This is a genomic window from Enterobacter sp. CPE_E863, from assembly GCF_046521465.1.
GTDB classification, from domain to species: domain Bacteria; phylum Pseudomonadota; class Gammaproteobacteria; order Enterobacterales; family Enterobacteriaceae; genus Enterobacter; species Enterobacter adelaidei.
This window is the reverse complement of sequence record NZ_JBKFZX010000001.1, coordinates 3332437-3388990: the sequence shown is the minus strand read 5'-3', so window position 1 is coordinate 3388990 and position 56554 is coordinate 3332437. Positions and strand designations below refer to the sequence as shown.

56 protein-coding genes (2 of these 56 running past the window's edge) are annotated in these 56554 nt (G+C 53.8%); 39 read left to right on the top strand and 17 right to left on the bottom strand.

Annotated elements, in window-relative coordinates:
• The 3 genes from ACLHV8_RS16680 to trxC all read right to left on the bottom strand — a co-directional run.
• Positions 1-615 carry the 5' portion of a bifunctional acetate--CoA ligase family protein/GNAT family N-acetyltransferase gene (locus ACLHV8_RS16680; RefSeq protein WP_208594768.1) on the bottom strand. Its footprint begins 2049 nt before the window's first position, so the window shows 615 of its 2664 coding nt (coding positions 1-615); its start codon is at positions 613-615; its stop codon lies off the left edge, out of view.
• A gap of 35 nt (positions 616-650) precedes the next feature.
• Complete coding sequence (gene tapT / locus ACLHV8_RS16675; RefSeq protein ID WP_028016049.1) at positions 651-1349, bottom strand: tRNA-uridine aminocarboxypropyltransferase; 699 nt, start codon at positions 1347-1349, stop codon at positions 651-653.
• A gap of 69 nt (positions 1350-1418) precedes the next feature.
• Complete coding sequence (trxC, locus tag ACLHV8_RS16670; RefSeq protein WP_028016050.1) at positions 1419-1838, bottom strand: thioredoxin TrxC; 420 nt, start codon at positions 1836-1838, stop codon at positions 1419-1421.
• A gap of 203 nt (positions 1839-2041) precedes the next feature.
• Here trxC and ACLHV8_RS16665 point away from each other — a divergent pair, with 203 nt between their 5' ends.
• Positions 2042-3157, top strand: a complete 1116-nt coding sequence (locus ACLHV8_RS16665) for a tRNA/rRNA methyltransferase (RefSeq protein WP_208594769.1) — start codon at positions 2042-2044, stop codon at positions 3155-3157.
• A gap of 39 nt (positions 3158-3196) precedes the next feature.
• Here ACLHV8_RS16665 and ung read toward each other — a convergent pair whose 3' ends face one another.
• Positions 3197-3886: a uracil-DNA glycosylase gene (gene ung, locus ACLHV8_RS16660; RefSeq protein ID WP_028016052.1), complete on the bottom strand. Its 690-nt coding sequence runs from the start codon at positions 3884-3886 to the stop codon at positions 3197-3199.
• Between the two features lie 314 nt (positions 3887-4200).
• On the opposite strand from ung, the gene grcA reads away from it, so the two are divergent.
• The gene (gene grcA, locus ACLHV8_RS16655; RefSeq protein ID WP_008502190.1) at positions 4201-4584 is read left to right on the top strand and encodes an autonomous glycyl radical cofactor GrcA; all 384 of its coding nucleotides are present in this window, start codon (positions 4201-4203) and stop codon (positions 4582-4584) included.
• A 56-nt stretch (positions 4585-4640) separates the two neighbouring features.
• On the opposite strand, the gene srmB is transcribed toward grcA, so the two are convergent.
• Positions 4641-5969 carry an ATP-dependent RNA helicase SrmB gene (gene srmB, locus ACLHV8_RS16650; protein WP_028016053.1) on the bottom strand — a complete coding sequence of 443 codons (1329 nt, stop codon included), beginning with the start codon at positions 5967-5969 and terminating at the stop codon, positions 4641-4643.
• Between the two features lie 132 nt (positions 5970-6101).
• Between srmB and trmN the strand changes: the two genes are divergently transcribed.
• A complete protein-coding gene (gene trmN, locus ACLHV8_RS16645; RefSeq protein WP_032666641.1) occupies positions 6102-6839 on the top strand; it encodes a tRNA(1)(Val) (adenine(37)-N(6))-methyltransferase TrmN in 738 nt (245 codons plus the stop codon).
• Here the strand turns inward: trmN and nadB are convergent.
• Positions 6824-8443 (bottom strand): L-aspartate oxidase, encoded by a 1620-nt coding sequence (gene nadB / locus ACLHV8_RS16640; RefSeq protein ID WP_049005949.1) that lies wholly within the window; start codon positions 8441-8443, stop codon positions 6824-6826. The two genes, trmN and nadB, sit on opposite strands and share 16 nt — an antisense overlap.
• Before the next feature lie 362 nt (positions 8444-8805).
• Between nadB and rseD the strand changes: the two genes are divergently transcribed.
• The 12 genes from rseD (at position 8806) to acpS (ending at position 18197) form a co-directional block, all read left to right on the top strand.
• A complete protein-coding gene (gene rseD, locus ACLHV8_RS16635; protein ID WP_229255512.1) occupies positions 8806-8868 on the top strand; it encodes a rpoE leader peptide RseD in 63 nt (20 codons plus the stop codon).
• Positions 8865-9440: an RNA polymerase sigma factor RpoE gene (rpoE, locus tag ACLHV8_RS16630; RefSeq protein ID WP_006176728.1), complete on the top strand. Its 576-nt coding sequence runs from the start codon at positions 8865-8867 to the stop codon at positions 9438-9440. Before rseD ends, rpoE begins: the two co-directional genes overlap by 4 nt.
• 31 nt (positions 9441-9471) lie before the next feature.
• Positions 9472-10122, top strand: a complete 651-nt coding sequence (gene rseA / locus ACLHV8_RS16625; protein WP_014832926.1) for an anti-sigma-E factor RseA — start codon at positions 9472-9474, stop codon at positions 10120-10122.
• Positions 10122-11075, top strand: coding sequence for a sigma-E factor regulatory protein RseB (gene rseB / locus ACLHV8_RS16620; RefSeq protein ID WP_049005955.1), 954 nt, complete (start codon positions 10122-10124; stop codon positions 11073-11075). The genes rseA and rseB overlap by 1 nt, the downstream gene beginning before the upstream one ends.
• The gene (gene rseC / locus ACLHV8_RS16615) at positions 11072-11548 is read left to right on the top strand and encodes a SoxR-reducing system protein RseC (protein ID WP_028016057.1); all 477 of its coding nucleotides are present in this window, start codon (positions 11072-11074) and stop codon (positions 11546-11548) included. The genes rseB and rseC overlap by 4 nt, the downstream gene beginning before the upstream one ends.
• A 185-nt stretch (positions 11549-11733) precedes the next feature.
• Positions 11734-13533, top strand: coding sequence for a translation elongation factor 4 (lepA, locus tag ACLHV8_RS16610; protein ID WP_410376990.1), 1800 nt, complete (start codon positions 11734-11736; stop codon positions 13531-13533).
• 15 nt (positions 13534-13548) lie between these two features.
• Positions 13549-14523 (top strand): signal peptidase I, encoded by a 975-nt coding sequence (gene lepB, locus ACLHV8_RS16605; protein ID WP_128348062.1) that lies wholly within the window; start codon positions 13549-13551, stop codon positions 14521-14523.
• Positions 14524-14745: 222 nt separating this feature from the next.
• The gene (gene rnc / locus ACLHV8_RS16600; protein WP_003860711.1) at positions 14746-15426 is read left to right on the top strand and encodes a ribonuclease III; all 681 of its coding nucleotides are present in this window, start codon (positions 14746-14748) and stop codon (positions 15424-15426) included.
• Positions 15423-16328 carry a GTPase Era gene (era, locus tag ACLHV8_RS16595; RefSeq protein WP_049005958.1) on the top strand — a complete coding sequence of 302 codons (906 nt, stop codon included), beginning with the start codon at positions 15423-15425 and terminating at the stop codon, positions 16326-16328. The genes rnc and era overlap by 4 nt, the downstream gene beginning before the upstream one ends.
• Before the next feature lie 18 nt (positions 16329-16346).
• On the top strand, positions 16347-17054 hold the full coding sequence (gene recO, locus ACLHV8_RS16590) for a DNA repair protein RecO (RefSeq protein ID WP_028016061.1): 708 nt from the start codon (positions 16347-16349) through the stop codon (positions 17052-17054).
• Positions 17055-17085: 31 nt separating this feature from the next.
• Positions 17086-17817, top strand: a complete 732-nt coding sequence (gene pdxJ / locus ACLHV8_RS16585) for a pyridoxine 5'-phosphate synthase (RefSeq protein WP_028016062.1) — start codon at positions 17086-17088, stop codon at positions 17815-17817.
• The gene (gene acpS, locus ACLHV8_RS16580; protein WP_028014094.1) at positions 17817-18197 is read left to right on the top strand and encodes a holo-ACP synthase; all 381 of its coding nucleotides are present in this window, start codon (positions 17817-17819) and stop codon (positions 18195-18197) included. Before pdxJ ends, acpS begins: the two co-directional genes overlap by 1 nt.
• On the opposite strand, the gene ACLHV8_RS16575 is transcribed toward acpS, so the two are convergent.
• Positions 18194-18454: a YfhL family 4Fe-4S dicluster ferredoxin gene (locus ACLHV8_RS16575; RefSeq protein WP_008502177.1), complete on the bottom strand. Its 261-nt coding sequence runs from the start codon at positions 18452-18454 to the stop codon at positions 18194-18196. The two genes, acpS and ACLHV8_RS16575, sit on opposite strands and share 4 nt — an antisense overlap.
• A 46-nt stretch (positions 18455-18500) precedes the next feature.
• Positions 18501-19349 (bottom strand): MurR/RpiR family transcriptional regulator, encoded by an 849-nt coding sequence (locus tag ACLHV8_RS16570; RefSeq protein ID WP_208594770.1) that lies wholly within the window; start codon positions 19347-19349, stop codon positions 18501-18503.
• Between the two features lie 118 nt (positions 19350-19467).
• Here ACLHV8_RS16570 and murQ point away from each other — a divergent pair, with 118 nt between their 5' ends.
• The 4 genes from murQ to tadA are packed head-to-tail and all read left to right on the top strand — an operon-like array spanning position 19468 to position 22937.
• A complete protein-coding gene (gene murQ / locus ACLHV8_RS16565; RefSeq protein ID WP_410376988.1) occupies positions 19468-20361 on the top strand; it encodes an N-acetylmuramic acid 6-phosphate etherase in 894 nt (297 codons plus the stop codon).
• 11 nt (positions 20362-20372) lie between these two features.
• Positions 20373-21734: a PTS transporter subunit EIIC gene (locus ACLHV8_RS16560; RefSeq protein ID WP_028016065.1), complete on the top strand. Its 1362-nt coding sequence runs from the start codon at positions 20373-20375 to the stop codon at positions 21732-21734.
• Between the two features lie 3 nt (positions 21735-21737).
• Positions 21738-22373 (top strand): phosphatidylglycerophosphatase C, encoded by a 636-nt coding sequence (gene yfhb / locus ACLHV8_RS16555; protein ID WP_208594771.1) that lies wholly within the window; start codon positions 21738-21740, stop codon positions 22371-22373.
• 24 nt (positions 22374-22397) lie between these two features.
• Positions 22398-22937 carry a tRNA adenosine(34) deaminase TadA gene (gene tadA, locus ACLHV8_RS16550; RefSeq protein WP_108090923.1) on the top strand — a complete coding sequence of 180 codons (540 nt, stop codon included), beginning with the start codon at positions 22398-22400 and terminating at the stop codon, positions 22935-22937.
• Here tadA and mltF read toward each other — a convergent pair.
• Entirely contained in the window at positions 22825-24375 is a 1551-nt protein-coding gene (gene mltF, locus ACLHV8_RS16545) for a membrane-bound lytic murein transglycosylase MltF (protein ID WP_208594772.1), read from the bottom strand. The genes tadA and mltF overlap by 113 nt on opposite strands.
• 267 nt (positions 24376-24642) lie before the next feature.
• On the opposite strand from mltF, the gene purL reads away from it, so the two are divergent.
• The 5 genes from purL (at position 24643) to glnB (ending at position 32970) form a co-directional block, all read left to right on the top strand.
• Positions 24643-28530 (top strand): phosphoribosylformylglycinamidine synthase, encoded by a 3888-nt coding sequence (purL, locus tag ACLHV8_RS16540; RefSeq protein ID WP_208594773.1) that lies wholly within the window; start codon positions 24643-24645, stop codon positions 28528-28530.
• A 529-nt stretch (positions 28531-29059) separates the two neighbouring features.
• Complete coding sequence (gene qseE, locus ACLHV8_RS16535) at positions 29060-30487, top strand: two component system sensor histidine kinase QseE/GlrK (protein WP_028016069.1); 1428 nt, start codon at positions 29060-29062, stop codon at positions 30485-30487.
• A 1-nt stretch (position 30488) separates the two neighbouring features.
• On the top strand, positions 30489-31217 hold the full coding sequence (gene qseG, locus ACLHV8_RS16530) for a two-component system QseEF-associated lipoprotein QseG (RefSeq protein WP_208594774.1): 729 nt from the start codon (positions 30489-30491) through the stop codon (positions 31215-31217).
• Positions 31214-32551 carry a two-component system response regulator GlrR gene (gene glrR, locus ACLHV8_RS16525; protein WP_028016071.1) on the top strand — a complete coding sequence of 446 codons (1338 nt, stop codon included), beginning with the start codon at positions 31214-31216 and terminating at the stop codon, positions 32549-32551. The genes qseG and glrR overlap by 4 nt, the downstream gene beginning before the upstream one ends.
• 80 nt (positions 32552-32631) lie before the next feature.
• Positions 32632-32970, top strand: coding sequence for a nitrogen regulatory protein P-II (gene glnB, locus ACLHV8_RS16520; RefSeq protein ID WP_003860685.1), 339 nt, complete (start codon positions 32632-32634; stop codon positions 32968-32970).
• A 41-nt stretch (positions 32971-33011) separates the two neighbouring features.
• Here the strand turns inward: glnB and ACLHV8_RS16515 are convergent, their stop codons facing one another.
• The 5 genes from ACLHV8_RS16515 to hmpA all read right to left on the bottom strand — a co-directional run bounded on the left by ACLHV8_RS16515 (position 33012) and on the right by hmpA (position 41305).
• Positions 33012-34478 carry an oligopeptide:H+ symporter gene (locus ACLHV8_RS16515; protein ID WP_208594775.1) on the bottom strand — a complete coding sequence of 489 codons (1467 nt, stop codon included), beginning with the start codon at positions 34476-34478 and terminating at the stop codon, positions 33012-33014.
• Between the two features lie 54 nt (positions 34479-34532).
• Positions 34533-36674: a lysine decarboxylase CadA gene (gene cadA, locus ACLHV8_RS16510; RefSeq protein ID WP_049005975.1), complete on the bottom strand. Its 2142-nt coding sequence runs from the start codon at positions 36672-36674 to the stop codon at positions 34533-34535.
• 76 nt (positions 36675-36750) lie between these two features.
• Complete coding sequence (cadB, locus tag ACLHV8_RS16505; protein ID WP_128348056.1) at positions 36751-38085, bottom strand: cadaverine/lysine antiporter; 1335 nt, start codon at positions 38083-38085, stop codon at positions 36751-36753.
• Between the two features lie 340 nt (positions 38086-38425).
• Positions 38426-39967, bottom strand: coding sequence for a lysine decarboxylation/transport transcriptional activator CadC (gene cadC, locus ACLHV8_RS16500; protein WP_208594776.1), 1542 nt, complete (start codon positions 39965-39967; stop codon positions 38426-38428).
• 147 nt (positions 39968-40114) lie between these two features.
• The gene (gene hmpA, locus ACLHV8_RS16495) at positions 40115-41305 is read right to left on the bottom strand and encodes an NO-inducible flavohemoprotein (protein WP_208594777.1); all 1191 of its coding nucleotides are present in this window, start codon (positions 41303-41305) and stop codon (positions 40115-40117) included.
• A gap of 304 nt (positions 41306-41609) precedes the next feature.
• Between hmpA and glyA the strand changes: the two genes are divergently transcribed.
• Positions 41610-42863 carry a serine hydroxymethyltransferase gene (gene glyA, locus ACLHV8_RS16490; RefSeq protein WP_028016077.1) on the top strand — a complete coding sequence of 418 codons (1254 nt, stop codon included), beginning with the start codon at positions 41610-41612 and terminating at the stop codon, positions 42861-42863.
• Positions 42864-42917: 54 nt separating this feature from the next.
• Here the strand turns inward: glyA and ACLHV8_RS16485 are convergent, their stop codons facing one another.
• Positions 42918-43340 (bottom strand): DoxX family protein, encoded by a 423-nt coding sequence (locus ACLHV8_RS16485; RefSeq protein ID WP_028016078.1) that lies wholly within the window; start codon positions 43338-43340, stop codon positions 42918-42920.
• Positions 43341-43512: 172 nt separating this feature from the next.
• Here ACLHV8_RS16485 and ACLHV8_RS16480 point away from each other — a divergent pair, with 172 nt between their 5' ends.
• On the top strand, positions 43513-44652 hold the full coding sequence (locus ACLHV8_RS16480) for a 3-phenylpropionate MFS transporter (RefSeq protein ID WP_208594778.1): 1140 nt from the start codon (positions 43513-43515) through the stop codon (positions 44650-44652).
• Here ACLHV8_RS16480 and csiE read toward each other — a convergent pair whose 3' ends face one another.
• Positions 44653-45930, bottom strand: coding sequence for a stationary phase inducible protein CsiE (gene csiE, locus ACLHV8_RS16475; RefSeq protein WP_049005526.1), 1278 nt, complete (start codon positions 45928-45930; stop codon positions 44653-44655).
• Between the two features lie 125 nt (positions 45931-46055).
• Here csiE and ACLHV8_RS16470 point away from each other — a divergent pair, with 125 nt between their 5' ends.
• A complete protein-coding gene (locus ACLHV8_RS16470) occupies positions 46056-46694 on the top strand; it encodes a DUF1007 family protein (RefSeq protein ID WP_108090914.1) in 639 nt (212 codons plus the stop codon).
• Positions 46685-47665, top strand: coding sequence for a nickel/cobalt transporter (locus ACLHV8_RS16465; protein ID WP_208594779.1), 981 nt, complete (start codon positions 46685-46687; stop codon positions 47663-47665). Before ACLHV8_RS16470 ends, ACLHV8_RS16465 begins: the two co-directional genes overlap by 10 nt.
• Positions 47666-47705: 40 nt before the next feature.
• Here ACLHV8_RS16465 and suhB read toward each other — a convergent pair whose 3' ends face one another.
• Positions 47706-48509, bottom strand: coding sequence for an inositol-1-monophosphatase (gene suhB, locus ACLHV8_RS16460; protein ID WP_013098296.1), 804 nt, complete (start codon positions 48507-48509; stop codon positions 47706-47708).
• A gap of 131 nt (positions 48510-48640) precedes the next feature.
• Between suhB and trmJ the strand changes: the two genes are divergently transcribed.
• From trmJ to sseB, 11 genes are all read left to right on the top strand, one after another.
• Positions 48641-49369, top strand: coding sequence for a tRNA (cytosine(32)/uridine(32)-2'-O)-methyltransferase TrmJ (gene trmJ / locus ACLHV8_RS16455; protein ID WP_108090912.1), 729 nt, complete (start codon positions 48641-48643; stop codon positions 49367-49369).
• Positions 49370-49584: 215 nt separating this feature from the next.
• A complete protein-coding gene (iscR, locus tag ACLHV8_RS16450; protein WP_008502158.1) occupies positions 49585-50076 on the top strand; it encodes a Fe-S cluster assembly transcriptional regulator IscR in 492 nt (163 codons plus the stop codon).
• Positions 50077-50195: 119 nt separating this feature from the next.
• Positions 50196-51410: a cysteine desulfurase gene (gene iscS, locus ACLHV8_RS16445; RefSeq protein ID WP_008502157.1), complete on the top strand. Its 1215-nt coding sequence runs from the start codon at positions 50196-50198 to the stop codon at positions 51408-51410.
• Between the two features lie 24 nt (positions 51411-51434).
• A complete protein-coding gene (gene iscU / locus ACLHV8_RS16440) occupies positions 51435-51821 on the top strand; it encodes a Fe-S cluster assembly scaffold IscU (RefSeq protein WP_003860661.1) in 387 nt (128 codons plus the stop codon).
• 13 nt (positions 51822-51834) lie between these two features.
• Complete coding sequence (gene iscA, locus ACLHV8_RS16435) at positions 51835-52158, top strand: iron-sulfur cluster assembly protein IscA (RefSeq protein ID WP_003860659.1); 324 nt, start codon at positions 51835-51837, stop codon at positions 52156-52158.
• Between the two features lie 80 nt (positions 52159-52238).
• Positions 52239-52754, top strand: coding sequence for a co-chaperone HscB (gene hscB, locus ACLHV8_RS16430; protein ID WP_028016084.1), 516 nt, complete (start codon positions 52239-52241; stop codon positions 52752-52754).
• A gap of 14 nt (positions 52755-52768) precedes the next feature.
• A complete protein-coding gene (gene hscA, locus ACLHV8_RS16425) occupies positions 52769-54619 on the top strand; it encodes a Fe-S protein assembly chaperone HscA (RefSeq protein ID WP_208594780.1) in 1851 nt (616 codons plus the stop codon).
• Between the two features lies 1 nt (position 54620).
• On the top strand, positions 54621-54956 hold the full coding sequence (gene fdx, locus ACLHV8_RS16420; RefSeq protein ID WP_014071345.1) for an ISC system 2Fe-2S type ferredoxin: 336 nt from the start codon (positions 54621-54623) through the stop codon (positions 54954-54956).
• A gap of 1 nt (position 54957) precedes the next feature.
• On the top strand, positions 54958-55158 hold the full coding sequence (gene iscX / locus ACLHV8_RS16415; RefSeq protein ID WP_003860650.1) for a Fe-S cluster assembly protein IscX: 201 nt from the start codon (positions 54958-54960) through the stop codon (positions 55156-55158).
• A 53-nt stretch (positions 55159-55211) separates the two neighbouring features.
• Complete coding sequence (gene pepB / locus ACLHV8_RS16410; RefSeq protein WP_028016086.1) at positions 55212-56498, top strand: aminopeptidase PepB; 1287 nt, start codon at positions 55212-55214, stop codon at positions 56496-56498.
• Between the two features lie 5 nt (positions 56499-56503).
• Positions 56504-56554, top strand: the start of a protein-coding gene (gene sseB, locus ACLHV8_RS16405; protein ID WP_028016087.1) for an enhanced serine sensitivity protein SseB. Its footprint extends 726 nt past the window's final position; the window shows 51 of its 777 coding nt (coding positions 1-51); it begins with the start codon at positions 56504-56506; its stop codon lies off the right edge, out of view.

Genomic DNA, 56554 nt, shown 5'->3' with positions numbered 1-56554 from the left:
CAGGATTGCGCTGGTTTTACTGTCGCGAGCCAGAAAATCAAGGAGCTCATCAACGTCAATATCCAGGCTGTCACCCAGGGCAATGAAGTAGGAGAATCCCATTTCACGCTGCTGAGCCCAGTCGAGGATGGTGTTCGATACCGCCGCCGATTGCGAAATAAACGCGAGTTTGCCTTTACGGATTGGTACAGGAGAGAAACTGGCATTCAGACCCTGCCAGGGGGCGAGCAGGCCAAGACTGTTCGGCCCAAGGATGCGCATTTGATAACGACTGGCGCATGCCAGCAGCTCGGGCTGTTGTTCCGGTGGAGACGAGAGAATAATGCAGGTTTTACACCCTTTTTTACCGAGTGATTCCAGCAGTTCCGGATTTCGTTTCGCATTGGTACACAGTACGGCAAGATCGGGTACGAAAGGCAGGCTCTGTACATCTGGCCAGGCAAGTACCCCCTGAACGGCCTTGTAGGCAGGCGTAACGGGCATAACAGGGCCATTAAACCCTCCGGCTAGCAGGTTGCGCATCATCAGATAGCCTGCACGATCCGGTTTCATTGAGGCGCCGATAACGGCAATGGATTTAGGACGTAATAGCGCTTCTAACCCTCTCTGGCTCATGCAGGCCTCCTGTGAATGCAAGCGACCTGAAGATTTTAAACGCTTTCTGGATCGAGTGCTGTGACACTGCCCTTATGAACGGTTTTTCCCGCCAGATAGCGCTCGCGAAAGCGGGAGAAATGGTTGCCCAGGGCGCCTGCCGCTACGGTATCGCCTGCTAAATCCAGAAGCGCAATGGCCACTTCGGCAGTGCAGTATTGCCCGTCGGCATGCGCTTCACGCAGGCGGTAGGCGGAGACCCGGGAAAGATCGACAGAAATCACCGGCAGTGCGTCAAGATAAGGACTTTTACGAAACATTTTTCGTGCTTCGGTCCAGGTGCCATCCAGCATAATAAACAGGGGCGGTTTACCGGATGGGGGAGCCGAAAGCACCTGACGATCGGCCCCTGCATAAGAGGCCGGGAAAACGACCATGGGCTGATAGTCCGGGTTTGTCACTGCGTCGAGCAGGGCCTGTGGTGGCTCCGTGCGCGACCACTGAAACGCAGTGGTATCAGGCAGAATGTCGGCAATCAGGCGACCCGTATTACTGGGTTTCATCGGCTCGGTATCGAACATCACCAGACAAAAACGACTCTCCGCTGTACTCGGGGCCAGCGTCTCGCACAGGCAAACCTTTAGTGGCAGCAGGCATCGCTGGCAACGACGGATTCGATTGCCACGGGCAAGAAAGGGACGCGTTGAGCGAGCAAGGCGTTCGGCACGTAATTGAAGGACAGCGTTATCAGTCATGGGCGAAATGCAGGAAAAACCCTATTTTCGCAGAGGCGGGAACGGGGCACAAGATGTGCCCCATGAATGTTACAGCGACTCGTTTAACCAGCTTTCAAAAGGTGCTTTTGGAACCGCACCGTTGAGCATATCGATCACTTCACCCTTTTTGAAAATCATAATGGTCGGGATGCTGCGAATACGAAAACGTGCGCTCAGTTCGGGTTCCGCTTCGGTATTGACCTTAACGAACCGCATTTTCCCGTTGCGCTCTTCTGCCACATCTTCGAAGATCGGCGCGAAGCTACGGCATGGGCCGCACCATGGCGCCCAGAAGTCGACCACTACGGGAAGATCATCCTTGAGGAGTTTGTCCAGCGTAGCACCCGTTGCGTTAATGACATCGCCATCAAACAATTCATGACCACAACGCCCGCATTTCGCACCATCTTCAATCCGATCGTCCGGAATGCGATTGAGAGCCTGACAGTTGGCACATACGGTATTCATAACTAACCTCTGATAGAGCCGTGGAACAGCGGCAAACGCCGATAATGTTTCTAATATGTTACATATTATCAATGAGCCTGTTTGAAACAACAATGCGTTTTATTCAATGAGAACAATAGTCACAGGCTTTTGTACGAAATTATGGCTATGCGCTGGCACATCGGGTAATCTGCGCGCTTCGCGCAGCGCTGGTGGAGAAAAGCATGAACGACGAAATGAAAAACAAAAGCGGCAAGGTCAAAGTGATGTATGTCCGCAGTGATGATGACTCTGATAAACGCACCCAAAATCCGCGTACCGGAAAAGGTGGCGGGCGTCCGGCGTCTTCTCGTGCAGACGGTGGCCGTCGCCCCGCCCGCGATGACAGAAATAACCGCGGTGATGACCGCAAACGTGATGACCGTAAGCGTGACGATCGCAAACGCGATGACCGCAAACGCGATGACCGTCCACGCGATGACTTCTCACGTGATAACGCCTCCCCATGGCGTACCGTTTCGCGCGCGCCTGGCGATGAGACGCCGGAAAAAGCCGATCACGGTGGTATCAGCGGTAAAAGCTTTATCGACCCGGAAGTGCTGCGCCGTCAGCGGGCTGAAGAGACTCGCGTGTATGGCGAGAACGCCTGCCAGGCGCTGTTCCAGAGCCGTCCTGAGTGCATCGTCCGCGCCTGGTTTATCCAGAGCGTGACTCCACGTTTTAAAGAAGCGCTGCGCTGGATGGCCGCGAACCGTAAAGCCTATCACGTGGTAGATGATGCCGAGCTGACCAAAGCGTCCGGTACCGAACACCACGGTGGTGTTTGCTTCCTGATCAAAAAACGTAATGGCACCACCGTTCAGCAATGGGTCAGCCAGGCAGAGGCCGATGACTGTGTTCTGGCGCTGGAAGATGTGGGCAACCCGCATAACCTGGGTGCGATGATGCGTAGCTGCGCGCACTTCGGCGTGAAAGGCGTGCTGTTGCAGGATGCTGCACTGCTGGAATCAGGTGCGGCGATCCGTACTGCAGAAGGTGGTGCTGAGCACGTTCAGCCGATCACCGGTGATAGCGTTCTGGATGCTATTGAGCAGTTCCGTAAAGCAGGCTATTCCATCGTGACGACTTCGAGCCATGCTGGTACGCCGCTGTTTAAAGCAACGCTGCCGCGTAAAATGGTGCTGGTGCTGGGTCAGGAGCGCGATGGTCTGTCTGACGCGGCGCTCTCCAGTGCAGATCTGAGCGTCTCTATCGACGGAACAGGTAATGTGGAAAGTCTGAACGTATCCGTTGCGACCGGCGTACTGCTGGCCGAGTGGTGGCGTCAGAATAAGGCATAAGCCTCTTAATGTGCCGGGTTAGACCCGGCACATTAAATACTACTCGCTTTCTGCCGGTAACACAGGCATCCAGTCAATTGGCGTTTCGCCACGTTTTTCCAGCCATTCGTTCGCCAGAACAAAATGATTACTGCCAAAGAAGCCGCGATGTGCAGACAGCGGTGACGGGTGCGGCGCTTTCAACACGTGATGACGCTGACGATCGATAATCGCCCCTTTCTTCTGCGCGTGAGAACCCCAGAGTAAAAATACCACGCCTTCACGATGCTCGTTGATCAGGCTGATGACTTTGTCAGTAAACGTTTCCCAGCCCAGACTTGCGTGTGAGTGCGCCTGACCCGCCCGTACGGTAAGCACCGTATTCAATAACAGCACGCCCTGGCGCGCCCAGCTTTCCAGGTAACCGTGAGTAGGGCGGGTAAACCCAGGCAGCGTTCCCTCAAGCTCTTTATACATGTTGAGCAGAGAAGGGGGGATAGCCACGCCCGGGCGTACAGAGAACGCCAGCCCGTGCGCCTGCCCTGGGCCATGGTAAGGATCCTGTCCGAGGATAACGACTTTGACATCGCTCAATTCGGTATAGCGAAAGGCGTTGAAAACATCTTTCTGTGGCGGATAAATCGTCTGGCCAGACTGCCGCTCCGTCGCGACGGTGCTGAGAGTATTAATAAAATAGGGCTGCTGTTTTTCTTCGGCCAGCACGTCGTGCCAGGTTAAAGGTGTCGTCATCTCGCTCTCCTGCGAATCTCAATCTGCGTCTAGCTTACCTGTTAAATACATGGGCGCAAAATCACAGGCAGAAATTGACCGTAAGTCCCTCAATTTATTTTGAAAGTATGCAGGCGAAATTGAATTGGTAAGGCGATAAAATTGATCTAAAACAATAAATTCAAACCACACTCTTTATATGGTTGGTGTTTTTGTTGATTTAAATCAATAAATCACCAGGGTGCGAATGATATATATACACACAAGAAACATTGGTTTTACCAATTGGCCTGAAGAGGCCGACATCAGTTAATGTAGCCTAAGGGAGGCAACACATGATTACAGGTATCCAGATTACTAAAGCTGCAAATGACGATCTGCTCAACTCTTTCTGGCTGCTGGACAGCGAGAAAAACGAAGCACGTTGTGTCGTCGCGAAAGCCGGTTTTGCTGAAGATGAAATTGTTCCAGTCAGCAAGCTGGGCGAAATTGAATACCGTGAAATCCCAATGGAAGTGAAACCGGAAGTACGTGTGGAAGGTGGTCAGCACCTGAACGTTAACGTGCTGCGTCGCGAAACGCTGATGGATGCGGTTGAGCACCCTGAAAAATACCCACAGCTGACCATTCGCGTGTCTGGCTATGCAGTACGCTTCAACTCTCTGACCCCAGAACAACAGCGCGACGTTATCGCTCGTACCTTTACTGAAAGCCTGTAATAGTTTCAGCCGTGGGGGCAGAATAAAAAAAGCCGGGGATTTTCCCCGGCTTTTTATTACTCTTCAGTCTTCGTTTCCTGCGCGGCAGCGCTTGGCTTACGGCGCTTACCAATGTTTTTGGTATCGCGGTGACGCTGCTTCACGCGTGGCTTCTCTTTTTCTTTCTCTTTTCTCTCAGCACGTTTCGCGAGCGCTTTCTTGGACGGTTTACCCGTCATTTTTTCACTCGGCGCACGTGTGGTCGGGCGCAGGCCATCAATAACGCGCGCTTTCAGCGGCTCGTCAACATAGCGGCCAATTTTCTGCAGCAGCAGGTAGTCATGAGCTTCGACCAGTGAGATAGCAATCCCTTTGCGGCCCGCGCGGCCGGTACGGCCAATACGGTGCAGATAGGTATCGCCGCTGCGTGGCATATCGAAGTTAATGACGTGGCTGACGTCAGGGATGTCGATCCCGCGAGCGGCAACGTCTGTGGCAACCAGCACGTTAACGCGGCCATCGGTCAGGCGCTTAATGCCTTCGGTACGTTTGATCTGTGCCATCTCGCCTTCAAGATAGCAGTTGTTGATCCCGGCGTTACGCAGCATTTCTGCCAGCTCGTGCACGCGCTCGCGCTTACGCACAAACACGATTGTGCGCAGCGCATCTTCCTGCTTCAGCAGGTGTTTGAGCAATTCGACCTTGTGCTCAAGGTTGTCCGCGCGGTAGTACCACTGGTGGATCTTCTTACGCTCACGGGTGGACGGCGTCGCTGACACTTCCACCGGATCTTCCAGCAGACGCTCTGCGAAGTCTTTAATCGCTTCCCCTTCGAGGGTGGCAGAGAACAGCATCGTCTGGTTACGCCAGCGCGTTTCACCCGCAATATGCTCAATATCCTGTGCGAAGCCCATGTCCAGCATACGGTCGGCTTCGTCGAGGATCAGCGTTTCAACCGCGCGGCAGTCGAAGTTCTCTTCTTTAATGTACTGCAGCAGGCGGCCCGTCGTCGCAACGACGATGTCCTGGTTTTCGCTGAACACTTCGGCGTGGTTCATATACGCAACGCCGCCGGTGATGGTGGCGATATCCAGATGAGTATTTGCCGCGAGTTCACGCGCGTGATCGGCCACCTGCATGGCCAGCTCGCGCGTAGGCGTCAGGATTAAAATACGCGGCGGGCCTGATTTTTTACGTGGAAAATCGAGCAGATGCTGCAACACAGGCAGCAAATAGGCTGCTGTCTTCCCCGTGCCGGTTGGCGCAGAACCGAGCACATCGCGGCCCTCAAGCGCAGGCGGAATGGCCGCTGCCTGAATGGCGGTCGGGCGTGTAAAGCCTTTGCTCTCAAGTGCATTGAGCAGGCTTTCATCGAGTTCAAGTTCGGAAAAAGTCGTTACAGTCATGTTCTACCTCTGTGTGGGGCGCTGATTATAGACGTTACGGCTGTAATCTTCATCTGTTTGTATGGATATCGCTTTTCGGTCACTTCGCTTTCCCCTATGCTACTCCAGTTTCACTTAGAAGGTTGCCCTGACATGTCTCAACTCAAAGCGCAGCTGCGCCGCGATGGTTTTACATTTAAACAATTTTTTGTTGCTCACGATCGCTGTGCTATGAAAGTCGGCACTGACGGTATTTTACTGGGAGCCTGGGCACCTGTCGCAGGTGTTAAGCGTATTCTTGATATCGGTACCGGCAGCGGGCTGGTGGCGTTGATGCTGGCGCAACGTACAGAAGAGCATGTCACGATTGATGCGGTTGAACTGGATGCGCAGGCCGCAGAGCAGGCGCGTGAAAATGCGGCCGAATCTCCCTGGGCAGAACGGATGAAAGTGGAATGCGCAGATGTGCTGGCTTGGGCGCCTGAACAAACCGCACGTTACGATCTCATCGTCAGTAACCCTCCCTACTATGAGCCCGGCGTTGAGTGCGGTTCACCGGAGCGCGAACAGGCGCGTTACACCGGCTCCCTCAACCATAAAGCGCTACTCACCAGTGCGGCAGAGCTCATCTCCGAAGAGGGTTTTTTCTGTGTCGTCCTACCTGAGAGTACGGGCAATACATTCATCGGCATCGCCCAGGAGATTGGCTGGACGCTACGTTTGCGTACCGATATTTCGGATACGGAAGGACGGCTGCCGCACCGCGTACTGCTGGCGCTATCACCAAAAGAAGGTGAATGCTTTAATGACAGAATGGTGATCCGTGGGCCAGACCAGCGTTATTCCGAAGATTACACCGCTCTGACCCAGGCATTTTATCTGTTTATGTGAACCTGCGGTGAGAGTATCGACGGGCCGGATTCAGCAAGCTGATCCGGGTAATCCAGGGTATAGTGCAGCCCGCGGCTCTCTTTACGCATCATCGCGCAGCGTACAATCAGTTCAGCGACCTGAACCAGATTGCGCAGCTCCAGCAAATTATTCGATACGCGGAAATTGGCATAATACTCATCAATTTCCTGTTGGAGCATGGTGATGCGGCGCAACGCGCGCTCAAGTCGTTTGGTCGTGCGTACAATCCCCACGTAGTCCCACATAAACAGTCGTAGCTCATGCCAGTTATGTTGGATCACCACCAACTCATCCGGGTTATCCACACGGCTTTCATCCCAGGCAGGCAGGTGCTCTGTCTCGCGGGCGTACGGCATGCGTTTCGTGATGTCTTCCGCTGCAGACCAGCCGTACACCAGGCATTCAAGCAGTGAGTTAGAGGCCATACGGTTCGCGCCGTGAAGTCCGGTATAGCTGACCTCTCCGATAGCATACAGGCCATCTACATCCGTACGTCCATGGTCGTCAACCATTACGCCACCACAGGTATAGTGGGCGGCAGGTACAATGGGCACCGGATCGCGGGTTAAATCAATGCCCAGATTCAGCAGCTTTTCGTAAATCATCGGGAAGTGCTGGCGAATGAACTCTGCGGGCTTATGGCTGATATCGAGATACATGCAGTCCACGCCAAGACGTTTCATTTCATGGTCGATGGCGCGGGCAACGATGTCACGTGGCGCGAGTTCACCTCTGGTATCAAAGTCCGGCATAAAGCGTGAGCCGTCAGGGCGTTTCAGGTAAGCACCTTCTCCGCGCAGCGCTTCCGTGAGCAGGAAGTTGCGTGCCTGAGGGTGGAACAATGCGGTCGGGTGAAACTGGTTAAATTCGAGGTTCGCCACGCGGCAACCGGCGCGCCAGGCCATGGCAATACCGTCTCCGGAGGCTATGTCCGGGTTGGTGGTGTACTGATATACCTTGGAGGCGCCGCCTGTAGCCAGTACGACAGCCTTCGCCTGACAAGTTTCAACCTTCTCTTTATTACGATTCCAGACCCAGGCACCCACGACGCGACGCGTGCCGGGCAGGCCAATTTTGTCGGAAATAATCAGGTCAACGGCATTACTCCGCTCAAGGACCCGAATATTAGGATGACTAAGAGCCTTACTGACCAGCGTAGTTTCAACTTCTTTACCCGTGGCATCCGCGGCGTGAAGGATGCGACGGTGACTATGACCGCCTTCACGAGTAAGGTGATAGCTCTCTTCGCCATTGGGCTGAACCTGGGTATCAAATAATACCCCCTGGTCGATGAGCCATTGAACGCAATGACGGGCATTACTGGCGACAAACTCTGCGGCGTGCGTATCCACGATCCCGGCACCGGCAATCAACGTATCTTCAACATGTGATGCAATGCTGTCTGTTTCGTCAAACACAGCGGCAATACCGCCCTGGGCATAAAATGTGGAACCTTCACTTATCGGCCCTTTACTCAGAACAATAACGTTCTGATGCTCGGCCAGACGCAGCGCCAGAGAGAGACCGGCAGCACCGCTGCCGATGATCAGTACATCACAATGAAGTTCAGGTGTTGTGTTCATGATTTTGTTTAATTTACTAAACAGTGTTTGGTCAGAATAGCACCTGAATGCGAGATATCGCACGTTTTTTTTAAAGTCTGTTGCAATGACTAAACTCGTAAGGTGGCGTAAACAGGAGGTAAATGAATGAAATTATTTTGCGAAGCAGATCGTTAGTGTCAGATTTTGTGGTGAAATAAAGCCAGGGTTGCGTTACTCTTCTGGCGGGAAAAAGATGTTTCTTGTCAGAAAGTGGTGCGTATCGTGAACAGACTTATAATGAGAGAAAATGAACAGTCTGCGGCGCGATGAACAAAAACAAAGGCGTTACGGAACTTATTGAAGATCAGACACTCTAATTCGGTGCTTGCTCAAAGTGCGGTATTTTAGAGTGGCGTTTCGATAACGCGTGGAATTTAGGTTTGGGGAGACATTACCTCGGATGAGCGAGCAGTTAACGGACCAGGTCCTGGTTGAACGGGTCCAGAAGGGAGATCAGAAAGCCTTTAACTTACTGGTGGTGCGCTACCAGCATAAAGTGGCGAGCCTGGTTTCCCGTTATGTACCGTCAGGTGATGTACCTGATGTGGTACAAGAGTCTTTTATCAAGGCCTATCGCGCGCTGGATTCTTTCCGGGGGGATAGTGCTTTTTATACCTGGCTGTACCGTATTGCGGTCAATACGGCAAAGAATTATCTGGTCGCTCAGGGACGTCGTCCACCTTCAAGTGATGTGGACGCAATCGACGCCGAAAACTTCGAAAGTGGCGGCGCATTGAAAGAAATTTCGAACCCTGAGAACTTAATGTTGTCAGAAGAACTGAGACAAATCGTTTTTCGCACGATCGAGTCGCTCCCGGAAGATTTACGCATGGCAATTACGTTACGGGAGCTGGATGGTCTGAGCTATGAAGAGATAGCCGCTATCATGGATTGTCCGGTCGGTACGGTACGTTCACGAATTTTCCGTGCGCGAGAAGCTATTGATAATAAAGTTCAACCGCTTATCAGGCGTTGACGATAGCGGGATACTGGAAAAGGTATTAGGCATGCAGAAAGAAAAACTTTCCGCTTTAATGGATGGTGAAACGCTGGATAGTGAGCTGCTCAACGAGCTGTCTCATTCTCCCGAAATGCAAGAGACCTGGGAGAGTTACCATCTCATCCGTGACACTCTTCGTGGTGACACCGGCGAGGTTCTCCATTTCGATATCTCAGCCCGCGTGATGGCGGCCATTGAGAATGAGCCTGTTCATCAGACCACTCCGCTGATTCCTGAAGCTCAACCAGCACCTCACCAGTGGCAGAAAATGCCGTTCTGGCAAAAGGTGCGTCCGTGGGCTAGCCAGCTCACCCAAATGGGGGTGGCTGCATGCGTATCGCTTGCAGTTATCGTTGGCGTCCAGCACTATAATACTCAGTCTGAAACTAATCAGCAGCCAGAAGCGCCAGTGTTTAACACACTGCCGATGATGGGCAAAGCCAGCCCGGTAAGTCTGGGTGTACCGGCTGATGCCTCCGCCAGCGGCGGTCAGCAACAGCAGGTTCAGGAGCAGCGCCGTCGCATTAATGCGATGTTGCAGGATTATGAGTTGCAGCGTCGTCTGCACTCTGAACAGCTTCAGTTTGAGCAGGCACAAACACAGCAAGCTGCTGTGCAGGTGCCCGGAAACCAAACTTTAGGAACGCAATCGCAGTAATGAAGCAACTTTGGTTCGCCATGTCTCTGATGGCGGGTAGCTTGTTCTTCTCTGCCAACGCCTCGGCTGATGTTTCATCCGGGGCGTTGTTGCAGCAAATGAATCAGGCTAGCCAGTCACTCAATTATGAGTTGGCATTTATCAGCATCAATAAGCAGGGTGTCGAGTCGTTACGCTATCGCCATGCCCGTCTTGATAACCAGCCGCTCGCCCAGCTTTTACAGATGGATGGCCCGCGTCGGGAAGTTGTTCAGCGTGGTAACGAAATCAGTTATTTCGAACCAGGTCTGGAGCCATTCACGCTGAATGGCGACTATATCGTTGATTCTCTGCCGTCACTTATTTACACCGACTTCAAGCGGCTCGCCCCTTACTACGATTTTATTTCGGTAGGGCGTACGCGCATTGCGGACAGGTTGTGTGAGGTGATCCGCGTTGTTGCCCGGGACGGAACACGCTACAGCTATATCGTCTGGATTGACGCAGAAACTAAACTTCCGATGCGTGTAGACCTGCTTGACCGTGACGGTGAAACGCTGGAACAGTTCCGCGTTATCTCCTTCAATGTGAACAATCAGGTTGGAAACAGCATGCAGAATCTGGCTAAAGCCAGTCTGCCGCCACTGCTTTCTGTTCCGGCGGGTGACTCTGTTAATTTCAACTGGGTGCCTTCCTGGATCCCACAAGGGTTTAGCGAAGTTTCAAGCAGCCGTCGTCAGTTGCCAACCATTGAGACTCCCGTTGAATCGCGTCTTTATTCCGATGGATTATTCAGCTTCTCGGTGAATATTAACCGCGCAACGGCAAACAGTTCTGAACAAATGCTTCGTACCGGACGTCGTACGGTCAGCACCACGGTACGCGATAACGCAGAGATCACGATTGTGGGTGAGTTACCTCCGCAGACGGCAAAACGCATTTCTGACAGCATAAAATTCAGGGCCGCACAATGATTAAAGAGTGGGCTACGGTTGTATCGTGGCAGAACGGCATTGCGCTGGTGAGCTGCGATGTCAAAGCATCATGTAATAGCTGCGCGTCCAGAGCCGGCTGCGGCAGTCGCGTGCTGAATAAGCTCGGGCCACAAACGTCGCACACGATTTCTGTGCCAAGCGAACAGCCGTTGATGGCGGGACAGAAGGTCGAGCTGGGTATTGCGGAAGGTAGCCTGCTCAGTTCGGCTATGCTGGTTTATCTCTCCCCGCTGGTAGGGTTGTTTGTGATGGGCGGCATATTCCAGATGCTGTTTGGCACCGATGCAGCCGCCATGTGCGGTGCCGCATTAGGTGGCGTGGGAGGATTCTGGTTGGCCAAAGGTTTCTCTCCGAAGCTCGCTGCCCGCGAAGAGTGGCAACCTGTCATTCTCAGCGTTGGGCTGGCGCCAGACCAGCTTCGTGTTGAAACGCTCTCTTCTGAGGCCCGGTGATCCATCGGGCTTTATCATTATTTACGTCCTAAAACAGAAAACGTCCTTTCTTCACGCTATACCTGTCTCTAAGTGCATTTCCAGGTAGCGAGGATGTAGTGTAGAATGCTGCGTTTTCGCACTGAAAAACGTCAGGCTAAGAACAGCGGCCTCCAGGAATTCGTAAGGCATAATTATTTAACTATATGAAGAACATACGTAACTTTTCGATCATTGCTCACATTGACCACGGTAAGTCGACGCTGTCTGACCGTATTATCCAGATTTGCGGTGGCCTGTCTGATCGTGAAATGGAAGCCCAGGTTCTGGACTCCATGGACCTGGAACGCGAACGCGGTATCACCATTAAAGCGCAGAGCGTCACGCTGGATTACAAAGCGGCTGATGGTGAAACCTATCAGTTAAACTTTATCGACACCCCAGGCCACGTTGACTTCTCCTATGAAGTATCACGCTCGCTGGCAGCCTGTGAAGGCGCGCTGCTGGTGGTGGATGCCGGGCAGGGCGTAGAAGCCCAGACCCTGGCAAACTGCTACACCGCGATGGAAATGGATCTCGAAGTTGTGCCGGTTCTGAATAAGATCGACCTGCCAGCCGCCGATCCTGAGCGCGTAGCGGAAGAGATTGAAGATATTGTCGGCATCGACGCGACCGATGCGGTACGCTGCTCCGCTAAAACGGGCGTGGGCGTGACCGATGTTCTGGAACGTCTGGTTCGTGATATTCCGGCTCCGGAAGGTGACCCGGATGGCCCGCTGCAGGCGCTGATCATCGACTCCTGGTTTGATAACTACCTTGGCGTTGTCTCCCTGGTGCGTATTAAAAACGGCACCATGCGTAAAGGCGACAAAATCAAGGTAATGAGTACCGGGCAAGTCTACAACGCCGATCGTCTGGGCATCTTCACGCCAAAACAGGTTGACCGTACCGAGCTGAAGTGCGGCGAGGTAGGTTGGTTGGTCTGCGCAATCAAAGACATCCTTGGCGCGCCAGTAGGCGATACCCTGACGGGGGCACGTAACCCGGCAGATAAAGCACTGCCAGGTTTTAAAAAGGTGAAACCGCAGGTTTACGCGGGTCTGTTCCCGGTTAGCTCTGACGACTACGAAAACTTCCGCGATGCACTCGGTAAGCTTAGCCTGAACGATGCCTCACTGTTCTACGAGCCAGAGAGCTCCACGGCGCTGGGCTTCGGCTTCCGCTGTGGCTTCCTCGGCCTGCTGCACATGGAGATCATTCAGGAGCGTCTGGAGCGTGAATACGATCTGGATCTGATCACCACTGCACCGACCGTAGTCTATGAAGTTGAAACCACCTCGAAAGAGGTTATCTACCTCGACAGCCCGTCCAAGCTTCCGCCGCTGAACAACATTCACGAGCTGCGCGAGCCAATCGCTGAGTGTCACATGCTGCTGCCGCAGGAGTTCCTGGGTAACGTCATTACGCTGTGTATCGAGAAGCGTGGTGTGCAGACCAACATGGTTTACCACGGTAACCAGGTGGCGCTGACCTATGAAATCCCAATGGCGGAAGTGGTACTCGACTTCTTCGACCGTCTGAAGTCAACCTCTCGTGGCTATGCGTCACTGGATTACAACTTCAAACGCTTCCAGGCCTCCAACATGGTCCGTGTGGACGTGCTGATCAACGGTGAGCGCGTGGACGCGCTGGCGCTGATCACCCACAACGACAACGCGCCATATCGTGGCCGTGAGCTGGTTGAGAAGATGAAAGACCTGATCCCGCGTCAGCAGTTTGATATCGCGATTCAGGCTGCCATCGGCAACCACATTATCGCGCGTTCCACCGTAAAACAGCTGCGTAAAAACGTTCTGGCTAAATGCTATGGCGGTGACGTCAGCCGTAAGAAAAAGCTGCTGCAGAAACAGAAAGAAGGTAAGAAGCGTATGAAGCAGGTCGGTAACGTCGAGCTGCCGCAGGAAGCATTCCTTGCCATCCTTCATGTTGGTAAAGACAGCAAATAACCCTAAGGAGTTGGCATGGCGAACATGTTTGCCCTGATCCTGGTCATTGCTACCCTGGTGACCGGTCTGTTGTGGTGTCTGGATAAGTTTATCTTCGCCCCAAAACGCCGTGAACGTCAGGCTGCCGCTCAGGCAGCCACAGGCGATCAGCTGGATGTGAAAACGCTGAAGAAAGTCGGCCCGAAACCGGGCTGGCTGGAAACAGGAGCCTCGGTATTCCCGGTGCTGGCGATTGTGCTGGTGGTACGTTCGTTTATTTACGAACCGTTCCAGATCCCGTCAGGTTCAATGATGCCAACGCTGCTGATTGGTGATTTTATTCTGGTAGAGAAGTTTGCCTACGGCATCAAAGATCCTATCTACCAGAAAACGCTGATCGAAACGGGTCATCCGAAACGTGGCGACATCGTGGTGTTCAAATATCCGGAAGATCCGCGCCTGGACTACATTAAGCGTGCGGTGGGTCTGCCGGGTGATAAGGTCACTTACGATCCGGTTGCGAAGGAAGTTACCGTTCAGCCGGGCTGCAGTTCCGGTACGGCGTGTGAGAACGCGCTGCCAATCACGTACTCAAACGTTGAGCCAAGTGATTTTGTCCAGACCTTTGCCCGTCGTAACGGCGGGGAGGCGACCAGCGGGTTCTTCCAGGTACCGAAAGGTGAAACCAAAGAGAACGGTATTCGTCTGGTTGAGCGTAAAGAGACGCTGGGTGATGTTACGCACCGTATCCTGACCGTGCCGATTGCGCAGGATCAGCTGGGTATGTATTACAAACAACCGGGTCAGCAGCTGGCAAGCTGGATTGTGCCTCCGGGACACTACTTCATGATGGGTGATAACCGCGATAATTCTGCGGACAGCCGTTACTGGGGCTTTGTACCTGAAGCGAATCTGGTGGGCAAAGCGACCGCAATCTGGATGAGTTTTGAGAAGCAGGAAGGTGAATGGCCGACCGGCGTACGCCTGAATCGTATTGGCGGAATCCATTAATTCTCATTAAATGAACGCGTAGCCGCTTTAATTAGCGGCTGCGTGAATTATTTCAGCGATAAATCTCTTCGAACTAACGACATCCCCTGTCGTTGTGTATAGAATATTCCCCCGAAGTTTAAGGTTGGCCCTGCAAGGGTGCCACGGCACACGAAACCGCGTTGGTTTTCTCAGGTCGGTTTCGTGTGCTGCATTTTTGTCGCATTCATTTATTGGTATCGCATGAACCCCATCGTAATTAATCGGCTTCAACGGAAGCTGGGCTACACTTTTCATCATCAGGAGTTGTTGCAACAGGCATTAACCCATCGCAGTGCCAGCAGCAAACATAATGAGCGCCTCGAATTTTTAGGCGACTCTATTTTAAGTTTCGTGATTGCGAATGCGCTTTATCATCGTTTCCCGCGTGTGGATGAAGGTGATATGAGCCGCATGCGTGCCACGCTGGTTCGGGGCAATACCCTTGCGGAAATCGCGCGCGAATTTGAACTGGGCGAATGTCTGCGTCTTGGGCCGGGTGAACTGAAAAGCGGCGGCTTCCGTCGTGAATCTATTCTTGCCGATACGGTCGAAGCATTAATCGGTGGCGTGTTCCTGGACAGCGATATCCAGACCGTAGAAAAACTGATCCTGAACTGGTATCAGACCCGTCTGGACGAAATCAGTCCGGGCGATAAACAAAAAGATCCGAAAACGCGTTTGCAGGAATATTTGCAGGGTCGTCATCTCCCGCTGCCATCCTATCTGGTGGTGCAGGTGCGTGGCGAAGCGCACGATCAGGAATTTACCATCCATTGCCAGGTCAGTGGCCTGAGTGAACCGGTGGTGGGCACAGGTTCTAGCCGTCGTAAGGCTGAACAGGCTGCCGCCGAACAGGCGTTGAAAATGCTGGAGCTGGAATGAGCGAAGAAAAAACCTATTGCGGATTTATTGCCATCGTCGGACGTCCGAACGTCGGCAAATCTACGCTGCTGAATAATCTGCTCGGGCAGAAGATTTCTATTACCTCACGTAAGGCGCAGACCACGCGTCATCGCATCGTGGGTATCCATACAGAAGGCGCGTATCAGGCGATTTATGTCGATACTCCGGGCCTGCACATGGAAGAGAAGCGCGCCATTAACCGCCTGATGAACAAGGCGGCGAGCAGCTCGATTGGCGACGTTGAGCTGGTCATTTTCGTTGTTGAAGGCACCCGCTGGACGCCGGACGACGAAATGGTGCTGAATAAACTGCGTGACGGTAAAACACCGGTCATCCTCGCGGTCAACAAAGTGGACAACGTACAAGAGAAGGCTGACCTGCTGCCGCATCTGCAGTGGCTCGGTAGTCAGATGAATTTCCTCGATATCGTACCGTTGTCTGCCGAGACCGGTCTGAATGTGGATACCATCGCGGGCATCGTGCGTAAGCATCTGCCGGAAGCGATCCATCACTTCCCGGAAGAGTACGTTACCGATCGCTCCCAGCGCTTTATGGCCTCTGAGATCATCCGTGAAAAGCTGATGCGCTTCCTCGGTGCTGAGCTGCCATACTCCGTGACGGTAGAAATCGAACGTTTCCAGAGCAACGAACGCGGCGGCTACGATATCAATGGCCTGATCCTCGTTGAGCGTGAAGGGCAGAAGAAGATGGTGATTGGCAACAAAGGTGCCAAGATCAAAACCATCGGCATTGAAGCCCGCAAAGACATGCAGGAGATGTTCGAAGCCCCGGTTCACCTGGAACTGTGGGTGAAAGTGAAATCTGGCTGGGCCGATGATGAGCGTGCTCTGCGCAGCCTCGGTTACGGCGAAGACCAATAACTCAAGACGACGAGTATGATGGATGGATGGCAGCGTGCCTTTGTCCTGCATAGTCGTCCCTGGAGCGAAACCAGCCTCATGCTGGACGTCTTCACGGAAGAGTCGGGCCGCGTGCGCCTTGTTGCGAAAGGCGCACGTTCCAAACGTTCTAACCTGAAAGGTGCCTTACAGCCTTTCACTCCCTTGCTGGTTCGTTTTGGTGGGCGAGGGGAGGTCAAAACCCTGCGCAGTGCCGAAGCCGTCTCTCTGGCACTTCCTCTTTCTGGTATCACGCTGTACAGCGGTTTGTATATCAACGAACTCATCTCGCGCGTTCTTGAACATGAGACTCGCTTCTCTGAACTTTTCTTCGATTATCTGCACTGTATTCAGGCGCTGGCGGGTACCACCGGTACCCCCGAACCTGCGCTGCGTCGTTTCGAACTGGCTCTGCTGGGACATCTGGGATATGGCGTCGATTTTCTGCATTGTGCGGGGAGCGGAGACGAGGTCGAGGACACGATGACCTATCGTTATCGGGAAGAAAAAGGTTTTATTGCCAGCGTCGTAATCGATAACAGCACATTTACCGGTCGTCATCTCCGGGCGCTGTATGAGCGCGAGTTTCCCGATCAGGACACACTGCGCGCCGCAAAACGCTTTACCCGCATTGCCCTCAAGCCGTATCTTGGCGGCAAGCCCTTAAAGAGCCGCGAATTATTCAGGCAGTTTATGCCGAAACGTTAGAGACAGAACCAAAAGAAAACCGAGGATTGTCATGGCTGAATTACTGTTAGGCGTCAACATTGATCATATCGCCACGCTGCGTAATGCGCGCGGCACGGCTTATCCTGACCCGGTTCAGGCGGCATTTATCGCCGAACAGGCTGGCGCCGACGGCATTACCGTTCATTTGCGTGAAGACCGTCGCCATATCACCGATCGCGACGTACGTATTCTGCGTCAGACGCTGGATACCCGTATGAATCTGGAGATGGCCGTCACGGAAGAGATGCTGGCGATTGCCTGCGAGACTAAACCCCATTTCTGCTGCCTGGTACCGGAAAAGCGTCAGGAAGTGACGACCGAAGGCGGTCTGGATGTTGCAGGGCAGCTCGACAAAATGCGCGATGCCTGCAAACGTCTGGCTGATGCCGGCATCCTGGTTTCTCTGTTTATCGACGCCGATTTCGCCCAGATCAAAGCGGCAGCCGATGCGGGCGCACCGTATATCGAAATTCATACCGGTTGTTATGCTGATGCTGAAAGCGATGCTGAGCAGGCCAAAGAGCTGGAGCGTATCGCTAAAGCAGCCACTTATGCCGCAAGCCTGGGCCTGAAGGTCAATGCTGGACATGGCCTCACCTACCACAACGTTAAGGCCATCGCCGCCCTGCCGGAAATGCATGAGCTGAATATCGGCCATGCGATTATTGGCCGTGCAGTGATGAGTGGCCTGAAAGAGGCGGTATCAGAGATGAAACGTCTGATGCTGGAAGCGCGCAAGTAATGGCCATTCTGGGCTTAGGCACGGATATCGTTGAAATAGCCCGCATTGAAGCGGTGATCGCCCGTAGCGGCGATCGCCTGGCAAGGCGTGTGCTAAGCGATAACGAATGGGCCATCTGGGAAGCGCATCAGCAGCCGGTGCGTTTTCTGGCCAAGCGTTTTGCTGTGAAAGAAGCGGCCGCCAAAGCCTTTGGTACGGGTATTCGAAATGGTCTGGCATTTAACCAGTTTGAAGTGTTTAACGATGAGCTGGGTAAGCCACGCCTGCGTTTATGGGGCGAGGCGCAAAAGCTGGCTGAGAAGCTGGGCGTGAACCACATGCACGTGACGATCGCGGATGAACGCCACTATGCAAGCGCAACGGTGATCATCGAAAGTTAAAGTTTGTCCGCATGATGCATCAGGACAAACTTATCCCATAGCTGCTCTTCGCTCTCGACGTGTGCCGGATCTTTCAGGATAGTATTGGGGATCGGGCACACTTTCTGACAGGTCGGCGTCTCATAGTGACCGATGCATTCGGTGCAGCGGTCGCTGTTAATTTCATAAATGCTGTCGCCCATCGAAATCGCCTGGTTCGGGCATTCGGGTTCGCACATATCGCAATTGATGCATTTTTTGGTAATTAACAGCGCCATCAGGAAATTCTCAGAAACAACACAAACTGGGCGGGCATTATACGCGTCAAACCAGTTTCTTTACCAGTTCTTCGCTGTGGCGAATGCGCTCGGGTGCGTGTTCCAGATCCTGCTGCACCAGCGCCATAAACAGCAGATCGGTCAGCATCATTTGCGCACTGGTGGACGAGATAGCCGCACTGCGCGTAGCCTGCTCTTCGGCAATGGTATATAAACAGCGCGTTGCCCGCTGTTGCAGGGCATTCGGAGTAAAGCCGGTGATTGCCAGAATTTTACCGCCGACACGCAGGGCTTCGTCGGTCGCCATGTTGATTTCACGACGCTCACCGGAATAGGAGATTGCCAGCAGCAGATCGTCAGGATCCATCGCCTGTACAGTCGCCAGCAGGGCGTGCATATCCTGCTCGACAATGGCGTTATAACCGATTTTGGTTAGCTTCCAGCCAAAATTACGTGCCACCAGGCCGGATGCGCCAATTCCGGTCAAAATGATACGCCGTGCTGCACGTAGCATCGCCACGCTCTCCAGCAGTTTCTCTTCCGTGTTCACATCGAGCGTCGCATGCATGGCCGCGACATTCTCTTTAATCAGCTTTTCCCCAACCAGACGCATCGGGTCATCACCACGGATCTGGTTATGTACGGGCATCGACTGCGGATTGGGGTTACTCACCAGCGCTTCGCTAATCGCCAGTTTGAGGGCGGGAAAGCCCTTAAAGCCAATCTTCTGGGCAAATTTCACCACGCTTGATTGACTCACGCCGGCTTCACTCGCCAGCTGCTGCGAGCTGAGATGGCGGGCGCGATCGGGCTGAGAAAGCAGAAAATCCGCCAGCTTTTTGTCGCTTTGAGCAAAGCCTGCATACCGCTGGCGAATACGAATTAAACAGTTCATAGGTTCTCCTGGCGAAAATGTGATTATCTGCGCAAATACGAATTTTGCTCGCCTGAATGAATTTTATATTCCATTATAGTGTGATTATTATGAATTAAAAATTCCTGAGGTACAAAACATGAATCTTGGCTCACTTGTTTCAGAAACGCGTAACCCGCAAACCATGGATCTGGATGCACTTTCCACCCTTGAGCTGGTTAACCGTTTTAATCAACAGGATACGCTGGTGGCGCAGGCAGTGAAAGAGACATTACCTGAGGTGGCGAAAGCTGTCGATGCCGCGGCGGAAGCACTGAAGGCGGGTGGTCGTATTATTTATATGGGGGCCGGAACCAGCGGGCGTCTTGGCGTACTGGATGCGTCCGAATGCCCACCGACGTTTGGTGTTCCACACGGTCTGGTGGTCGGGTTGATTGCCGGTGGTCCAGGTGCGCTGCTGAAAGCCGTTGAAGGGGCGGAAGATAACAAACAGCTGGGCGAGGATGACCTGAAGGCGCTGAATCTGACAGCGAAGGATCTGGTGGTCGGGCTGGCGGCATCCGGACGCACGCCGTACGTCATTGGCGGGCTGGAATACGCTAACCAGACCGGCTGCACGACGGTCGCCATCTCCTGTAACCCAGGCTCACTGATTGCACAGGTGGCCGCTATAGCTATCTCTCCGGTGGTCGGGCCGGAAGCGCTCACCGGCTCCACGCGCCTGAAATCCGGGACCGCGCAAAAGCTGGTGCTCAATATGATCTCCACCGGTGCAATGGTGAAGTTCGGCAAGGTTTACCAGAACCTGATGGTGGATATGCAGGCGACCAACGTCAAGCTGGTGGACAGAGCCTGCCGCATGGTGATGGAGGCGACGGGCGCAGGGCGTGAAGAGGCAGAAGCGGTGCTCAAACAGACCGATCACGATGTTAAACCGGCCATTCTGATGATCTTAAGCGGGCTGGATGCGGCGGCCGCGAGAGCCAAACTCGATGCGCATAACGGTTTCTTACGGGCGGCATTAGAAAACTAACAGAGGCGTGTATGGATAAAACAGCAGCGCTCGCCAGCAATATCCTGCAAGGAATTGGTGGGGAAGAGAATATTCAGCGTCTGGAAAACTGCATGACGCGCGTGCGGGTCGAAGTGCATAACGATGATCAGCTTGATGTGCCGCGTCTGAAGCAGCTTTCCGGCGTCAGCGGCTACGTGAAACAGGGGCAACAGCACCAGTTGATCGTCGGGCCGGGGAAAGCGGCACAGGTGGTCGACGCCATGCGCGCACTGATGGGCAGCGGAGCAAGCGTGTCGATTGACGATGCTGAACGCACCAAAGCGCAGGCAAAGGCCAAATACAAAGCCCCAATGAGCGATGCGCTGCGCCAACTGGCAAACGTCTTTATTCCGTTGATCCCAGCGTTCATTGCTTCTGGTTTGATCACCGGGATCATTAACATCCTCAAGCGCCCGGATATTGTTGGGGATTTTGCCACTCAGTATCCGAATCTGCTGGGTATTCTCGGGATTTTCGGCAGCGCAGTGTTTGCCATCATGAACATTCTGGTCGGGGTGAACACGGCTAAGGTGTTTGGTGGCTCGCTGGCCATGGGCGGGGTGATGGCAGGGATTTTATCCAGCCCACAACTGGCACAGATAACCCTGTTTGGCGAGGCGCTTCAGCCGGGACGCGGCGGGGTGATTGCTGTACTGCTGGTGGTGATCCTGATGTGCTGGATCGAGAAAAAATTGCGTGCTCTTTTGCCCGGATCAATTGAACTTATCCTCAATCCACTGCTGACGACTCTTATCACCGGCAGTGTGGCGATTGTTGCACTGCAACCCCTGGGCGGCTGGATCTCAGAAGCGATTGCCCATGGCGCGTCTTTGGCTATCGATCGCGGCGGCCTTTTGGTGGGGGCGGTGCTGTCTGGCACTTTCCTGCCATTAGTGCTGACCGGTCTGCATCAGGGTCTGGTACCGATCCATGTCGAGCTGGTGCAGACGCACGGTTACAACGCGCTTCTGCCTATCCTCTCTATGGCAGGCGTGGGACAGGTTGGTGCGGCCATCGCTGTGCTGATGAAAACCCGTAATATGCGCCTGAAAAAAGTGATTAAAGGCGCACTTCCTGTCGGTTTGCTTGGCATTGGTGAACCGCTGATTTTTGGCGTCACGCTGCCGCTGGGCAAACCGTTCCTCGCTGCCTGTCTGGGTGGTGCGGTAGGTGGAGCACTCATCAGCTACTGGAAAGTCGCCACTGTTATCACTTTTGGACTGTCCGGTTTACCGCTGGCGTTGACCATCGTGACCGGAAAAGTGATGCTCTATCTGTTAGGCTATTTAGTAGCGGTGATAGCCGGGTTCCTGTTTACCTGGCTGTTAGGATTCAACGATCCAGAGGAGTAAGGTTTGGCAAATTACGAGCGTCGCGTTGTCTTTTTCGACCTGGATGGAACGCTGCATCAGCAGGATATGTTTGGTACGTTTATGCGCTACCTGTTGCGGCGTCAGCCTCTGAATGCACTGCTCGTATTACCGCTCTTACCCGTGATTGGCATCGCGCTGCTGGTGAAAGGCCGGGCAGCGCGATGGCCGATGAGTCTGCTGCTGTGGGGATGCACGTTTGGCCACAGTGAATCGCGACTCAAACAGCTCGAACAGGATTTTGCACACTGGTTTCGCGGTCATGTCGCCGCGTTTCCTGTCGTTCAGGCGCGTCTCACCAGCTATCTCGATGCGAACGATGCCGATATCTGGCTGATTACCGGTTCACCGCAGACGCTGGTTGAGCAGGTCTATTTTGATACCCCATGGCTCCCCAGGGTGAATCTTATCGCCACACAGATTGCTCGCGGTTATGGCGGTTGGGTGCTCACCCTGCGTTGCCTGGGACATGAAAAAGTGGTGCAACTGGAGAAACGCATCGGTACACCACTGCGTCTTTACAGCGGCTACAGTGACAGTAAACAGGACAATCCGCTGCTCTATTTTTGTCAGCATCGCTGGCGCGTCACGCCGTCAGGGGAACTTCAGCAACTCGAATAGTCTTCTCTCTGGAGGGTGTGTATAATGCCGCCCGCTTTTAGACCGGAGTATCAACCCTTGTCCAATCCTGAACACAATCATGAATACTGGATGCGCCACGCGCTAACGCTGGCTCAACGTGCCTGGGAAGAGGGCGAGGTCCCCGTGGGTGCCGTGCTGGTTTACAACAACCAGGTGATTGGAGAAGGCTGGAATCGCCCGATTGGTCGTCACGATCCCACTGCTCACGCCGAAATCATGGCGCTTCGACAAGGTGGGCTGGTGTTGCAAAACTATCGCCTGCTCGACACCACGCTTTACGTGACGCTTGAACCCTGCGTGATGTGTTCTGGTGCGATGGTACACAGCCGTATTGGCACGCTTGTCTTCGGTGCGCGGGATGAAAAAACCGGCGCTGCCGGCTCACTGATGGATGTTCTGGGACACCCGGGGATGAACCATCAGGTTAAGACTATCGGCGGGGTGCTTGCACCAGAGTGTTCGGGGCTACTAAGTGATTTCTTTCGAATGCGCCGGCAGCAGAAAAAGCAACAAAAGGCAGAATTGAAGTTGTCGGACGATTAAGTTCATCCGGTGTCACAACCGGGTAACTTTGAGCCAGTTGTTTTGCCTCTGCCGCTTCTTTCTCTTTTTCCAGCAGGTATCCTACCAGGCTTATCTGATATTTACGGATATTTTCCACATAGGCGTAAGCCTCATGTCCGCGTGCGTAGCCATATGTCAGCTTGTTGTACCAGGGTTTCTGGCTCAGCAGGGGCAACCGCTGTTTAACGTCTGACCAGCTGTCCGGGTTACCTTTCGTTTTCGCCGTCAGCGCTCGCGCATCAAGCATATGCGCATAACCCATGTTGTAGGCGGCCAGCGCGAACCAGATCCGCTCTTCTTCCGGCACTGTTTCCGGTACCTTGGCCATCATATCCTGCAGGTAGCGTGCACCACCGCTGATGCTCTGTTCGGCATCGGTACGGTCATTCACACCCAGGCTCAGGGCGGTATTTTTGGTTAGCATCATTAAACCGCGTACGCCCGTGGGCGACGTGGCCTGGGTATCCCAGTGAGATTCCTGATAGGAGATAGCCGCCAGCAGTTTCCAGTCAATTTCCTGGGCGTATTTTTCAAACAACGGCTGCAGATCCGGCAAGACACCGTCTATCGCGCGCAGGAAGCTGCGGGTGTCGACATAGTCAAAGTCGTCACCGTGACCGAGATACTTCTCCTCCAGACGCGCCAGGGTACCGTCTTCATTGATGGTATTGAAGAAATCGAGCATCGCCGCAGAGACGGTCTGATCGTCGTCGAGCTGGGTAAACCAGGTAACGGGTTGTTCATCTGTCACGTCCAGCGCTACGGCGATCTCAGGGTGAACGCGCTGGAAAAGACTGATCGCAACCGAATCAGCGATGGTATAGGGCAGTTTCTGATTTTTAACCTGTTCCAGCAGTTCCGTAGTGCCGAGTTTGGGATCGACTGTCCAGCTCAGGTCCGGGTATTTCTTCTCCTTGAGCTCACGCAGATCGTCAATCACCACATGGCCGGGGGCAATCGTCAGTTGTTGATCGTTAATGGTAGCAAGCGTGCGCGGGCGAACGCTTCCGACACGGTAGACCAGTTGCTGCGAAACGGAGTAGTAGGTCGGGCCTGGCTGATAGTTCTTGCTGCGCTCGCTGTTATACACCAGCCCGGCCGCGAGCATATCGGCATCGTCGTTATCGAGGTCATCAAACAACTGGTTGATATTCTGGCGGACGGTAATTTTAAGCTTTACGCCAAGATAATCGGCGAACTGTTGGGCCAGTTCGTAATCCAGACCAATAACTTTGCCGTTGATGTCGCTGTAGATCAGCGGAGAGTTTAGGGTACTGACGCGCAATTCCCCCCGCTCCTTTATGGCGGCGATACGGTTTTCGGCTTTGCCGAACCAGGGGATAGAAGGCCAGAGGGCCACTGCCAGCAGCAACGTCACAATGCCGATGAGCAGATAATTAATCTTTAATTTTTTCAATTAGTTAATTCTCTGCGACGCCGGTTGCCTCAGTCTGCTGTAGCCATGTTAATAATAAGGTTTGCCATTGAATGAGCGGCATTTTGCGTAAACTTGCGCCACTTGGCAACCCATTAGAGAGACAGGTCACATCTATTGTTAAACATCTGCGTAGATTTTATTTCGACGCAAACGGTTTCGTCGGCGCTCAGGATTCTCTATAATGACGCCCGTTTTCCCCCCTTGCGCACACTGTAAGCGCCCCGGCGCTTCGAAGACGAGAGACTTATGATGGAAATTCTGCGTGGTTCGCCTGCACTGTCTGCCTTCCGTATTAACAAACTGCTGGCACGTTTTCAGGCGGCCGACCTTCCGGTAAGCAATATTTACGCTGAGTATGTCCATTTTGCTGACCTGAATGCCCCCCTGAATGCAGAGGAGCGCGTACAGCTGGAACGCCTGCTCAAGTATGGCCCAAGTCTGAGCAGCCATACGCCAACCGGCAAACTGATCCTTGCGACACCGCGTCCGGGCACCATCTCCCCCTGGTCTTCCAAAGCCACCGACATCGCCCACAACTGTGGCCTGAGCCAGATTAACCGTCTGGAACGCGGCGTGGCGTACTATGTGGAAGCTTCCACTCTGAGCGAAGAACAGTGGCAGGCGGTTGCAGCTGAGCTTCATGACCGCATGATGGAGAGTGTTTTTGCCTCTCTCGATGACGCGCAGAAGCTATTCTCCCACCATCAGCCTGCGCCGGTACAGAGCGTGGATTTGCTGGGGCAGGGGCGCCAGGCACTGATTGACGCGAACCTGCGTCTTGGCCTGGCACTGGCAGAAGACGAAATTGATTATCTGCAGGATGCGTTTGTTAAGTTGAACCGCAATCCGAATGACATCGAACTCTATATGTTCGCGCAGGCCAACTCTGAACACTGTCGTCACAAGATTTTCAACGCCGAATGGGTTATCGACGGCGAACAGCAGCCGAAGTCGCTGTTCAAAATGATTAAAAACACCATGGAAAAAACCCCTGACCACGTGCTGTCTGCCTACAAAGACAACGCTGCGGTAATGGAAGGTTCCGAGGTGGGCCGCTTCTTCGCCGATCGCGAAGCAGGGCGCTATGACTTCCATCAGGAGCCCGCGCATATCCTGATGAAGGTCGAAACCCATAACCACCCGACGGCGATCTCCCCGTGGCCGGGTGCGGCGACCGGTTCCGGCGGTGAAATCCGTGATGAAGGCGCAACGGGCCGCGGTGCAAAACCAAAAGCCGGTCTGGTCGGTTTCTCCGTTTCCAACCTGCGCATCCCGGGTTTTGAACAGCCGTGGGAAGAAGATTTCGGCAAGCCAGAGCGCATTGTAACTGCGCTGGATATCATGACTGAAGGCCCGCTGGGCGGCGCGGCGTTTAACAACGAATTTGGTCGTCCGGCGCTGAACGGTTACTTCCGTACCTATGAAGAGAAAGTGGACAGCCACAACGGCGAAGAGCTGCGCGGCTACCACAAACCGATCATGCTGGCGGGCGGGATCGGCAACATTCGCGCCGATCACGTGCAGAAAGGCGAGATCGTCGTGGGCGCGAAGCTGATCGTACTGGGCGGTCCGGCAATGAACATCGGCCTGGGCGGTGGGGCGGCTTCTTCTATGACCTCTGGTCAGTCTGATGCGGATCTCGACTTTGCTTCCGTGCAGCGCGACAACCCGGAAATGGAGCGTCGTTGCCAGGAAGTGATCGACCGCTGCTGGCAGCTGGGTGAAGCTAACCCAATTCTGTTTATTCACGATGTGGGCGCGGGCGGTTTGTCTAACGCCATGCCGGAGTTGGTGAGCGACGGCGGTCGCGGTGGTCGTTTCAACCTGCGCGACATCCTGAGCGATGAGCCGGGTATGAGCCCGCTGGAAATCTGGTGTAACGAATCTCAGGAACGTTATGTTCTGGCCGTTGCAGCGGATCAATTACCGCTGTTTGACGAGCTGTGCCGCCGCGAGCGTGCGCCGTATGCCGTTATTGGTGAAGCGACCGAAGAGAAGCATCTCTCCTTAAGCGACACCCACTTTGACAACCAGCCGATCGATCTACCGCTGGACGTTCTGCTCGGTAAAACGCCGAAGATGACCCGCGACGTTGAAACCCGCAAAGCGGCAGGAAAAGCGCTGGATCGTCAGGGCATTACCGTTGCGGAAGCGGTCAACCGCGTGCTGCACCTGCCGGCCGTGGCAGAGAAAACCTTCCTCGTGACCATCGGCGACCGTACCGTGACCGGTATGGTATCGCGCGATCAGATGGTCGGCCCGTGGCAGATCCCGGTCGCTAACTGCGCCGTGACCACCGCGAGCCTCGACAGCTACTACGGCGAAGCAATGGCGCTGGGTGAACGTACCCCGGTGGCGCTGCTGGACTTCGCGGCCTCTGCTCGTCTGGCCGTCGGTGAAGCGCTGACTAACATCGCTGCAACCCAGATTGGCGATATCAAACGTATCAAACTTTCTGCGAACTGGATGGCCGCTGCTGGTCACCCGGGTGAAGACGCAGGCTTGTATGAAGCGGTAAAAGCGGTGGGTGAAGAGCTGTGCCCTGCGCTGGGCCTGACCATTCCGGTAGGTAAAGACTCCATGTCGATGAAGACCCGCTGGCAGGAAGGCAACGAGCAGCGCGAGATCACCTCTCCGCTGTCGCTGATTATCTCCGCCTTTGCTCGCGTGGAAGACGTTCGTCATACCGTTACGCCGCAGCTCGTGACCGAAGACAACGCCCTGCTGCTGATTGACCTGGGTAAAGGCAACAACGCGCTGGGTGCGACCGCGCTGGCGCAGGTTTACCGTCAGCTGGGCGATAAGCCGGCAGACGTGCGCGATGTGGCGCAGTTAAAAGGCTTCTACGATGCCATCCAGGCGCTGGTTGCGCAGCGTAAGCTGCTGGCCTACCACGACCGTTCCGACGGCGGCCTGCTGGTGACGCTGGCAGAAATGGCTTTCACCGGCCACTGTGGCGTGGAAGCGAATATTGCCTCTCTGGGAGAAGACCGTCTGGCGGCGTTGTTTAACGAAGAGCTGGGCGCCGTGATTCAGGTTCGTGCGGCAGATCGCGACGCGGTTGAAGCGATTCTGGCGAAGCACGGTCTGGCAGATTGTGTGCACTATCTGGGTAAAGCCGTTCAGGGCGACCGATTCGTCATTGAAGCTGACGGTCATGCCGTGTTCAGCGAAAGCCGCTCCACGCTGCGTATGTGGTGGGCAGAAACCACCTGGCAGATGCAGCGTCTGCGCGACAACCCGGAATGTGCCGATCAGGAGCATAACGCGAAGGCAAATGACAACGATCCTGGCCTGAACGTGAAACTCTCCTTCGACATCAACGAAGATGTTGCTGCGCCGTACATTGCGACTGGCGCGCGTCCGAAAGTGGCCGTGCTGCGTGAGCAGGGCGTTAACTCCCACGTTGAGATGGCCGCAGCCTTCCACCGCGCGGGCTTTGATGCCATCGATGTTCACATGAGCGACCTGCTGGCAGGCCGCACCGGTCTGGAAGATTTCCAGGCGCTGGTGGCGTGCGGTGGCTTCTCCTACGGTGACGTGCTGGGCGCGGGTGAAGGTTGGGCGAAGTCCATTCTGTTCAACAATCGCGTGCGTGACGAGTTCGAAACCTTCTTCCACCGTCCGCAAACCCTGGCGCTGGGCGTGTGTAACGGCTGCCAGATGATGTCCAACCTGCGTGAGCTGATCCCGGGCAGTGAAGCCTGGCCGCGCTTTGTGCGCAACCAGTCTGACCGCTTCGAAGCGCGTTTTAGCCTGGTGGAAGTGACTCAGAGTCCTTCTCTGCTGCTGCAGGGCATGGTCGGTTCGCAGATGCCAATCGCGGTGTCTCACGGCGAAGGTCAGGTTGAAGTGCGTGACGCCGCGCATCTGGCTCAGCTGGAGAGCAAAGGCCTGGTGGCGCTGCGCTTTGTCGATAACTTCGGTAAGGTCACTCAAACCTACCCGGCCAACCCGAACGGTTCGGCAAACGGTATCACTGCTGTTACCAGCGAAAGCGGTCGCGCAACCATCATGATGCCGCACCCGGAGCGTGTATTCCGTACCGTGAGCAACTCCTGGCACCCGGAAAACTGGGGCGAGGACAGCCCGTGGATGCGTATCTTCCGCAACGCGCGTAAACAGTTGGGTTAAGCAATAAAATGAATGCAGGCCCGGTGAGCGGAAACGCCACCGGGCTTTTTTATATCTGTCGCAAAACCGCGACAACGCAGTAAAAGGTGTGTCTCCAAATGGAGACATTTAACTTATTGATTTGTATATGACACGACAGTTTCCCGTTAAGGTGTTGCTTAATAGCGACACTTAGCCTGGAAATCATTCAACCGATAATTAACAGGTTAAATGAATAAAAACTATATATATCAATGTGTTAATTTTTAGTTTTGCATTCTGGCACGGCTGTTGCATAATACTAACCAGTGGCTCATTCACCCTCTTATGTCAGCCCCTTCGGGACGTGCTACATAAACTTCGAATGACGCACAAAAAGGTGCCTGCCGTCCAACTACTGATCATAGCGATGCTTTATCAGGCCAGGGCGAAACGTCGAGTTAGGCACCGCCTCATTCCATAACAAAGCCGGGTTTTTACCCGGCTTTGTTGTATCTGAAGGGCAGACTCAGTTACGCTCTGCGTAAACCCCCACTAAGAGAGTAATGCGTTGAAACGCTGGCCCGTTTTTCCCCGCTCCCTGCGACAGCTTGTCATGATGGCCTTCCTGCTGATCCTGCTGCCATTACTGATCCTTGCCTGGCAGGCGTGGCAAAGTCTCAATGCCTTGAGTGCTCAGGCGGCGTTGACTAACCGCACGACGCTCATCGACGCCAGGCGCAGTGAAGCGATGACCAATGCTGCGCTGGAGATGGAGCGTAGCTATCGCCAGTACTGTGTGCTTGACGATCGCACGCTGGAAAAGGTGTATCAGAATCAGCGTAAACGCTATAGCGAGATGCTGGATGCCCACGCAGGGGTGTTGCCGGATGACAACCTGTATAAAGCGTTACGTCAGGATCTGAACGACCTTGCTCAGCTACAGTGTAAAAATAGCGGTCCGGATACGACTGCCGCCGCGCGCCTGGAGGCCTTTGCCAGCGCCAACACCGAGATGGTTCAGTCAACGCGTACCGTGATTTTCTCGCGCGGCCAGCAGCTTCAGCAGGAGATTGCCGAACGTGGACAGTTCTTCGGCTGGCAGGCGCTGGTGCTGTTCCTGGTGAGTCTCGGGCTGGTTCTGCTCTTTACCCGCATGATCATCGGCCCGGTGAAGGGCATTCAGCGTATGATTAACCGTCTGGGAGAGGGAAAATCGCTCGGTGATACGGTTGCCTTTAAAGGTCCGCGTGAGTTGCGGTCCGTTGGCCAGCGTATTATGTGGCTGTCTGAACGTCTGGCATGGCTCGAATCTCAGCGTCATCAGTTTCTGCGCCATATTTCCCATGAGCTTAAAACGCCGCTGGCCAGCATGCGTGAGGGCACGGAACTGCTGGCGGACGAAGTGGCTGGGCCGCTGACCACCGAACAGAAAGAGATTGTCGAGATCCTTGATGCCAGCAGCCGCAATCTGCAAAAGCTGATTGAGCAACTGCTGGATTACAACCGCAAGCTGGCTGATGGCGCGGTTGTACTGGAAAACGTCGAGATTGAGCCGCTGGTGGATATGGTGATCTCCGCTCATAGCTTGCCAGCAAGAGCTAAAATGATGCATACCGGTGTAGAACTGAATGCGCCAGCGTGCCTGGCTGAACCCATGCTGTTAATGAGCGTTCTGGATAATCTTTACTCCAATGCTGTGCACTATGGTACTGAATCCGGTAACATTTATATCCGAAGTTATACGAATGGTTCACGGGTGTTTATTGACGTCGCTAACACCGGCACCCCGATCCCCGATGACGAAAAAGCCATGATATTTGAGCCCTTTTTCCAGGGGAGTCATCAGCGTAAAGGTGCGGTTAAAGGAAGTGGTCTGGGCTTGAGCATCGCCCGAGACTGCATACGACGCATGCAGGGTGAGCTAAACATTGTCACGGACGAACGTTCGGATGTTTGCTTCCGTATCGAATTGCCCCTGAGCCGGAAAAATCAATAACATGAATCTATGTCTGGTGAGTATGTCACACGTCTTTTTCCGCGCCGTACGCGCGGTGTTTTCCCGCAACACGCTTCGCCTGAGCTTGCCTTGTTTATTTCTGGCAGGATGTGTTTCCCATGCGCCGCAAAGTGCAATTAGCGATAAACAAGAAGATAAATGGCCAGATAACCAACTGGCAGACTTTCTTTCAACCCGCTGTGAGGACATCTGGAACCTGTCAGGTCATGACGTTGAAAGCAACCCACTGTTCTGGCTACGCGGAATAGATTGCGCCCAGCGTCAGGCACCGGTAGACGCTCGTTCGAAAGCAGCGATGCTGGATGACGACACCTGGCAGGACGCTTTCAAGCGCGGGATTTTACTGGCAGATGCGAAAATCACACCCGTTGAACGCCGCGCCAACGTGACCCGGCTGGACATGTTTGTGGTCAACCTTCCGGTCCAGATTCGCCCGGTATATCAGCTCTGGCGTGATGGGCAGACATTACAACTTCAACTGTCTGAAGAGCGCTCCCGCTACAGCAAATTGCAGCAGTCCACCGACAGCGAACTTGATACGCTGCGTCAACAGCAGCAACATTTGCGTACGCAACTGGATACCACGACGCGTAAGCTGGAAAACCTGACCGATATCGAAAGACAGCTTTCGTCGCGTAAATATCAGCCGGGGAGTTCATCTGCTGCACCGGACAGCGATACGCCGAAACAAGAGGATGTGAAGCCATGACCAGCCGTAAGCCTGCCCATCTCTTACTGGTGGATGACGATCCCGGGCTGTTAAAGCTGCTGGGCATGCGTCTGGTGAGTGAAGGCTACAGCGTGGTAACCGCTGAGAGCGGGCAGGAGGGGCTGAGAATTCTCAGCCGCGAGAAGATTGATCTGGTGATAAGCGACCTGCGGATGGACGAAATGGACGGCCTGCAGCTGTTCGCGGAGATCCAGAAGCAGCAGCCGGGCATGCCTGTCATTATTCTCACGGCGCACGGGTCGATCCCGGATGCGGTTGCCGCGACACAGCAGGGGGTGTTCAGCTTCCTGACCAAGCCGGTGGACAAAGATGCGCTGTATAAGGCTATCGACAGCGCGCTGGAACATGCTGCCCCGTCGAATGATGAAGCGTGGCGGGAGTCTATCGTCACCCGCAGCCCCATTATGCTGCGTCTGCTCGAACAGGCCCGTATGGTGGCGCAATCTGACGTCAGCGTGCTCATTAACGGCCAGAGCGGTACCGGGAAAGAGATCCTAGCGCAGGCGATTCATAATGCCAGCCCGCGCAGCAAAAACGCTTTTATTGCGATTAACTGCGGCGCACTCCCGGAACAGCTGCTCGAATCTGAACTGTTTGGGCATGCCCGCGGCGCTTTCACTGGCGCGGTAAGCAGCCGGGAAGGGTTATTCCAGGCAGCGGAAGGCGGCACGCTTTTCCTGGATGAGATTGGCGACATGCCTGCGCCGCTGCAGGTTAAATTACTGCGTGTGTTGCAGGAACGAAAAGTTCGCCCGCTGGGCAGCAACCGCGATATTGATATTAATGTGCGTATTATTTCGGCGACACACCGCGATTTACCGAAGGTGATGGCCCGCAACGAGTTTCGCGAAGATCTATACTACCGTTTGAACGTGGTGAACCTGAAGATCCCAGCGCTGGCCGAACGTGCGGAAGACATTCCCCTGCTGGCGAACCATCTTTTACGCCAGGCGGCCGATCGCCATAAACCGTTCGTTCGTGCGTTTTCCACCGATGCGATGAAACGGTTGATGGCCGCAAGCTGGCCGGGCAACGTGCGTCAACTGGTGAACGTAATTGAGCAGTGCGTCGCGCTGACCTCATCACCGGTTATCAGCGACGCGCTGGTGGAGCAGGCACTGGAAGGGGAAAACACGGCATTGCCGACGTTTGCCGAAGCGCGGAATCAGTTCGAGCTGAACTATTTGCGTAAGCTGCTGCAAATTACCAAAGGCAACGTGACCCACGCGGCGCGAATGGCGGGGCGTAACCGCACCGAATTCTACAAGTTACTGTCTCGGCACGAGCTGGAAGCGAACGATTTTAAAGAGTAGTACCGCAAAATTCGCTTGAATATGATACTGTGAGAAACCGATTACGAAGCAGCTTACAGGCAAGAGTTTAAGGACCCACCATGAAAAAGATCGATGCGATTATTAAACCTTTCAAACTGGATGATGTACGTGAAGCGCTGGCGGAAGTTGGCATCACCGGGATGACCGTGACGGAAGTGAAAGGTTTTGGTCGTCAAAAGGGCCACACCGAGCTTTACCGTGGCGCAGAGTACATGGTGGACTTTCTGCCGAAAGTGAAAATTGAAATCGTGGTGAGCGACGACATCGTGGATACCTGTGTGGATACCATCATTCGCACGGCGCAGACGGGCAAAATCGGCGACGGCAAAATCTTCGTCTTTGACGTGGCGCGCGTGATCCGTATCCGTACCGGCGAAGAAGACGACGCGGCGATTTGATGGTATTCCTTCGCTGCCATTCCCTGGCGGCGAAGGGGCTTTTAATCGTGCTCTGTTTCCGGCAACGTGAGTGGAGAAGGGGTAAAACATCTTCTCAAACCAACGAATGTAACGATCAGCACCACGCAGCCTAGCGTCCACCCGCTCATCTGAGAGAAAAAGTGGGCATAGGCAGCAATCGCCGTATCGTTAATCTGTGGCTCTGTCGTTTGTTGCGCCACGCGTCCTGCCAGCCAGTTGGCGACTGCGCCTGTTGCCAGCATATAAATCCCCGTTAACAGACCTGTGATGCCCGGTAGATTCAGACGGGTGATTTGCGCCATCGCTACCGGGTCGATAAACAGTTCGGCGAAACCCATTAGCGCCAGACCGGCGATCATCATCCCCATTGAAACCTGTCCGTTTAACCCGCCATGACGTGCATTCAGCGCCAGTAACATAAAACCAACGCTCATTAACAACAGACCTAATGCGAACTTCAGCCATACGCGTAGCGCTGAGCGTATTTTCCCTTCCGGACGCGCTAGCCAGGAAAGGGCAATACCTGCTGCCATTACTGCAATGGCATTAACTGACTGAAACAGCGCCGTTGGTACCTCAATATTAAGCAGATGTCGGTTAACAAAGCGGTCGATAAACAGGCTTATAGTACTGCCACCCTGCTGTGCCAGCACCCAGAACAGCGTCCCTGTTATCATCAGTATCGCGATTTGCCAAAGTGCGCGGCGATGCTCAGGAAATCTCATCATAATGCGCGCCACCATTATCACAGCAAACGCGCACACGGCGACCAGTAGATAACCAGAGCCATTATTCTCCAGTAACAGGGTAAAAAAGAGGGGCGCGATGCACAGCATTATCAGCAGCCAGCCCCAGACCGGGAGGAGATACTTTTTGCTGCATAATGCCTGTTTATTAACACCGCGCGTATGGTGGAAGTGGTGATGCCCGCTGAGGAAAATCAGCAAACCTGCAAACATGCCGATCCCGGCCAGTGCAAAGCCAATATGCCAGCCGTACCATTGCGCCGCCAGTCCGCAGGCAATCGGCGCAGCAATGGAGCCAATGTTCCCTGCGGCATATAACAGCGAAAATCCGCCATCACGACGTGGATCGTCATGGGCATAAAGTTCTCCCAACAGACAACTGATATTGGATTTAAACAGACCGTAACCACATATGATGATCGCCAGTGCAGCGTACAGACTGCGGGTTGAGTCAGATTCGATACCTAACACCACATGGCCGAACGTCATCAGCAATGCACCGGTAATAATGGCCGTGCGGTTGCCAAGCAGGCGGTCAGCCAGCCAGCCGCCGAGAATAGGGGTGACGTAGACCAAAGATGCGTAAGCGCTAAAGAGTGTGATGGCGTGGCTATCGTCGAAACCAAGCTGATGGGTGAGGTAGAGGATAAGCAGAGCACGCATGCCGTAAAAGCTGAAATATTCCCAGATTTGAATCGCCACGATGTAATAAATCGCGCGCGGTTGTGAGGGTGTTTTCATGTTATCTCCTTGCGGCGTGAAAAAGGGAAGTGGCAAGCCACTTCCCTTTAGTCTTTATTTATCGTTTTTCAGTACCTTAACGGTATAACGACCATCCGCCTGGCGATATGCACCATGGATGTCGGTTTCAAAGCCTGGATAGTGAGCACCTATTTCGCACAGCATTTGCAGGAATTCCAGCACTGGACGGCTCTCTTCAGTGATCATCTCACCAGGCATAACCAGCGGTACTCCTGGAGGATATGGCAGGATCATATTGGCGTTGACGCGGCCCACCATCTCACTGAGATAGACCTCTTCCGTCTCACCATGCAGCTCTTTCTGGAACGCGGCATACGGTGTTATCACCATTTTTGGCAGCACTTCAAATGCACGGAACATCAGATCCGGCAGATTATGATGCTCAACGAGTTTATGAATGTTCTGTGCAAGCTCCTGAATGCGCATGCTTTCGTAGAACTCAGGATTCTCACGATAGAGCGATGGCAGCATGTTTTTCACGCGCAGATTGAGATCGAAAGCGCGTTTGAAATCGGTGAGTGCGCGGAGCAGACTCAGGGCTTTCGTTTTATCAATACCGATGCTGAACAGGAACAGCAGGTTATACGGACCCGTTTTCTCAACCACGATGCCTTGTTCATCAAGGTATTTCGCGATGATACTGGCAGGAATACCGAAGTCGTCCATGGTGCCATCTTTCTTCATCCCCGGTGTCAAAATGGTGACTTTAATCGGGTCGAGATACATATGCTCGTTATCAATGTTCTTGAAACCGTGCCATGCACTATCGGAACGCAGAGGCCAGCATTCAGGCTCATCAATGTGTTCCGGCTGCCACACATCGAAGAACCAGCCTTCAGATTCGCCTTTCAGGCGTTTAATCTCTTTGCGGAATTTCACTGCGCGCTGAATAGAACCGTCGATCAGACGCTTACCGGCATTACCTTTCATCATCGCCGCAGCGGTTTCAGTGGATGCCACAATCCCATAGTGCGGAGAGGTTGTCGTGTGCATCATGTAAGCTTCGTTGAAGGTCTCTTCGTTTACGTCGCCTTTTACATGAATCATCGAAGCCTGAGAAAACGCCGCCAGCAGTTTGTGCGTGGACTGAGTTTCATAAATCACTTTACCTTCCACACGACCGCCGCTCATCCCACTTTTACCCGCGTAAATAGGGGAGAAATTGGTATAAGGTACCCAGGCCGAGTCAAAGTGGATGGATTTTACATCCAGCGTTTTCTTGATGTAGTCAGTGTTGTAGAGCAGACCATCGTAGGTGGAATTGGTTATAACGGCGTGCACTGGCCAGGTCGCGTTTGGCGTCTCTTTTACGCGTTTGGCAATGGTTGCATGCTGAAGTTCGCTCTGCGGGATCCCGCCGAGAATACCGTATGCGTTACGGGTTGGTCGGAAATAGATCGGTGTAATATCGCTCATCATCATCAGATGCGTCAGCGATTTATGGCAGTTTCGATCGATCAGTACAGTGCTGCCTGCAGGTGCTGAGTACATGCCGACAATTTTGTTCGCTGTGGATGTACCGTTGGTCACCATGTAGCTGCGCTCAGCATTGAATACACGAGCGATATACTCTTCTGCCTCTTTGTGCGGGCCGCTATGGTCAAGCAGTGAACCGAGTTCGGATACGGAAATCGAGATGTCAGATTTCATGGTATTAGGGCCGAAGAAGTCGTAGAAAAGACTTCCTACCGGGCTTTTCTGGAAGGCGGTGCCGCCCATATGGCCAGGTGTACAGAACGTATATTTCCCTTCGCGAACATATTTGAACAGCGCTTTGGTCAGCGGCGGCAAAATCGTGTCGATATATTCATCTGTGTTCTGTTTGATTTTGGCGGCGATATCGTCAGCGGCACCGAGTGCATACTCAAAGAAACGTACTTTCATACGCAGATCGTTGAGGCTGACGTCGAGCGTGGAGTATGAATTAGCGAATGCATACAGCGGCATGTATTCGTTCATTTTGCTGATGTCTTCGCACAGCTCGAGATTGTATTTATCCCAGTCGAAAATAACGCCGCACAGACGCGCATTGTTCTCAATGAGTTTCAGTAAGTCTTCGCGGTCATTTGGGTAAACAATACGGAAATCCAGACGCTCAAGTGCGCGGTGGAGCTCACGGATAGGTTCTTCTTTAAAGTAAACGCCCATGTGATTCATGATAGCGATAACATTCATAGTCTTATCTCCAGGTGTAGAAAACCCCTCCCGTCACGGTGTGACAGGTGTCAGGAAGGGCTATAAGAAAGGGGGATTAAAGTGCGTCGGCAGTGGTGCTTTCGGCTTCGTTGTTATGTTGGCGCTGGTACATCTTGCGGCCATAGAACATCAGAATGACGAGGCTGACGATAAAGGTGCCAGACAGTTCGAAGGAGTTGGCCCCCATCAGTGCGATGAAGCAGAACGCGCAGCCAAGAATGGAGCAGACCAGGCTTGCCAGGTTGCGAACGTTAACGCCTTCGAAGCGAATCAGGTCAACGCAGGAGTAGAAATACGGCAGCATGGTCAGCAGTACTGCGATACCCGTCAGTTCGCCGAACAGGTCTGAGGCTTTACCGCCGCTTGAGTTCATCACGGTGATGAGAACCATCAGTACGGTCATTTTCAGCGCTGCCAGCAGCAGGCCTTTTTTCGGGATACCATTGCTATCAACTTCGCCGTAAATTTTCGGGAAGTTACCATCGTTAGCGGCGCGAACCCCGGCCTGGCCTACCAGCATCATCCAGGAGCCCAGTGAGGTCAGGCAGGCGAAGGCGGTGAAGGCAGATACTATCGGTGCAGCCCAGTTACCCATTATGGTTGAGGCACTGATAGCGAATGGTGCGCCAGAAGCGGCCATTTCAGAGGCCGGATACATACCAGAAATCACCTGTGTTGCCGCGATATAAACAATACCGGCCAGAGCGGTACCCAGCATGGTTGCCAGAGGCACTGTGCGTTTAGGGTTTTTCACCATCCCGGTGCTTACCGCAGCGGATTCAACCCCAACGAATGCCCACAGGCAGAGCAGGATACTTTTGATCACCGCATGAGGGTCGGTAGTGGTAGAGGTGTTCCAGTTTGCCTGATAGATGGCAGCATCAAACCAGTGCCATCCCGCAATCGCAGTCACTACGACCGGGATCAGCACCAGTACCAGACCGATAGTCGTCAGGCGGCTCACCCAGGTCCCGCCAAGCATATTCACAAAGGTAAACAGCCAGACAATTGCAATACAGGCAATACCTGCCGGAACAGGATTATTTAATGCCGGGAAGAAGGTGGAAAGATAAGAAACAGCGGTAATACCAATTGCCAGATTACCAATCCAGTTTGCGTGGTAATAAAGCACACCGGTCTGGAAACCGAAAGCGGGAGATAATTCCCCGGCATAAGCAATTGGGCCACCTTGTTGAGGGTTTTTGGTGGCCAGGCGGGCGTAGACATATGCCAGAGACATTGCCCCAATAATGGAAATGACCCATCCCCAAATTGCAATGCCTCCGATGCTGGCAAGGTTGGCGGGTAATAAAGCAATACCGCTTCCCATCATATTACCGGCGACGACACCGGTGCAGGCAAATAGGCCTATCTTTTTGGCTGAACTCATGTTCGTTTCTCCTGAATTTTATTTTGGAGGTGCGGACCGTTGTTTAAGGCTCAAAATGATCCGACCGACTGACCGCAAGGTTACGGATGCGAACAGGAGAAGTCCTAAAGATAAAGTGAAATAAAAGACAACTTCAAAAAAATGATACCCTGAGATTTTTTCGTTAACATATCAGGATAAAAATTTTATATCAGGAAAAGATAAGTAATGATATCTGACAGGGGGTTGATGATATTTTTATTACGGTGGGGATTGTTGCCTGGAGGTAACAATTAACACCTCCTGGCAACATTTTTACTACTTACTGAATAAATTCATTAACGCATTCAGAGGGCGCTTTCTACTCTTGTGCAAGAAAAGTTTTTAAATAAGGGGCTGCTTTTTTAATGGAAGTCTGGAAAACGCCATTCTCAATCCAGTAGAGAGTGTTTTCACCCGGCCTTAAGTTAAATGCTGTAATATAAGCATCAGCCGCCAGACGATTATCACCCTTCATCTCATAGATCTTTCCCAGTAAGACATAATTTAGCCAGGACATTTCGAGTTCAATGCTTTTGTTAATGTTCCTGTATGCATTGTCAATATCACCTTTACTTAATCCATTGATAGTCTGTATTTGATACCACGTTGCTGATTCCTCAATGCCGGGAAGTTGCGCGATTTTACTCAGCTCATTATTCAGCGCGGTAAGTTGAGGTTCATTGAACTGTTGCTGTGAATGTCGTAGTACATCCACCAGTACTTTTTCCAGCAGCGCATTTATAAAGTCAGGTGCGTCTTTTGCGACGACGTTGAGTAACTCGCTGGCTTTATTTAATGACACGACATCACCTTCCATAATCAACTGGTCAGCCTGGTAGTACTGCGCCAACGACAGGCTTTGCGAATTGCGGAACTGGGCAAGTTGTGCCTGCATACGAGGTGGCCAGGGCTGCGTCAACACGGCGGAGAGACTGTGGAGGAGATCTTCCTGTACCGATAACAGTGTGTTGTCGGTAATAAAGTAGCGCTTGTCCAGCATGACAGAGCTGTCTGCATTATCGACCAGCAATACAGACATAAAACATTGCTGTGCCCGGTAATGACGTTGATTAACGAATTTGATGGTGAGTGTTTTCCCGGAGCTACTGGGTTCTGTCACGTTGTAGTTGGTTTTGTCATGCACCATAAAGGTGGAATATGTGTTCAGGGACGAGGTAATCAGGTTTCCCAGGCCGATGGCGTAGGACTGTTGAGAAGACCACTTGTTGCAAGAGATACCGCGCTCAAAGCGTACATCTATATCGCGTGGATTGAGTAGCAGACGTGTTTTGGTCACCGGTGGGTGAGAATTGATAAGCGACATGATAACCAGCGCAATCAACGCACCAAGTGACAACAGAAACAGTAGCCAGGTCCAGAAGGAGGCGACACGATTTCGTCGATCGACTTTTTTTCGCGCCTGTCTGAATGAGGGAGCGGATGCTGTTTCCGGTTCAGGAAGCGTATTGACCTGTCCGGCAGGCGTCGTTTCTGGTGAGGCTATAAGCGTGGATGGCCCACTGTCGGCGCTTTCTTCAGTCATCCAGACCACCGGCGCGGTGAGCTTGTAGCCCCTCTTTGGCACAGTGGTGATGTATTCTGGACTCTGTTCATCACCGTCTTTCAGCCATTTACGGAGTTCTGAAATGCTCTGGGTAACCACATGACTGGTGACAATATTGCGCATCCAGATGTTATCAATGATCTCATCCCGGCTCAGGACTTCATCAGGATGACTGGCGAAATACACCAAAAGATCAATTAAGCGTGGTTCAAGCGTCAGTTGGCGACCTTGCCGACTAATTTGATTTATGGACGGCGTAACTCGCCACTCGCCAACGCGTACAACAGGTTGTTGCATAAAAAAGCGTCCCCAAGCGGAAAAGGGAAAAGAAAAATCATAACATGAATGACAAACTCATTATTGATAAGCCACAAGACTCAATGTTGAAGATGAAAGAATAAAAGGATGCCGCTAAATACAGCATCCTGAGAGGAATTGGTCGGTTTACAGCACTTTATGAGGCCCGAAACACTCGTAATGAATGTTTTCAGATTTGATCCCCAGCGTAACTAACTGTCTGGCGGCAAACTGCATAAATGCGACTGGGCCGCAGAGCCAGAATTGCATCTCTGGATTGCTGAACAGGCTCTCGTGTTTACTCAAATCCATCAAGCCCTCGCTGTCGAATCGTGCATTCTGGCGGTCATCTTCATTAGGCTGGCGATACCAGGTATGTGCGGTAAAGCGTGGCAGGATCGCCCCCAGCGTTTTTACTTCATCCGAAAAGGCATGCACATCTCCGTTCTCGGCGGCGTGGAACCAGTTTACCTGTGCGGTGTGGGTTGCTTTCGCCAGCGTATCGAGCATCGCCAGCATTGGCGTTTGGCCGACACCCGCAGAGATCAGCGTGACAGGGGTATGCGTTTCAACGGCCATAAAGAAATCACCAGCAGGTGCGGCCAGATGTACCACGTCGCCCACGCTGGCTTTGTTGTGCAACCAGTTTGAAACCTGACCTCCTTCTTCACGCTTCACTGCGATACGGTAACGTTTACCGTCATGTTTGCGGGTCAGGGAGTACTGGCGAATTTCCTGATGCGGGAAACCTTCAGGCTTCAGCCAGACGCCCAGATACTGTCCTGGCTGATAATCAGCTACCGGCTGACCGTCAACCGGTTCAAATTCAAAGCTGGTAATAAGCTGGCTGCGCGGCGTTTTCTCAACGATACGAAACGCACGCGTACCTTCCCAGCCACCGTTCTTACTGGCGTTTTCGCTGTAGATTTGCGCTTCACGATTGATGAATACGTTTGCCAGCACGCCATAGGCTTTCCCCCACGCGTCCAGTACCTCCTGACCCGGACTGAACATTTCGTCCAGGGTCGCTAACAGATGGCCGCCAACGATGTTGTACTGCTCCGGTTTGATCTGGAAGCTGGTATGTTTCTGCGCGATTTTTTCCACCGCAGGCAGCAGCGCTGCCAGGTTTTCAATATTACTGGCGTAGGCCGCGATAGCATTGAACAGGGCTTCGCGCTGATCGCCATTACGCTGGTTGCTCATGTTGAAAATCTCTTTGAGCTCCGGGTTGTGCGTGAACATACGATCGTAGAAATGGGCAGTGAGTTTAGGGCCGGTTTCTACCAGCAGGGGAATAGTGGCTTTTACAGTAGCGATGGTTTGAGCGTCGAGCATGAGCGCGTCCTTCTGATGTCATTTTAATGATGTATTTTAAATGCATCTTATAAAAAATACCCCTTCGTTGTAAATGGTTCTTTGCAACATGAAAAATATGCATCACAAACCTGAAAAGAAATCGGTTGAAAATGTCGAGAGCTTTATTCCTCAAACCCTTGCGTGGCGTGAAGGAAAACGTTTGCGTAAAATCGTTTGTCAAGACCTGTTATCACAGAACTATTCAGTTATACTGTTGCCCGTCGTCCAACAGGACTGCCTTTTCAGGCCAAAATTTACTTGTTAGCTGAGTCAGGAGATGCGGATGTTAAAGCGTGAAATGAACATTGCCGATTATGATGCCGAACTGTGGCAGGCTATGGAGCAGGAAAAAGTACGTCAGGAAGAGCACATCGAACTGATCGCCTCCGAAAACTACACCAGCCCGCGCGTAATGCAGGCGCAGGGCTCTCAGCTGACCAACAAATATGCTGAAGGTTATCCGGGTAAGCGTTACTACGGCGGTTGTGAGTACGTTGATATCGTTGAGCAACTGGCTATCGACCGTGCGAAAGAGCTTTTTGGTGCTGACTACGCTAACGTGCAGCCGCACTCTGGCTCTCAGGCTAACTTCGCGGTCTACACCGCGCTGCTGCAACCGGGTGATACCGTTCTGGGTATGAACCTGGCGCAGGGCGGCCACCTGACTCACGGCTCCCCGGTTAACTTCTCCGGCAAACTGTACAACATCATTCCTTACGGTATTGATGAGTCCGGTAAGATTGACTACGAAGACATGGCGAAGCAGGCGCAGACCCATAAGCCGAAAATGATCATCGGCGGTTTCTCTGCTTACTCCGGTATTGTTGACTGGGCAAAAATGCGTGAAATCGCAGACAGCATCGGTGCTTACCTGTTCGTAGACATGGCGCACGTTGCGGGTCTGATTGCCGCAGGCGTTTACCCGAACCCGGTACCACACGCTCACGTTGTGACCACTACCACCCACAAAACCCTGGCGGGTCCTCGCGGTGGCCTGATCCTGGCGAAAGGCGGTGATGAAGAGCTGTACAAAAAACTGAACTCTGCTGTGTTCCCAAGCGCGCAGGGCGGCCCTCTGATGCACGTTATCGCGGCAAAAGCGGTGGCGCTGAAAGAAGCGATGGAGCCAGAGTTCAAGGTTTACCAGCAGCAGGTTGCCAAAAACGCCAAAGCGATGGTGGAAGTGTTCCTGAACCGTGGCTACAAAGTGGTCTCCGGTGGTACTGAAAACCACCTGTTCCTGCTGGATCTGGTTGATAAAAACCTGACCGGTAAAGAAGCTGACGCTGCCCTGGGCCGCGCAAACATCACCGTGAACAAAAACAGCGTACCAAACGATCCGAAGAGCCCGTTTGTGACCTCCGGTATCCGTATTGGTTCACCAGCAGTGACTCGCCGTGGCTTTAAAGAAGCGGAAGTGAAAGAGCTGGCTGGCTGGATGTGTGACGTTCTGGACAATATCAATGACGAAGCGGTTATCGAGCGCGTTAAAGGTAAAGTTCTGGATATCTGCGCACGCTTCCCGGTATACGCATAATTCCTCTGCTTTGCAGAAATAAAAAAGGCCGCGCTTGCGGCCTTTTTTTATGGCTCAACGCCGGTCAAGGGAAATCGCGCCAGGCCCGACGATCGCCAGCAGAATAAAGGCACCAGCAATACTGACATTCTTGTAGAAGTTAATCATATTCGGTACGACCGCATCACCGGTCATATCCCAGTAGTGATGGCCTATTACCGCGGTTCCCAGAGTGTAAAACACAAACAGGACGGCGAGAGGACGGGTGAAAAAACCCAGTACGATCAGAATAGCGGCGGGCACTTCCATTACCACCGCAATAATGGCCGCCAGCATGGGCATTGGTGTACCCAGCGAGGTCATATATTGCACGGTGCCGCTAAACCCTGTGAGTTTCGGATAGCCAAAAATAATAAACAGTACAACAAGTGCGATGCGGCCAATCAACAGCAACAGGTGACGCGACTGACCGAAATCGAAATAACGAAGTGAGTTCATGGCAGAAAACCTCTGCAAGTGGAGTAATTTAAACGTAATACACATTTTCATTCCCTGCCATAAACCAGATGACTGCACATTATGTTAATTTTTCGTTAATTTATAGCAGGCTATCGACTTGCTTAATTTTTATATTCTCGCCAGACTATGGCCTCGATTTCGGGAGGGATTCATGGTCTTGCATTCCACGCGCTGGCTGGCGCTCAGTTATTTCACCTATTTCTTTAGCTACGGCATTTTTCTGCCTTTCTGGAGCGTCTGGCTCAAAGGCATTGGCCTGACCCCCGAGACCATTGGTGTCCTGCTAGGAGCCGGGCTGGTGGCGCGTTTCCTCGGCAGCCTGCTGATTGCCCCGCGCGTTAGCGATCCCTCCTTACTGATCAAGGCGCTGCGCATTCTTGCTCTGTTGACGCTGGTCTTTGTCGCCTGCTTCTGGGTCAGCCACCAGTTTGCCTGGCTGATGGTAGTGATGGTCGGCTTCAACCTGTTCTTTTCACCGCTGGTACCGCTGACGGATGCCCTGGCGAACACCTGGCAAAAGCAGATCACCATGGACTATGGCCGCGTGCGGCTGTGGGGCTCAATTGCCTTTGTGATTGGTTCTGCGTTGGTGGGTAAACTGGTCAGTCTCTATGATTACCGCGCGATCCTGGCTCTGTTGAGTATCGGAATTGCCTCGATGTTGTTGGGCATGCTGCTGCGACCGTCGGTGATGCCGCAAGGGGAGAGCCGCCATCAGGAGAGCGCAGGCTGGCCTGCCTGGCGGAGCCTGGTTGCACAAAGCTGGCGTTTTCTGGCGTGCGTGTGTCTGCTCCAGGGGGCGCATGCGGCGTATTATGGTTTCAGTGCCATCTACTGGCAGGGGGCGGGATATTCTGCATCAGCCGTTGGCTATCTATGGTCGCTGGGGGTAGTGGCCGAAGTCGTTATTTTCGCCCTGAGCAAAAAGCTATTCCGTCGTTTTGGCGCGCGCGACCTGCTGCTGCTTTCCGCCCTGTGCGGTGTGCTGCGGTGGGGCATTATGGGCTGGACGACGGAACTGCCGTGGCTGATTGTGGCGCAAATTCTCCACTGCGGTACCTTCACCGTGTGCCATCTGGCGGCGATGCGCTATATCGCTGCGCGCGAGGGAGGGGACGTGATTCGTCTGCAGGCGGTTTATTCCGCAGTTGCGATGGGCGGCAGTATTGCGATCATGACGGTCTTCGCCGGTTTCCTCTACCAGCATCTGGGGCATGGCGTCTTCTGGGTAATGGCGCTGCTTGCTTTACCCGCGATAATTGTTCGTCCTAAAGTGACCGCTCGCGCCTGACTATGATTCCAGCATGGCGCGAATATGTTCTTGCTGCTGTGTGTTCAGTGCTTCAACAGCATGGATCAACGGCGGCGAGAATAACGGTAGAGCAGTAGGATAGGGGGTGATAACCAGCGCGGCTTCGCGCGGTGCCCCCTCTTTCTGGAAAGTCTGCAACGCCAGATAGCGAATATTGAGCGGCAGCAGCGTCAACTCACGAAGCTGCTCCTCAATCAGATCTTCACAGGCTTTATCTTCCCCCGTCAGCAGAATGACCTGTTTTTCGTGTAGATCGGTCTCCTGCATCAGCCAGGCGCCGAAAATCACCGCGACCAGGCTCATCTCCTCATCGGAAAACCGTAGCCCAAATTCTGCCTCCAGCTCAAACAGCGCCTCTTTGGTGGTGCGTAAAAGTCGGGGGTAGAGACGATGGATCTCCTCTGGCAGGCTGTTGTCGATGCCGATCTCAAACAGCGAGCGGTCCAGCGCCTGAGCAAGATGGATATACAGCTGATCGGTCAGACCTTGCTCATCGCTGAAATTCATTCCGGTTTGAGAACGAAAACGGGCAATCATACGTACAATGGCACGGCGTAAACGTTGATCCTGCTGGTGTTTATCAAGTGCGGGATCGGGCGTGCGGAGCATCATAAACAACAGTGCCAGAAACAGTTGTTCATCCCCGTGAGCGCCTTGTGGGACCCTTCGTTTCCAGTGACGCACGATCTCCTGCGCCGTAAAATACTCCCCTCTCGACTGGGTCCAGCTGCGCTGAACGTGGGAAAACTGCGGCGTGTTCCCCAACTGGTGCTGGATTAGGCAATATTGCAAATAGAGCTGTAAAAACTGGACATCGCGGCATTCAAACTGGCGCTGTAGCTTCCGCGAGCAGAAGTTGATCAGCGCCCGCAGGTTAGCATCGTCATAAAGCGGGCGGGCAATGCCATGCTGTTTAAGTGCGGTTTTTAATGCAGGGGTAAACTGGTGCGAAACAAACTGTGGACACAGCCGCAGAGCCCTGCGCAGCCAGTGCAGCAGGCATAAACGCTTATTCAGGGCTGTACCTTCAATCCGGTAGCTGCCGTCATGGTGCGTGACGATATCAAGCCGGTGATAGCGCTGGATTTCATCGCGCGTCTCGGCTATATCTTGCCGTGCCATAGCGTCGTCCACGCCATTAGCAGCGATTATGCTCTGTGCGGTGACGACAGCATCGGGCAGGTAAAGCATCAAAAGCACCTGGCAGCGGCGCTGCGAACTGGAAAGCACAGATGGAATTTCAAGCGTCGTCATCATCTGTCGGGTATCCAGTGTGAATGTTTGATAAGAATAGCTAAATGATGGACGCTGAAAAGCGCGCCGGCAGCCCTTTCATTCAGGATTGCTGGAGAACATCACAGAATTTTTGACGTGAGGAATTGATGCAAACAGTTAAACAATGCGCGATGGCGCTATTTTTTGCGGTTATCACCTTCACCGCCAGCGCACACCCTCACAGCTTTATCGACCTGAAAACCGAACTGGTCACCGATGGCGCTCAGCTAAGTGGACTGAAAATGCGCTGGACGATGGATGAAATCACCTCGGCTGACCTGCTGTATGATGCAGGAAATGCCAAACCCGGCGATGAGATCTGGAAAAAGCTGGCGGCGGAAGTGATGGCCAACGTGCTGGGTCAGCACTATTTCACCGAATTCTGGCACAACGGGCAAAAGGTCAAATTTCTGAACCGTCCCACGGAGTACGGTATGACGCGCGAGGGGCATCAGGCGGTGCTGACGTTTGTGCTTCCGCTGGCACATCCGCAGCCGCTGGCAGGGCAAAAATACACGTTTTCGACCTTTGACCCGACCTACTATGTCGACATGAGTTATGCCGGGGATAGCGATGTGCAGCTTCCGGCATCATTACAAAAAACCTGCAAGATTTCCGTTCATACCCCAAAGCCCAGCGAAGAAACGCTTAACTTTGCGGTTTCTCTCGATAAGGAAGATGCCCCGCCTGAAGACATGGAGTTGGGTAAACAGTTCGCGCAGGAGGTGACATTGCAATGTCAGTGATCTCTTCACAGGTTCGGAAGCCGCGCCGCTGGTTGCATCTCTGGCCGCTGGCACTCTTTTTGCTGTTAGCGGTTTGCGGCGCGCTGTGGCTATGGCAGGCCTGGCCACAGGTCATGATGAAAAGCATTATCTGGCAGCGTGAAGTCAACCAGCAGATGAGTGGACTGCTGAAGGCGGTGGCGGAGAATCCGACCAAAGCGGGCGGCTCCCTGCTGGCGTTCAGTTTTGTCTATGGCGTATTACATGCGCTGGGGCCAGGGCATGGCAAAATCGTCATCACCACCTGGCTCACCACTCATCCGTCAAAGCTGAAATCGAGCATCGGCCTGACGCTGGCCTCCTCGCTGCTTCAGGGCGGCGTGGCGATTGTGCTGGTCGTGGTGGTACTTTCGCTGTTACAGCTTCCGGCGCGCCAGCTGCATATGAGCAGCTTCTGGCTGGAGAAGGGCAGCTACGCGCTGGTGGGCGTGCTGGGGCTGATTCTTTGCTGGCGTGCGCTGAAAAAATTGCGCGTGTTACTGCGAAAGCCGAAGTTCAAAGCCTTTACTCCCCATCATATTCACGATGCTCACTGCGGCTGTGGGCATCAACACCTGCCGACACAGGCGCAGTTGCAGAGTGGGGATGACTGGCGAGCGCGTCTGATGATCGTCCTCTCTATGGGCATGCGCCCGTGCTCGGGGGCCATCATGGTGCTGCTGTTCAGTAAAGTGATTGGCGTGTTTGGCTGGGGCATGCTGTCCGCGCTGGCGATGGCAGCGGGAACCTCTTTGACCATTTCGTCGCTGGCTCTGCTGGTTCACAGTTTTCGTCAACTGGCGGTAAAACTCAGTGGCAATAATGCGCCGGTGCTATGGCGACAAGTCGGCTGGACAACGCTCGCGCTGGCAGGCGGGGTGATTTTGCTGATGGCTGCGGTGACGATGTGGGTGAGTGCGGTGCCGGTAGGAAGGGGATTGCGGCCATTTTAGTTGTTATTCCCTCTCCCACAGGGAGAGGGAATTTTCGGCGTTAACGCTTCAGCGCGTCACTCAGTTCATCACGCATGTTTGCCAGCATGGCTTTAACAACGCGTGGATTACCCGCAACGATGTTACCGGTAGACATGTAGTTATGGCCGCCGGTGAAATCACACACCAGTGCGCCTGCTTCACGCGCGATCAGCTCGCCCGCAGCAAAGTCCCACGGCTTCAGTGCCAGTTCGAAGTAACCGTCAACACGGCCGGTCGCAACATAAGCCAGATCCAGCGCAGCAGAACCGGTGCGACGGAAGTCCGCGCATTCGGTGAACAGTTTGCCCAGGATGTTCATATAGGTGGTTGCGTGCTGTTTGGCTTTGAACGGGAAGCCGGTCGCCAGAATGGTGCCGTCCAGATCGCGTGCATTGCTGCAGCGCAGACGATAGCCGTTCAGCTGTGCGCCCTGACCGCGGGTCGCGGTGAACAGTTCGTTACGCATTGGATCGTACACAACGGCGACTTCAGTACGGCCTTTAATGCGTACTGCGATAGACACAGAGAAGTGTGGCAGGCGTTTGACGAAGTTGGTGGTGCCATCCAGTGGATCGATAACCCATTGAACATCCTGATCGGTACCTTCATGTTCACCGCTTTCTTCGGTGATGATGGTGTGCTGCGGGTAAGATTTGCGGATCGTTTCGATAATAATCGCTTCTGCGGCTTTATCGACGTTAGTCACGAAATCATTGCTGCCTTTCTGGCTGGTTTCTACGGAGTCTGGCGTTTCGTAGTGTTTGGCAATTACATTACCCGCCTTGCGCGCTGCGCGCACGGCGATGGTCAGCATCGGATGCATCGGTCTCTCTCACTGGATGTTAAAGAACAGGAAAATCGGCGCAGAGTATAGCAGCGGGATCGGAATCTGTCTCCCGTTTATGATAATATGGCGGAATATTCTTCAGACGCTGAATTCAGACATTAAAAACTATGCTGCAAAACATTCGAATCGTGCTGGTTGAAACATCGCATACCGGCAATATGGGCTCGGTTGCCCGCGCTATGAAAACCATGGGCTTAACGAATCTCTGGCTGGTTAACCCGCTGGTGAAACCTGACTCGCAGGCTATTGCCCTGGCGGCCGGTGCCAGCGACGTCATCGGCAATGCCCAGATCGTCGATACCCTTGACGAAGCGCTGGCTGGCTGCAGCCTCGTTGTAGGTACCAGCGCGCGTTCGCGTACGCTGCCGTGGCCAATGCTTGATCCGCGCGAATGCGGTCTGAAAAGCGTGGCTGAAGCTGAGCAGGCGCCCGTTGCGCTGGTCTTTGGCCGCGAGCGCGTTGGCCTGACCAACGACGAACTGCAAAAATGCCATTACCATGTCGCGATTGCCGCGAACCCGGAGTACAGCTCCCTGAACCTGGCGATGGCGGTACAGGTTATCGCCTACGAAGTACGTATGGCCTGGCTGGCAACGCAGGAAAATGAGCGTACTGAGACTCAGGAAGAGGCCGCCTATCCGCTGGTGGACGATCTGGAGCGCTTCTACGGTCATCTGGAGCAGACGCTGCTCTCAACCGGCTTTATCCGCGAGGGCCATCCAGGCCAGGTGATGAACAAGCTGCGCCGTCTGTTCACCCGCGCGCGTCCGGAAAGCCAGGAGCTGAACATCCTGCGCGGAATTCTGGCGTCGATTGAGCAAAAGAATAAAGCGTAGTGTCGGTTTCCCCCTCTCCCCGTGAGAGAGGGCTGGGGTGCTGGCATCAGACCGCACCCCACAAAAAACGGCACAGAAGGTTAAATACCTGACTAAAACAGTCAAGTAAATAGTTGACCATTTTAGTCAGGAATGTCAGACTTGGCCCTGCTATGCAATACCCCATTTTACTATAAAAAACCCCGGGCAGGGGCGAGTTTGAGGTTAAGTAAGACATGAGACTGACATCTAAAGGGCGTTATGCCGTGACCGCGATGCTGGACGTTGCGCTCAACTCCGAAGCGGGCCCGGTTCCGTTGGCTGATATTTCTGAACGACAAGGGATCTCCCTCTCTTATCTGGAACAGCTGTTCTCCAGACTGCGTAAAAATGGACTGGTTTCCAGCGTTCGTGGCCCAGGCGGCGGCTATCTGCTGGGTAAAGACGCGGGCAGTATTGCAGTTGGTGAAGTGATTAGCGCAGTTGACGAATCCGTTGACGCGACCCGTTGCCAGGGTAAAGGCGGCTGCCAGGGCGGCGATAAGTGCCTGACCCACGCGCTGTGGCGCGATCTGAGCGATCGTCTGACCGGCTTCCTGAACAACATCACCCTCGGTGAGCTGGTGAATAACCAGGAAGTTCTGGATGTCTCTGGTCGTCAGCACAGCCATGATTCACAACGCAGCACCCGCGCGCAGGACGCTATCGACGTTAAGTTACGCGCGTAATAAAAAGATAAGTATTTCAGAATCAGGCCGGGGCGAGGACTCGCCCCGTGTACTCGGTCGTACATCCAGCCGGTTGCCTGATTCCTTGCATTGAAGCGATGTACGGAGTTTAAAGAGCAATGAAATTACCGATTTATCTCGATTACTCCGCAACCACGCCGGTGGACCCGCGTGTTGCCGAGAAAATGATGCAGTGTCTGACCCTGGACGGAAACTTTGGTAACCCAGCTTCCCGTTCACACCGTTTTGGCTGGCATGCTGAAGAGGCGGTGGATATCGCCCGTAATCAGATTGCTGACCTGGTGGGTGCCGACCCGCGTGAGATTGTTTTCACCTCCGGTGCGACCGAATCCGACAACCTGGCGATCAAAGGTGCAGCCAACTTTTATCAGAAAAAAGGCAAGCACATCATCACCAGCAAAACCGAACACAAAGCCGTGCTGGATACCTGCCGCCAGCTGGAGCGTGAAGGGTACGAAGTCACTTACCTGGCGCCACAGAGCAACGGTATCATCGACCTGAAAGAGCTCGAAGCGGCCATGCGTGATGACACCATTCTGGTCTCCATCATGCACGTGAACAACGAAATCGGCGTAGTGCAGGATATCGCGACCATCGGCGAAATGTGCCGTGCGCGCGGTATCATCTACCACGTTGATGCGACCCAGAGCGTGGGCAAACTGCCTATCGACCTGAGCCAGCTGAAAGTTGACCTGATGTCCTTCTCCGGCCACAAAATCTACGGCCCGAAAGGTATCGGCGCACTGTACGTTCGTCGTAAACCACGTATCCGCATCGAAGCACAGATGCACGGTGGCGGTCACGAACGCGGTATGCGTTCTGGTACGCTGCCTGTTCACCAGATCGTGGGCATGGGCGAAGCGTACCGCATTGCAAAAGAAGAGATGGAAACCGAGATGGCACGCCTGCGCACGCTGCGTAACCGTCTGTGGGACGGCGTGAAAGATATGGAAGAAGTATATCTGAACGGCGATCTCGAGCAGGGCGCACCTAACATTCTCAACGTCAGCTTCAACTACGTTGAAGGTGAATCGCTGATCATGGCGCTGAAAGACCTGGCGGTTTCTTCCGGTTCTGCCTGTACTTCTGCAAGCCTGGAGCCATCCTACGTGCTGCGCGCGCTGGGGATGACTGACGAGCTGGCACACAGCTCTATCCGTTTCTCTTTAGGTCGTTTCACTACCGAAGAAGAGATTGACTACACCATCAAGCTGGTTCGCAACTCCATCGGCCGTCTGCGCGACCTTTCTCCACTGTGGGAAATGTTCAAGCAGGGCGTGGATCTGAACAGCATTGAATGGTCACATCACTAATCGGTACATAAGGAGAATTCAATCATGGCATACAGCGAAAAAGTTATTGATCATTACGAGAACCCGCGCAACGTTGGCTCTTTTGACAACAGCGACGAAAGCGTTGGTAGCGGTATGGTTGGCGCGCCAGCATGTGGCGACGTGATGAAGTTGCAGATTAAAGTCAACAATGAAGGTATCATTGAAGACGCGCGCTTCAAGACCTACGGCTGCGGTTCTGCTATTGCCTCCAGCTCCCTGGTCACTGAATGGGTGAAGGGTAAGTCTCTGGACGAAGCACAGGCAATTAAGAACACGGATATTGCTGAAGAACTCGAACTGCCACCAGTGAAAATTCACTGTTCTATCCTGGCAGAAGACGCGATCAAAGCCGCCATTGCGGATTACAAAAGCAAACGTGAAGCAAAATAATTGAGGTTTGAGTATGTCGATTACCCTTAGCGACAGCGCTGCCGCGCGAGTAAGCTCTTTTCTGGCGAACCGTGGTAAAGGCTTTGGCCTGCGACTGGGCGTACGTACCTCCGGCTGTTCTGGTATGGCTTACGTACTGGAGTTTGTTGATGAACCGGCGTCCGATGACACCGTGTTTGAAGACAAGGGCGTGAAGGTGGTGGTCGATGGCAAAAGCCTGCAATTCCTCAACGGCACTCAGCTGGACTTTGTAAAAGAAGGCCTGAACGAAGGGTTCAAATTCACGAACCCGAACGTCAAAGACGAGTGTGGTTGCGGCGAAAGCTTCCACGTTTAACCGCGCGTCATCCGAAACCCCACCGTGGCGTTACTCGCTACGCGTGGGGTTTGTTCTAACAGGCTACCCCTGAGATTGTTATGGATTACTTCACTCTCTTCGGACTACCCGCTCAATATCCGATTGATCTCCAGGCGTTGACGATCCGTTTTCAGGATTTGCAGCGGCAGTACCATCCGGACAAATTTGCCAGTGGTACTCAGTCAGAGCAATTAGCTGCGGTATCGCAATCCGCGACCATCAACCAGGCCTGGCAGACGCTGCGCCATCCGCTAACGCGTGCAGAGTATCTGCTCTCGCTCCACGGTTTCGATCTGGCGAGCGAACAGCATACCGTGCGCGACACGGCGTTTTTGATGGAACAGCTGGAGCTGCGTGAAGAGCTGGATGAGATTGAACAGGCCAAAGACGAAGCGCGTCTGGAAAGCTTCATTAAGCGCGTGAAGGGCATGTTCGATACCCGCCATCAGCAGATGGTGGAGCAACTGAACAACGAGACCTGGGACGTGGCGGCAGATACTGTGCGCAAACTCCGTTTTCTCGATAAACTGCGAAGCAGTGCTGAACAACTCGAAGAAAAGCTGCTCGATTTTTAATTTCGGAAGCAATTATGGCCTTATTACAAATTAGTGAGCCTGGCTTAAGTGCCGCACCGCACCAGCGTCGTCTGGCGGTGGGTATTGATCTGGGCACCACCAATTCTCTCGTGGCGACCGTGCGTAGCGGCCAGGCGGAAACGCTGGCTGACGAGCAGGGCCGCCATCTGCTGCCTTCCGTGGTCCACTACCTGCAGCAGGGTCACGTGGTTGGCTATGACGCCCGCGCCAATGCCGCGCGCGATCCGGCCAATACTATCAGCTCTGTAAAGCGCATGATGGGCCGCTCGCTGGCCGATATTCAGACCCGTTACCTGCATCTGCCGTATCAGCTCCAGGCCAGTGAAAACGGCCTGCCGATGATCGCGACCGCGGCCGGTCTGCTGAACCCGATCCGTGTTTCTGCTGATATCCTGAAAGCGCTGGCGGCGCGCGCGACGGCGACGCTCGGCGGCGATTTAGACGGCGTGGTGATCACCGTACCGGCCTACTTTGACGATGCTCAGCGTCAGGGCACCAAAGACGCCGCGCGTCTGGCGGGCCTGCATGTGCTGCGCCTGCTGAACGAACCGACGGCAGCGGCAATTGCCTACGGCCTCGACTCCGGTCAGGAAGGGGTGATTGCGGTTTACGATCTCGGTGGCGGTACCTTTGATATCTCGATCCTGCGCTTAAGCCGTGGCGTGTTCGAAGTGCTGGCAACCGGCGGGGATTCCGCACTGGGCGGCGATGACTTCGACCATCTGCTGGCCGATTTTATTCGCGAGCAGGCAGGCATCAGCGATCGCAGCGATGCTCGCGTACAGCGTGAACTGCTGGATGCGGCCATCGAGGCAAAAATTGCGCTGAGTGATGCACAGTCAGTCACCGTGAATGTAGCAGGCTGGCAGGGTGACATCTCCCGCGACCAGTTCAGCGATCTGATTGCTCTGCTGGTGAAACGTACCCTGCTGGCCTGTCGCCGCGCACTGAAAGATGCCGGTGTTGAGGCTGAAGAAGTGCTGGAAGTGGTCATGGTGGGTGGTTCAACCCGTGTGCCGCTGGTGCGCGAGCGCGTGGGCGAGTTCTTTGGCCGCACGCCGCTGACCTCCATCGACCCGGACAAAGTGGTTGCCGTGGGCGCCGCTATCCAGGCCGATATTCTGGTTGGCAACAAGCCGGACAGCGAAATGCTGCTGCTGGACGTCATCCCTCTGTCGCTGGGTTTAGAAACCATGGGCGGCCTGGTGGAGAAAGTGATCCCGCGTAACACCACCATTCCGGTGGCGCGCGCGCAGGAGTTCACCACCTTTAAAGACGGTCAGACCGCGATGTCCATCCACGTGATGCAGGGCGAACGCGAACTGGTGCAGGACTGCCGTTCTCTGGCACGCTTTGCGCTGCGTGGTATCCCGGCGCTGCCTGCGGGCGGGGCGCATATTCGCGTCACCTTCCAGGTGGATGCGGACGGCCTGCTGAGCGTCACTGCGATGGAAAAATCCACCGGTGTTGAATCATCTATTCAGGTGAAACCATCCTATGGTCTGACCGATGGCGAAATCGCCTCCATGATTCAGGATTCAATGAGTTACGCTGAGCAGGATGTGAAGGCGCGTATGCTGGCTGAACAAAAAGTTGAAGCCGCACGCGTGCTGGAAAGCCTGAACGGCGCGCTCGCTGCCGATGCCGCGCTGTTAAGCGCCGCTGAGCGCCAGGTCATTGACGACGCTGCCGCACACTTAAGTGCCGTAGCGCAAGGCGATGACGCTGATGCAATAGAAGAAGCCATTAACAACGTTGATAAACAAACACAGGACTTTGCTGCTCGCCGCATGGACAAATCTGTCCGCGTCGCGCTGAAAGGCCAGTCCGTGGACGAGGTTTAATATGCCAAAGATTGTTATTTTGCCTCATGCGGACCTCTGTCCGGATGGTGCTGTTCTGGAAGCGAAGACCGGTGAAACCATTCTCGATGTTGCCCTGCGTAACGGTATCGAAGTGGAACACGCCTGTGAAAAATCCTGTGCCTGCACTACCTGCCACTGCGTCGTGCGTGAAGGTTTTGACTCTCTCGCCGAGAGCACCGAAGACGAAGACGACATGCTGGATAAAGCATGGGGTCTGGAGCCAGACAGCCGCTTAAGCTGCCAGGCGCTGGTGACCGATGAAGATCTGGTCGTGGAATTCCCACGCTACACCATCAACCACGCACGCGAGCATTAATATGGGACTGAAGTGGACAGACAGCCGTGAAATCGGCGAAGCGCTCTACGACGCGAACCCGGATCTCGATCCGAAAACCGTACGATTCACCGACATGCACCAGTGGATCTGCGATTTAGAGGATTTTGACGACGATCCAAACGCATCCAATGAAAAAATTCTGGAGGCGATTCTGTTAGTCTGGTTAGATGAAGCAGAATAAATCACCTTACGGGCTGCCTTCAGGCGGCCCGTTTGCTAATAAGGATAAATAAAATGACCGAAGCGATGAAGATTACGCTCTCCACACAGCCTGCAGACGCACGCTGGGGAGAAAAAGCCACGTACAGCATCAACAACGACGGTATTACCCTGCACCTGACGGGCAAAGATGATTTGGGCCTGATCCAGCGCGCGGCGCGCAAAGTGGATGGTCTGGGCATTAAGCATGTCACCCTCGACGGCGAAGGCTGGGACACCGACCGCAGCTGGGCGTTCTGGGCGGGCTACAAAGGGCCGAAAGGCACCCGCAAAATTGAGTGGGCGAACCTTGATGCCGCGGGGCAGAAAGAGCTGGAAAGCCGTCTGACCATTATCGACTGGGTGCGCGACACCATCAATGCCCCGGCAGAAGAGCTGGGCCCGGAACAGCTGGCACAACGTGCTGTTGACCTGCTGTGTGGTGTGGCGGGCGACAAAATGTCTTACCGCATCACCAAAGGTGAAGATCTGCGCGAGCAGAACTACATGGGCATCCATACTGTAGGACGTGGTTCTGAGCGTCCTCCAGTGCTGCTGGCTCTGGATTACAACCCAACCGGCGATAAAGAAGCACCAGTCTTTGCTTGCCTGGTCGGGAAAGGCATCACTTTCGATAGCGGTGGCTACAGCCTGAAGCAGAGCGCGTTCATGGATTCCATGAAGTCCGATATGGGCGGCGCGGCCACCATTACCGGCGCGCTGGCGTTTGCTATCACCCGTGGTCTGAACAAGCGTGTGAAGCTCTACCTGTGCTGTGCTGACAACATGGTGAGCGGCAATGCCTTCAAGCTGGGCGATATTATTCGCTACCGCAACGGCAAAAACGTTGAAGTGATGAACACCGACGCCGAAGGCCGTCTGGTGCTGGCCGATGGCCTGATCGACGCCTCTGCCCAAAAACCAGAACTGATCATCGACATGGCGACCCTGACCGGCGCAGCGAAAACCGCGCTGGGTAACGACTACCATGCGCTGTTCAGCTTCGACGACAAACTGGCCGCGCGCCTGCTGGCAAGTGCTGCCGCTGAGAACGAGCCGTTCTGGCGTCTGCCGCTGGCCGAGTTCCACCGTAACCAGTTGCCGTCCAACTTTGCTGAACTGAACAACACCGCAAGCGCGGCGTACCCGGCGGGTGCGAGCACCGCAGCCGGTTTCCTGTCTCACTTTGTTGAGAACTACCAGGAAGGTTGGCTGCACATCGACTGCTCTGCAACGTACCGTAAAGCGGCGGTTGAGCAGTGGTCTGCGGGCGCAACGGGTCTGGGTGTGCGTACCGTGGCGAACCTGCTTACGGCTGAGTAATTGTTATGTCCGAAACCAAAAACGAATTAGAAACCCTGCTGGAGCAGGCGGCAACC

What these genes read in the sequence shown, in the direction of transcription:
- tapT (WP_028016049.1), bottom strand. Translation starts at nt 1,349, where the DNA reads ATGACTGATAACGCTGTCCTTCAATTACGTGCCGAACGCCTTGCTCGC.
- trxC (WP_028016050.1), bottom strand. Translation starts at nt 1,838, where the DNA reads ATGAATACCGTATGTGCCAACTGTCAGGCTCTCAATCGCATTCCGGAC.
- ACLHV8_RS16665 (WP_208594769.1), top strand. Translation starts at nt 2,042, where the DNA reads ATGAACGACGAAATGAAAAACAAAAGCGGCAAGGTCAAAGTGATGTAT.
- ung (WP_028016052.1), bottom strand. Translation starts at nt 3,886, where the DNA reads ATGACGACACCTTTAACCTGGCACGACGTGCTGGCCGAAGAAAAACAG.
- grcA (WP_008502190.1), top strand. Translation starts at nt 4,201, where the DNA reads ATGATTACAGGTATCCAGATTACTAAAGCTGCAAATGACGATCTGCTC.
- srmB (WP_028016053.1), bottom strand. Translation starts at nt 5,969, where the DNA reads ATGACTGTAACGACTTTTTCCGAACTTGAACTCGATGAAAGCCTGCTC.
- trmN (WP_032666641.1), top strand. Translation starts at nt 6,102, where the DNA reads ATGTCTCAACTCAAAGCGCAGCTGCGCCGCGATGGTTTTACATTTAAA.
- nadB (WP_049005949.1), bottom strand. Translation starts at nt 8,443, where the DNA reads ATGAACACAACACCTGAACTTCATTGTGATGTACTGATCATCGGCAGC.
- rpoE (WP_006176728.1), top strand. Translation starts at nt 8,865, where the DNA reads ATGAGCGAGCAGTTAACGGACCAGGTCCTGGTTGAACGGGTCCAGAAG.
- rseA (WP_014832926.1), top strand. Translation starts at nt 9,472, where the DNA reads ATGCAGAAAGAAAAACTTTCCGCTTTAATGGATGGTGAAACGCTGGAT.
- rseB (WP_049005955.1), top strand. Translation starts at nt 10,122, where the DNA reads ATGAAGCAACTTTGGTTCGCCATGTCTCTGATGGCGGGTAGCTTGTTC.
- rseC (WP_028016057.1), top strand. Translation starts at nt 11,072, where the DNA reads ATGATTAAAGAGTGGGCTACGGTTGTATCGTGGCAGAACGGCATTGCG.
- lepA (WP_410376990.1), top strand. Translation starts at nt 11,734, where the DNA reads ATGAAGAACATACGTAACTTTTCGATCATTGCTCACATTGACCACGGT.
- lepB (WP_128348062.1), top strand. Translation starts at nt 13,549, where the DNA reads ATGGCGAACATGTTTGCCCTGATCCTGGTCATTGCTACCCTGGTGACC.
- rnc (WP_003860711.1), top strand. Translation starts at nt 14,746, where the DNA reads ATGAACCCCATCGTAATTAATCGGCTTCAACGGAAGCTGGGCTACACT.
- era (WP_049005958.1), top strand. Translation starts at nt 15,423, where the DNA reads ATGAGCGAAGAAAAAACCTATTGCGGATTTATTGCCATCGTCGGACGT.
- recO (WP_028016061.1), top strand. Translation starts at nt 16,347, where the DNA reads ATGGATGGATGGCAGCGTGCCTTTGTCCTGCATAGTCGTCCCTGGAGC.
- pdxJ (WP_028016062.1), top strand. Translation starts at nt 17,086, where the DNA reads ATGGCTGAATTACTGTTAGGCGTCAACATTGATCATATCGCCACGCTG.
- acpS (WP_028014094.1), top strand. Translation starts at nt 17,817, where the DNA reads ATGGCCATTCTGGGCTTAGGCACGGATATCGTTGAAATAGCCCGCATT.
- ACLHV8_RS16575 (WP_008502177.1), bottom strand. Translation starts at nt 18,454, where the DNA reads ATGGCGCTGTTAATTACCAAAAAATGCATCAATTGCGATATGTGCGAA.
- ACLHV8_RS16570 (WP_208594770.1), bottom strand. Translation starts at nt 19,349, where the DNA reads ATGAACTGTTTAATTCGTATTCGCCAGCGGTATGCAGGCTTTGCTCAA.
- murQ (WP_410376988.1), top strand. Translation starts at nt 19,468, where the DNA reads ATGAATCTTGGCTCACTTGTTTCAGAAACGCGTAACCCGCAAACCATG.
- ACLHV8_RS16560 (WP_028016065.1), top strand. Translation starts at nt 20,373, where the DNA reads ATGGATAAAACAGCAGCGCTCGCCAGCAATATCCTGCAAGGAATTGGT.
- tadA (WP_108090923.1), top strand. Translation starts at nt 22,398, where the DNA reads ATGCCGCCCGCTTTTAGACCGGAGTATCAACCCTTGTCCAATCCTGAA.
- purL (WP_208594773.1), top strand. Translation starts at nt 24,643, where the DNA reads ATGATGGAAATTCTGCGTGGTTCGCCTGCACTGTCTGCCTTCCGTATT.
- qseG (WP_208594774.1), top strand. Translation starts at nt 30,489, where the DNA reads ATGAATCTATGTCTGGTGAGTATGTCACACGTCTTTTTCCGCGCCGTA.
- glrR (WP_028016071.1), top strand. Translation starts at nt 31,214, where the DNA reads ATGACCAGCCGTAAGCCTGCCCATCTCTTACTGGTGGATGACGATCCC.
- glnB (WP_003860685.1), top strand. Translation starts at nt 32,632, where the DNA reads ATGAAAAAGATCGATGCGATTATTAAACCTTTCAAACTGGATGATGTA.
- ACLHV8_RS16515 (WP_208594775.1), bottom strand. Translation starts at nt 34,478, where the DNA reads ATGAAAACACCCTCACAACCGCGCGCGATTTATTACATCGTGGCGATT.
- cadA (WP_049005975.1), bottom strand. Translation starts at nt 36,674, where the DNA reads ATGAATGTTATCGCTATCATGAATCACATGGGCGTTTACTTTAAAGAA.
- cadB (WP_128348056.1), bottom strand. Translation starts at nt 38,085, where the DNA reads ATGAGTTCAGCCAAAAAGATAGGCCTATTTGCCTGCACCGGTGTCGTC.
- cadC (WP_208594776.1), bottom strand. Translation starts at nt 39,967, where the DNA reads ATGCAACAACCTGTTGTACGCGTTGGCGAGTGGCGAGTTACGCCGTCC.
- hmpA (WP_208594777.1), bottom strand. Translation starts at nt 41,305, where the DNA reads ATGCTCGACGCTCAAACCATCGCTACTGTAAAAGCCACTATTCCCCTG.
- glyA (WP_028016077.1), top strand. Translation starts at nt 41,610, where the DNA reads ATGTTAAAGCGTGAAATGAACATTGCCGATTATGATGCCGAACTGTGG.
- ACLHV8_RS16485 (WP_028016078.1), bottom strand. Translation starts at nt 43,340, where the DNA reads ATGAACTCACTTCGTTATTTCGATTTCGGTCAGTCGCGTCACCTGTTG.
- ACLHV8_RS16480 (WP_208594778.1), top strand. Translation starts at nt 43,513, where the DNA reads ATGGTCTTGCATTCCACGCGCTGGCTGGCGCTCAGTTATTTCACCTAT.
- csiE (WP_049005526.1), bottom strand. Translation starts at nt 45,930, where the DNA reads ATGATGACGACGCTTGAAATTCCATCTGTGCTTTCCAGTTCGCAGCGC.
- ACLHV8_RS16470 (WP_108090914.1), top strand. Translation starts at nt 46,056, where the DNA reads ATGCAAACAGTTAAACAATGCGCGATGGCGCTATTTTTTGCGGTTATC.
- ACLHV8_RS16465 (WP_208594779.1), top strand. Translation starts at nt 46,685, where the DNA reads ATGTCAGTGATCTCTTCACAGGTTCGGAAGCCGCGCCGCTGGTTGCAT.
- suhB (WP_013098296.1), bottom strand. Translation starts at nt 48,509, where the DNA reads ATGCATCCGATGCTGACCATCGCCGTGCGCGCAGCGCGCAAGGCGGGT.
- trmJ (WP_108090912.1), top strand. Translation starts at nt 48,641, where the DNA reads ATGCTGCAAAACATTCGAATCGTGCTGGTTGAAACATCGCATACCGGC.
- iscR (WP_008502158.1), top strand. Translation starts at nt 49,585, where the DNA reads ATGAGACTGACATCTAAAGGGCGTTATGCCGTGACCGCGATGCTGGAC.
- iscS (WP_008502157.1), top strand. Translation starts at nt 50,196, where the DNA reads ATGAAATTACCGATTTATCTCGATTACTCCGCAACCACGCCGGTGGAC.
- iscU (WP_003860661.1), top strand. Translation starts at nt 51,435, where the DNA reads ATGGCATACAGCGAAAAAGTTATTGATCATTACGAGAACCCGCGCAAC.
- iscA (WP_003860659.1), top strand. Translation starts at nt 51,835, where the DNA reads ATGTCGATTACCCTTAGCGACAGCGCTGCCGCGCGAGTAAGCTCTTTT.
- hscB (WP_028016084.1), top strand. Translation starts at nt 52,239, where the DNA reads ATGGATTACTTCACTCTCTTCGGACTACCCGCTCAATATCCGATTGAT.
- hscA (WP_208594780.1), top strand. Translation starts at nt 52,769, where the DNA reads ATGGCCTTATTACAAATTAGTGAGCCTGGCTTAAGTGCCGCACCGCAC.
- fdx (WP_014071345.1), top strand. Translation starts at nt 54,621, where the DNA reads ATGCCAAAGATTGTTATTTTGCCTCATGCGGACCTCTGTCCGGATGGT.
- iscX (WP_003860650.1), top strand. Translation starts at nt 54,958, where the DNA reads ATGGGACTGAAGTGGACAGACAGCCGTGAAATCGGCGAAGCGCTCTAC.
- pepB (WP_028016086.1), top strand. Translation starts at nt 55,212, where the DNA reads ATGACCGAAGCGATGAAGATTACGCTCTCCACACAGCCTGCAGACGCA.